Source organism: Enterococcus sp. AZ141 (assembly GCF_051714385.1).
Classification (GTDB): Bacteria; Bacillota; Bacilli; order Lactobacillales; family Enterococcaceae; genus Enterococcus_D; species Enterococcus_D entomosocium.
Genome location: NZ_JBIORT010000001.1, coordinates 345,856 through 403,526 on the forward strand (window position 1 = coordinate 345,856; position 57,671 = coordinate 403,526).

At 44.1% G+C, this 57,671-nt stretch carries 50 protein-coding genes, 2 tRNA genes and 1 other annotated feature (1 of these 53 running past the window's edge); of the genes, 13 read left to right on the top strand and 39 right to left on the bottom strand.

Annotated features, from left to right (window positions below):
* Positions 1 to 58 precede the first annotated feature (58 nt).
* The 3 genes from nrdH (at position 59) to nrdF (ending at position 3,603) form a co-directional block, all read left to right on the top strand.
* Entirely contained in the window at positions 59 to 283 is a 225-nt protein-coding gene (gene nrdH / locus IGI89_RS01660; protein ID WP_005225182.1) for a glutaredoxin-like protein NrdH, read from the top strand.
* Between the two features lie 97 nt (positions 284 to 380).
* Complete coding sequence (nrdE, locus tag IGI89_RS01665) at positions 381 to 2,540, top strand: class 1b ribonucleoside-diphosphate reductase subunit alpha (protein ID WP_008377092.1); 2,160 nt, start codon at positions 381 to 383, stop codon at positions 2,538 to 2,540.
* Positions 2,541 to 2,637: 97 nt separating this feature from the next.
* Positions 2,638 to 3,603 carry a class 1b ribonucleoside-diphosphate reductase subunit beta gene (gene nrdF, locus IGI89_RS01670; protein ID WP_005225180.1) on the top strand — a complete coding sequence of 322 codons (966 nt, stop codon included), beginning with the start codon at positions 2,638 to 2,640 and terminating at the stop codon, positions 3,601 to 3,603.
* 58 nt (positions 3,604 to 3,661) lie between these two features.
* Here nrdF and IGI89_RS01675 read toward each other — a convergent pair whose 3' ends face one another.
* From IGI89_RS01675 to IGI89_RS01700, 6 genes are all read right to left on the bottom strand, one after another.
* On the bottom strand, positions 3,662 to 4,717 hold the full coding sequence (locus tag IGI89_RS01675) for an alpha/beta hydrolase (RefSeq protein ID WP_016611960.1): 1,056 nt from the start codon (positions 4,715 to 4,717) through the stop codon (positions 3,662 to 3,664).
* Between the two features lie 90 nt (positions 4,718 to 4,807).
* Positions 4,808 to 5,524 carry an MIP/aquaporin family protein gene (locus IGI89_RS01680; protein WP_061053818.1) on the bottom strand — a complete coding sequence of 239 codons (717 nt, stop codon included), beginning with the start codon at positions 5,522 to 5,524 and terminating at the stop codon, positions 4,808 to 4,810.
* Positions 5,517 to 7,346 carry a type 1 glycerol-3-phosphate oxidase gene (glpO, locus tag IGI89_RS01685; RefSeq protein ID WP_061053817.1) on the bottom strand — a complete coding sequence of 610 codons (1,830 nt, stop codon included), beginning with the start codon at positions 7,344 to 7,346 and terminating at the stop codon, positions 5,517 to 5,519. The genes IGI89_RS01680 and glpO overlap by 8 nt, the downstream gene beginning before the upstream one ends.
* A 3-nt stretch (positions 7,347 to 7,349) precedes the next feature.
* A complete protein-coding gene (glpK, locus tag IGI89_RS01690) occupies positions 7,350 to 8,870 on the bottom strand; it encodes a glycerol kinase GlpK (protein WP_008377082.1) in 1,521 nt (506 codons plus the stop codon).
* A gap of 131 nt (positions 8,871 to 9,001) precedes the next feature.
* Positions 9,002 to 10,444, bottom strand: a complete 1,443-nt coding sequence (locus tag IGI89_RS01695; protein WP_016611958.1) for a helix-turn-helix domain-containing protein — start codon at positions 10,442 to 10,444, stop codon at positions 9,002 to 9,004.
* On the bottom strand, positions 10,434 to 11,741 hold the full coding sequence (locus IGI89_RS01700; protein ID WP_438735210.1) for an FAD-dependent oxidoreductase: 1,308 nt from the start codon (positions 11,739 to 11,741) through the stop codon (positions 10,434 to 10,436). The genes IGI89_RS01695 and IGI89_RS01700 overlap by 11 nt, the downstream gene beginning before the upstream one ends.
* A 136-nt stretch (positions 11,742 to 11,877) precedes the next feature.
* On the opposite strand from IGI89_RS01700, the gene IGI89_RS01705 reads away from it, so the two are divergent.
* A complete protein-coding gene (locus IGI89_RS01705; RefSeq protein WP_438735211.1) occupies positions 11,878 to 12,702 on the top strand; it encodes a DUF92 domain-containing protein in 825 nt (274 codons plus the stop codon).
* A gap of 60 nt (positions 12,703 to 12,762) precedes the next feature.
* Here the strand turns inward: IGI89_RS01705 and IGI89_RS01710 are convergent, their stop codons facing one another.
* The 3 genes from IGI89_RS01710 to IGI89_RS01720 form a co-directional block, all read right to left on the bottom strand.
* The gene (locus IGI89_RS01710; protein WP_008377072.1) at positions 12,763 to 13,473 is read right to left on the bottom strand and encodes an MgtC/SapB family protein; all 711 of its coding nucleotides are present in this window, start codon (positions 13,471 to 13,473) and stop codon (positions 12,763 to 12,765) included.
* A gap of 230 nt (positions 13,474 to 13,703) precedes the next feature.
* Complete coding sequence (nagB, locus tag IGI89_RS01715) at positions 13,704 to 14,405, bottom strand: glucosamine-6-phosphate deaminase (protein WP_005225171.1); 702 nt, start codon at positions 14,403 to 14,405, stop codon at positions 13,704 to 13,706.
* Between the two features lie 157 nt (positions 14,406 to 14,562).
* Entirely contained in the window at positions 14,563 to 15,165 is a 603-nt protein-coding gene (locus tag IGI89_RS01720; RefSeq protein WP_016620555.1) for a LysM peptidoglycan-binding domain-containing protein, read from the bottom strand.
* Between the two features lie 234 nt (positions 15,166 to 15,399).
* On the opposite strand from IGI89_RS01720, the gene IGI89_RS01725 reads away from it, so the two are divergent.
* On the top strand, positions 15,400 to 15,789 hold the full coding sequence (locus IGI89_RS01725; RefSeq protein WP_005237494.1) for a DUF1093 domain-containing protein: 390 nt from the start codon (positions 15,400 to 15,402) through the stop codon (positions 15,787 to 15,789).
* A 320-nt stretch (positions 15,790 to 16,109) separates the two neighbouring features.
* Here IGI89_RS01725 and glnA read toward each other — a convergent pair whose 3' ends face one another.
* The 6 genes from glnA to IGI89_RS01755 all read right to left on the bottom strand — a co-directional run bounded on the left by glnA (position 16,110) and on the right by IGI89_RS01755 (position 21,823).
* On the bottom strand, positions 16,110 to 17,450 hold the full coding sequence (gene glnA / locus IGI89_RS01730) for a type I glutamate--ammonia ligase (protein ID WP_005225167.1): 1,341 nt from the start codon (positions 17,448 to 17,450) through the stop codon (positions 16,110 to 16,112).
* A gap of 59 nt (positions 17,451 to 17,509) precedes the next feature.
* Positions 17,510 to 17,890 (bottom strand): MerR family transcriptional regulator, encoded by a 381-nt coding sequence (locus IGI89_RS01735; protein ID WP_005225166.1) that lies wholly within the window; start codon positions 17,888 to 17,890, stop codon positions 17,510 to 17,512.
* Between the two features lie 288 nt (positions 17,891 to 18,178).
* A complete protein-coding gene (gene hflX / locus IGI89_RS01740) occupies positions 18,179 to 19,423 on the bottom strand; it encodes a GTPase HflX (protein ID WP_005225165.1) in 1,245 nt (414 codons plus the stop codon).
* On the bottom strand, positions 19,420 to 20,337 hold the full coding sequence (miaA, locus tag IGI89_RS01745) for a tRNA (adenosine(37)-N6)-dimethylallyltransferase MiaA (protein WP_438735213.1): 918 nt from the start codon (positions 20,335 to 20,337) through the stop codon (positions 19,420 to 19,422). The genes hflX and miaA overlap by 4 nt, the downstream gene beginning before the upstream one ends.
* Positions 20,334 to 21,083 (bottom strand): glycerophosphodiester phosphodiesterase, encoded by a 750-nt coding sequence (locus IGI89_RS01750; RefSeq protein ID WP_087665118.1) that lies wholly within the window; start codon positions 21,081 to 21,083, stop codon positions 20,334 to 20,336. The genes miaA and IGI89_RS01750 overlap by 4 nt, the downstream gene beginning before the upstream one ends.
* 221 nt (positions 21,084 to 21,304) lie before the next feature.
* Positions 21,305 to 21,823 carry a hypothetical protein gene (locus IGI89_RS01755; protein ID WP_008377057.1) on the bottom strand — a complete coding sequence of 173 codons (519 nt, stop codon included), beginning with the start codon at positions 21,821 to 21,823 and terminating at the stop codon, positions 21,305 to 21,307.
* Between the two features lie 175 nt (positions 21,824 to 21,998).
* Between IGI89_RS01755 and clpP the strand changes: the two genes are divergently transcribed.
* Positions 21,999 to 22,589 (top strand): ATP-dependent Clp endopeptidase proteolytic subunit ClpP, encoded by a 591-nt coding sequence (clpP, locus tag IGI89_RS01760; RefSeq protein ID WP_005225161.1) that lies wholly within the window; start codon positions 21,999 to 22,001, stop codon positions 22,587 to 22,589.
* A gap of 60 nt (positions 22,590 to 22,649) precedes the next feature.
* Here clpP and IGI89_RS01765 read toward each other — a convergent pair whose 3' ends face one another.
* The 3 genes from IGI89_RS01765 to IGI89_RS01775 all read right to left on the bottom strand — a co-directional run bounded on the left by IGI89_RS01765 (position 22,650) and on the right by IGI89_RS01775 (position 26,793).
* Complete coding sequence (locus tag IGI89_RS01765; RefSeq protein WP_016611938.1) at positions 22,650 to 23,243, bottom strand: gamma carbonic anhydrase family protein; 594 nt, start codon at positions 23,241 to 23,243, stop codon at positions 22,650 to 22,652.
* Between the two features lie 62 nt (positions 23,244 to 23,305).
* Complete coding sequence (locus tag IGI89_RS01770; protein WP_005237514.1) at positions 23,306 to 25,063, bottom strand: ABC transporter ATP-binding protein; 1,758 nt, start codon at positions 25,061 to 25,063, stop codon at positions 23,306 to 23,308.
* Positions 25,060 to 26,793 carry an ABC transporter ATP-binding protein gene (locus IGI89_RS01775; RefSeq protein ID WP_420694651.1) on the bottom strand — a complete coding sequence of 578 codons (1,734 nt, stop codon included), beginning with the start codon at positions 26,791 to 26,793 and terminating at the stop codon, positions 25,060 to 25,062. The genes IGI89_RS01770 and IGI89_RS01775 overlap by 4 nt, the downstream gene beginning before the upstream one ends.
* Before the next feature lie 402 nt (positions 26,794 to 27,195).
* On the opposite strand from IGI89_RS01775, the gene IGI89_RS01780 reads away from it, so the two are divergent.
* Together IGI89_RS01780 and rnjA are read left to right on the top strand one after the other, a co-directional pair.
* Positions 27,196 to 27,408 (top strand): DNA-directed RNA polymerase subunit epsilon, encoded by a 213-nt coding sequence (locus IGI89_RS01780; RefSeq protein WP_005225157.1) that lies wholly within the window; start codon positions 27,196 to 27,198, stop codon positions 27,406 to 27,408.
* A gap of 1 nt (position 27,409) precedes the next feature.
* Complete coding sequence (gene rnjA, locus IGI89_RS01785; RefSeq protein WP_005225156.1) at positions 27,410 to 29,089, top strand: ribonuclease J1; 1,680 nt, start codon at positions 27,410 to 27,412, stop codon at positions 29,087 to 29,089.
* 131 nt (positions 29,090 to 29,220) lie between these two features.
* Here rnjA and IGI89_RS01790 read toward each other — a convergent pair whose 3' ends face one another.
* The 11 genes from IGI89_RS01790 to ezrA form a co-directional block, all read right to left on the bottom strand.
* On the bottom strand, positions 29,221 to 30,516 hold the full coding sequence (locus tag IGI89_RS01790) for an ISL3-like element ISEfa11 family transposase (RefSeq protein ID WP_438735216.1): 1,296 nt from the start codon (positions 30,514 to 30,516) through the stop codon (positions 29,221 to 29,223).
* 238 nt (positions 30,517 to 30,754) lie between these two features.
* Positions 30,755 to 30,955, bottom strand: coding sequence for a cold-shock protein (locus tag IGI89_RS01795; RefSeq protein WP_005225155.1), 201 nt, complete (start codon positions 30,953 to 30,955; stop codon positions 30,755 to 30,757).
* A gap of 200 nt (positions 30,956 to 31,155) precedes the next feature.
* Positions 31,156 to 31,848 (bottom strand): RadC family protein, encoded by a 693-nt coding sequence (gene radC / locus IGI89_RS01800; protein ID WP_008377042.1) that lies wholly within the window; start codon positions 31,846 to 31,848, stop codon positions 31,156 to 31,158.
* Between the two features lie 82 nt (positions 31,849 to 31,930).
* Positions 31,931 to 32,605: an HAD family hydrolase gene (locus IGI89_RS01805; protein ID WP_016611929.1), complete on the bottom strand. Its 675-nt coding sequence runs from the start codon at positions 32,603 to 32,605 to the stop codon at positions 31,931 to 31,933.
* A complete protein-coding gene (locus IGI89_RS01810; RefSeq protein ID WP_016611928.1) occupies positions 32,598 to 33,911 on the bottom strand; it encodes a bifunctional folylpolyglutamate synthase/dihydrofolate synthase in 1,314 nt (437 codons plus the stop codon). The genes IGI89_RS01805 and IGI89_RS01810 overlap by 8 nt, the downstream gene beginning before the upstream one ends.
* 148 nt (positions 33,912 to 34,059) lie before the next feature.
* Positions 34,060 to 36,705 carry a valine--tRNA ligase gene (locus IGI89_RS01815; RefSeq protein WP_142437649.1) on the bottom strand — a complete coding sequence of 882 codons (2,646 nt, stop codon included), beginning with the start codon at positions 36,703 to 36,705 and terminating at the stop codon, positions 34,060 to 34,062.
* 694 nt (positions 36,706 to 37,399) lie between these two features.
* Positions 37,400 to 37,634 (bottom strand) — a binding site (T-box leader).
* Between the two features lie 57 nt (positions 37,635 to 37,691).
* The gene (gene tpx / locus IGI89_RS01820) at positions 37,692 to 38,183 is read right to left on the bottom strand and encodes a thiol peroxidase (RefSeq protein ID WP_438735221.1); all 492 of its coding nucleotides are present in this window, start codon (positions 38,181 to 38,183) and stop codon (positions 37,692 to 37,694) included.
* Between the two features lie 65 nt (positions 38,184 to 38,248).
* The gene (locus IGI89_RS01825) at positions 38,249 to 38,902 is read right to left on the bottom strand and encodes a redox-sensing transcriptional repressor Rex (RefSeq protein ID WP_061053798.1); all 654 of its coding nucleotides are present in this window, start codon (positions 38,900 to 38,902) and stop codon (positions 38,249 to 38,251) included.
* Between the two features lie 153 nt (positions 38,903 to 39,055).
* Positions 39,056 to 40,264, bottom strand: a complete 1,209-nt coding sequence (gene thiI, locus IGI89_RS01830) for a tRNA uracil 4-sulfurtransferase ThiI (protein WP_438735223.1) — start codon at positions 40,262 to 40,264, stop codon at positions 39,056 to 39,058.
* 47 nt (positions 40,265 to 40,311) lie between these two features.
* On the bottom strand, positions 40,312 to 41,454 hold the full coding sequence (locus tag IGI89_RS01835) for a cysteine desulfurase family protein (RefSeq protein WP_034872411.1): 1,143 nt from the start codon (positions 41,452 to 41,454) through the stop codon (positions 40,312 to 40,314).
* Positions 41,455 to 41,640: 186 nt separating this feature from the next.
* The gene (ezrA, locus tag IGI89_RS01840) at positions 41,641 to 43,362 is read right to left on the bottom strand and encodes a septation ring formation regulator EzrA (RefSeq protein ID WP_016611694.1); all 1,722 of its coding nucleotides are present in this window, start codon (positions 43,360 to 43,362) and stop codon (positions 41,641 to 41,643) included.
* A gap of 358 nt (positions 43,363 to 43,720) precedes the next feature.
* Between ezrA and IGI89_RS01845 the strand changes: the two genes are divergently transcribed.
* Positions 43,721 to 45,070, top strand: a complete 1,350-nt coding sequence (locus tag IGI89_RS01845) for an aspartate kinase (RefSeq protein ID WP_016611695.1) — start codon at positions 43,721 to 43,723, stop codon at positions 45,068 to 45,070.
* Positions 45,071 to 45,141: 71 nt separating this feature from the next.
* Here the strand turns inward: IGI89_RS01845 and IGI89_RS01850 are convergent, their stop codons facing one another.
* The 3 genes from IGI89_RS01850 to IGI89_RS01860 all read right to left on the bottom strand — a co-directional run bounded on the left by IGI89_RS01850 (position 45,142) and on the right by IGI89_RS01860 (position 47,476).
* Entirely contained in the window at positions 45,142 to 45,672 is a 531-nt protein-coding gene (locus IGI89_RS01850) for an HAD family hydrolase (RefSeq protein WP_438735225.1), read from the bottom strand.
* A 104-nt stretch (positions 45,673 to 45,776) separates the two neighbouring features.
* Positions 45,777 to 46,637 carry a Cof-type HAD-IIB family hydrolase gene (locus IGI89_RS01855; protein WP_016611697.1) on the bottom strand — a complete coding sequence of 287 codons (861 nt, stop codon included), beginning with the start codon at positions 46,635 to 46,637 and terminating at the stop codon, positions 45,777 to 45,779.
* 8 nt (positions 46,638 to 46,645) lie between these two features.
* Positions 46,646 to 47,476, bottom strand: a complete 831-nt coding sequence (locus tag IGI89_RS01860) for a DUF72 domain-containing protein (protein WP_008377017.1) — start codon at positions 47,474 to 47,476, stop codon at positions 46,646 to 46,648.
* Positions 47,477 to 47,564: 88 nt separating this feature from the next.
* Here IGI89_RS01860 and IGI89_RS01865 point away from each other — a divergent pair, with 88 nt between their 5' ends.
* Entirely contained in the window at positions 47,565 to 48,533 is a 969-nt protein-coding gene (locus tag IGI89_RS01865; protein WP_005237533.1) for an asparaginase, read from the top strand.
* A 50-nt stretch (positions 48,534 to 48,583) separates the two neighbouring features.
* Here the strand turns inward: IGI89_RS01865 and IGI89_RS01870 are convergent, their stop codons facing one another.
* The 6 genes from IGI89_RS01870 to IGI89_RS01895 all read right to left on the bottom strand — a co-directional run bounded on the left by IGI89_RS01870 (position 48,584) and on the right by IGI89_RS01895 (position 55,341).
* On the bottom strand, positions 48,584 to 49,342 hold the full coding sequence (locus IGI89_RS01870) for an acyl-ACP thioesterase domain-containing protein (RefSeq protein WP_413135396.1): 759 nt from the start codon (positions 49,340 to 49,342) through the stop codon (positions 48,584 to 48,586).
* A gap of 15 nt (positions 49,343 to 49,357) precedes the next feature.
* Complete coding sequence (locus tag IGI89_RS01875; RefSeq protein WP_194188748.1) at positions 49,358 to 50,188, bottom strand: fructosamine kinase family protein; 831 nt, start codon at positions 50,186 to 50,188, stop codon at positions 49,358 to 49,360.
* Between the two features lie 16 nt (positions 50,189 to 50,204).
* Complete coding sequence (locus IGI89_RS01880) at positions 50,205 to 50,984, bottom strand: tyrosine-protein phosphatase (RefSeq protein WP_005237536.1); 780 nt, start codon at positions 50,982 to 50,984, stop codon at positions 50,205 to 50,207.
* 158 nt (positions 50,985 to 51,142) lie between these two features.
* A complete protein-coding gene (locus IGI89_RS01885; RefSeq protein ID WP_010747447.1) occupies positions 51,143 to 52,531 on the bottom strand; it encodes an L-cystine transporter in 1,389 nt (462 codons plus the stop codon).
* A gap of 345 nt (positions 52,532 to 52,876) precedes the next feature.
* Positions 52,877 to 54,205 carry an aminopeptidase C gene (locus tag IGI89_RS01890; RefSeq protein WP_005237538.1) on the bottom strand — a complete coding sequence of 443 codons (1,329 nt, stop codon included), beginning with the start codon at positions 54,203 to 54,205 and terminating at the stop codon, positions 52,877 to 52,879.
* A gap of 119 nt (positions 54,206 to 54,324) precedes the next feature.
* Positions 54,325 to 55,341: an acyltransferase family protein gene (locus IGI89_RS01895; RefSeq protein ID WP_438735228.1), complete on the bottom strand. Its 1,017-nt coding sequence runs from the start codon at positions 55,339 to 55,341 to the stop codon at positions 54,325 to 54,327.
* Between the two features lie 164 nt (positions 55,342 to 55,505).
* Between IGI89_RS01895 and IGI89_RS01900 the strand changes: the two genes are divergently transcribed.
* Both IGI89_RS01900 and IGI89_RS01905 read left to right on the top strand, forming a co-directional pair.
* The gene (locus IGI89_RS01900) at positions 55,506 to 55,895 is read left to right on the top strand and encodes a GntR family transcriptional regulator (RefSeq protein ID WP_438735230.1); all 390 of its coding nucleotides are present in this window, start codon (positions 55,506 to 55,508) and stop codon (positions 55,893 to 55,895) included.
* A complete protein-coding gene (locus IGI89_RS01905) occupies positions 55,892 to 57,280 on the top strand; it encodes a hypothetical protein (RefSeq protein WP_438735231.1) in 1,389 nt (462 codons plus the stop codon). Before IGI89_RS01900 ends, IGI89_RS01905 begins: the two co-directional genes overlap by 4 nt.
* 115 nt (positions 57,281 to 57,395) lie before the next feature.
* Here IGI89_RS01905 and IGI89_RS01910 read toward each other — a convergent pair.
* Positions 57,396 to 57,469: transfer RNA gene (locus IGI89_RS01910), tRNA-Asn, on the bottom strand.
* Positions 57,470 to 57,663: 194 nt separating this feature from the next.
* On the opposite strand from IGI89_RS01910, the gene IGI89_RS01915 reads away from it, so the two are divergent.
* Positions 57,664 to 57,671, top strand: a tRNA-Thr gene (locus IGI89_RS01915) (it continues 65 nt past the right edge of the window).

Here is a 57,671-nt window from a genome sequence, read left to right on the forward strand (position 1 = left end):
TTTCTCCGTGACTTATTTATACTAGGTTTATAACTATTACAACTCGGAGGAAACAATTATGAATATCAAACTATTTTCTAAAAACAACTGCATGCAATGTAAAATGGCGAAACGCTTTTTAAGTGAAAATCAGATTGCCTTTGAAGAAATCAATATCGATAATGAGCCTGAAGCATTAGAATTTTTGAAAGAACAAGGATTTCAAAGTGTGCCAGTCATTACCTCTGATGCGCAAACGATCATCGGTTTCCGTCCAGATCAACTACGTCAATTAGCGAGCTAAGATTTTTCTCAATGTGATGCTTTTGAGGGATTTGTCAGTCGTCCAGACCGCAAGTCCTTTTTTATACGAACAAAACAAGAAAAGAGGTTAGCCATTTATGAGCTTGAAAGAAATCAAAGATGTCAGTTATTTCAAATTGAATAATGAGATCAACCGTCCAGTAGATGGTCAAATTCCATTAAATAAAGACAAAGAAGCCCTAGCGGCATTCTTTAAAGAAAACGTTGAACCAAATACCTTAACCTTTGCGACTGCAATGGACAAAATCAATTATTTGATTGAAAATGATTATTTAGAAGAAGAATTTATCAAAAAGTACCGTCCTGCTTTTATTGAGGACTTGTATCAATTCTTAGATGAGCAACACTTTACTTTCAAATCATTTATGGCTGCTTACAAGTTTTATTCACAATATGCATTAAAAACGAATGATGGTACCGCGTATCTTGAGCGTTACGAAGATCGGGTGGCGTTCAACGCCCTTTACTTTGCGGATGGGAATGAAGAGTTAGCCATGAGCTTGGCAGATGAAATGATCTACCAACGTTACCAACCAGCAACCCCTTCTTTCTTGAACGCAGGACGCAAACGTCGCGGTGAATTAGTTTCTTGTTTCTTGATCCAAATCACTGATGACATGAACGCGATCGGTCGTGGGATCAACTCCGCGCTGCAACTTTCACGGATCGGCGGCGGTGTCGGGATCACATTATCAAACTTGCGGGAAGCTGGCGCGCCTATCAAAGGCTACGAAGGTGCAGCAAGTGGTGTGATGCCTGTAATGAAATTGTTTGAAGATAGCTTCAGCTACTCAAACCAATTGGGTCAACGGCAAGGGGCTGGCGTGGTCTACTTGAACGTCTTCCACCCAGACATCATCAGCTTTTTATCAGCGAAAAAAGAAAATGCAGATGAAAAAATCCGTGTCAAAACCTTATCATTAGGTGTGATCGTACCTGACAAATTTTACGAATTGACGCGTAAAAATGAAGAGATGTATCTCTTTAGTCCCTACAGTGTCGAAAAAGAATATGGCGTACCCTTTTCTTATGTCGATATCACCAAGGAATACGACAACTTAGTCATGAATCCACGGATTCGCAAGACTAAAATCAGAGCTCGCGATTTAGAAAATGAAATTTCTAAATTGCAACAAGAATCTGGTTATCCTTATATCATTAATATCGATACAGCAAACCGCAGCAACCCAATCGATGGCAAGATCATCATGAGTAATCTTTGTTCCGAGATCCTTCAAGTTCAAGCACCATCTGAGATCAACGGCAAGCAAGAATACGAGGTTTTAGGAACAGATATCAGCTGTAACTTAGGTTCCACCAATATCGTGAACTTGATGGACAGCCCTGACTTTGGGAAATCTGTTCGAGCAATGACTCGTGCCTTGACCTTCGTTACTGATGCGTCTGACATTGACGTGGTACCATCGATCCAAAATGGGAATGCCTTGAACCACACGATCGGTTTAGGCGCAATGGGCTTGCATACCTATTTTGCAAAAAATCAAATGGAATACGGTTCACCAGAATCCCTTGAATTTACTGATCTTTATTTCATGTTGTTGAACTATTGGACATTGGTTGAAAGCAATGCCATCGCCAAAGAAAAAGGCGAAGTTTTCCATAACTTTGAAAAATCAGCTTATGCAGATGGCAGCTACTTCACTGATTATATCCAAGGTGACTACCAACCAAAATCGGAAAAAGTCAAAGCATTGTTTGAAGGCGTCTTTTTACCAACTGGTGAAGATTGGGCAGCCTTGGCACAAACCGTCAAAGAAACCGGCTTGTATCACCAAAACCGCTTAGCCGTTGCACCAAATGGTTCGATCTCTTATATCAATGATACGAGTGCCAGCATCCACCCGATCACTCGGATGATCGAAGAACGCCAAGAAAAGAAAATCGGCAAGATCTATTATCCAGCACCTTACTTGAGCAATGAGACGATCGGCTACTACAAATCAGCCTACGATATGGATATGCGCAAAGTGATCGATGTTTACGCAACTGCTCAAAAACACGTCGATCAAGGGATGAGTATGACCTTGTTTATGCGTTCAGATATTCCAGAAGGTCTTTACGAATGGAAAGAAACGACAAAACAAACCACCCGTGATTTGAACATCTTGCGTCACTATGCTTTCCACAAAGGGATCAAATCGATCTACTATGTACGGACCTTTACAGATGATGCAGAAGAGATCGGCAGCAACCAATGTGAAAGCTGTGTCATCTAATCCAACTTTTGCCTGAAAACGAACCAATAGCCTACCCCTGCTCTTTCTTGAGAGCGGGTCGGCTGTTGTCTTGATACGATTATTGGAGGAACCGACTATGGGTAAGACTTACTATGAAGCAATCAACTGGAATGAGATCGAAGATATCATCGATAAATCCACTTGGGAAAAATTAACAGAGCAATTCTGGTTAGATACGCGGATCCCTTTATCAAATGACCTTGATGATTGGCGGACGCTATCACCATTAGAAAAAACGACGGTGGGCTACGTCTTTGGCGGCTTGACCTTATTAGATACCGTTCAATCAGAAAGCGGTATGGATCAACTGCGTAAAGATGTCCGCACCCCACATGAAGAAGCGGTCTTGAACAACATCCAATTTATGGAATCTGTCCATGCAAAAAGCTATTCATCGATTTTCAGCACCTTGAATACAAAAGCGGAGATCGCCGATATTTTTGAATGGACCAATACCAATCCTTACTTACAAAAGAAAGCCGAACGAATCAATGAGATTTACAAAAATGGGACACCGCTAGAGAAAAAAATCGCCAGTGTGTTTCTAGAGACCTTCTTATTCTATTCAGGTTTCTATACACCCCTTTACTACTTAGGTAATAACAAACTAGCGAACGTAGCGGAGATCATCAAATTGATCATTCGTGACGAATCCGTTCATGGCACGTATATCGGCTACAAATTCCAATTAGGTTTCAACGAATTACCAGAAGACGAACAGCAAAAGCTGAAAGACTGGATGTACGACTTGTTGTATGAGTTGTATGAAAACGAAGAACGTTATACCGAAGAATTATACGATGAGATTGGCTGGACCGAGGAAGTCAAAACCTTCTTGCGTTACAATGCCAATAAGGCTTTGATGAATCTAGGACAAGACCCGCTTTTCCCAGACACCGCCAACGATGTCAATCCAATCGTCATGAACGGTATTTCAACTGGTACCAGCAATCACGACTTCTTCTCACAAGTTGGGAACGGGTATCTGCTTGGTTCCGTTGAAGCGATGAAAGACGATGACTACTTCATCGGACTTGATTGATTTGCTTACAAATAAACACCTTGTTTCTCGCCAATAGAGGGTGAGAAACAAGGTGTTTTTAGTTAGCCAGCTGGTCTTTGATAAAGGTCAACGTTTCTGTCAAACATTCCTGTGCTTGCGGCAAGCTATAATCAAATTGGTATTCGTGGGTCACTGTTTCCGAATCCCCTTTGTAAAAACGACTTGTCACGGGAATATCAAGAGCTTGCAGCTGGTTGGCAAAGGCAATGCCTTGGTCTTCAAAGGAATAGGCGTTGCCATCAGTGATATACGTTGGTGGAAAATCAGCCGTCAATTTATCCACCAGTGAGATCTCCTGCAGTTGGGGACTATCTTGCCATTCTTTTTTGCCTAATAACGACCAAGCCACCGTTTTAACAAAGAATTTCATAAAACGATCATCCGAAGAAGTTCCAACGATCTGCTTCAAATCAAGGGGGCCGCAATAGGAAATAAACCCTTTCAGGGCCGATGCAGGAATGTCTTGATCAAAGGACATTTCCTTCGCATACGCTGGATTGGTTTGCAGCGCCACATATTGCCCGGCAATTTGGGCACCTGCAGAATCTCCACCGAAGAAGAGTTGATCGAAATCAAGCATGGGGTATGCTTGGGCATCTGCTTTGATCGAGTCTACCGCTTGGGCTAATTGTTTGACCTGTCCCGGATAATGCAAACTTGGCGCCCATTCATAATTAATCGAAATCACAGCGGCTTTGGTTTCATCGACGACATAGGTCGCAAATTCTTTGACGCCTTCTTTGTCTCCCCCGACATATCCGCCCCCATGGACCCAAAAAATGACTGGAACAGGGCCTTGTGCATCTTTGGGATAATAAAGATCAAAGGTACTGCGTTGATAATCCGATTGATAAGCCAAGTCCTGTTTGACCGTCACATTCGGCAAACTTTTTTGATAAGCCGCCTCATCCTTGATGGTCACTTCTTGGTTAAACAGATGACCGATCAAAAAAGCCCCCGGTCGTGGGGAGAGTTGAAAAGCCAGAAAAACGGCAGCTAAGAGTCCGATCAGGACAATCGCCACCCACATGAAAAAGCGCAGAATTTTTTTCACGCAAAAGCTCCTTCCTTCGTTCTGTTTCAGCTTTTTCATTTAACCATGTTTTTTTAGCAAATTCAATGACAATCGCTAAAGATTAAAAAAGGATGATACCAATAGGCACCATCCTTAAAATAACATCGTTTATAATGGCAACATCATAAACAATCCAGCTGCGATCGCTGCACCGATCATTGGACCGATGATTGGTACTAACGCATAGCCCCAATCGGAAGTCCCTTTGTTTTTGATTGGTAAGATTTGGTGAGCGATCCGTGGTCCTAAGTCCCGTGCCGGGTTGATGGCATAGCCTGTTGGTCCACCAAGAGACAGTCCGATCGCTAAGATCAAGATCCCAACAACGATGGGATTTAATCCATCCGTAAAGGTATTGGCACCAAAAGCCAATAAGCCAAAGACTAAGACAAAGGTACCAATGACTTCAGTGATCGTATTCGATACTAAATTACGAACTGCAGGCCCTGTTGCAAAGGTACCTAAAATCGCGCCTTGGTCTTTTGTTTCATCCCATAATGGCAAGTAGTTGAGCCAAACGAGGATTGCTCCTACGATCGCACCAGCAATCTGCGCCAGCATAAACGGTATAGCCAAACTCCAAGAAAAATTCCCTGTCATCGCCATGCCTAATGTAACGGCTGGATTCAAGTGAGCAGGTCCCATGTACCCTGAAACGTATACGGCTATGGTCACCGCCGTTGCCCAGCCCATCGCGATCACGATCCAGCCAGAGGCTTCTGCTTTACTCTTTTTCAGATTGACAGCCGCACACACGCCATCCCCTAACAAAACCAAAATAGCCGTTCCTAGAAATTCACTAAAGATCTGTGTTGCTTCATTCATCTTTTTTTCCTCCTTTTAAGGCTGTTAAATCTGATTCTGCGATCACTTGGTTCAATTCTAATACATGGGCTGCTTTTTCTTCTTCGCTCCAGCCAAAGAAGTCGGTCATAGCTGCAACGACACCGGCTTTGACATCATCTAAGGTGTCTCGCATAAATAGGATATGGTTGGTCCGACGCAATAGATAATCAACGGGCGTCAGAACCATTTCTTCATGCAAGGAATAGTTCAAGGCAGTGCTTTCTTTTTCATCTAAGCCTTCAAACTTCGTCTTGTAGTTCAACACTTGGGGAAGATTCGACCCATAAAGATGAGCCAAATACGTCGCAGCTGCTTCATTGAACCCAGCGGCTTGTGCTTGGTCAGCCAGCTTCGCTAATTCTTCCTCTACATTTGCTGCATCAAGCTCACCACCAGAAACTGGGTACGTGGTTGAATCCACCAACTCGAAGGAAGCACCGCTTTCTTGGAGCAATTCATTGATCCGTTTGACTGCTCCTTCCGCCATCAAACGATAGTCGGTGATTTTTCCGCCTGCCAACGTCAATAGTCCGTCTTTTGAGCGTTCCAAACTGCTGCCGCGAGAAACTTGCGATGGATCCACTTTGCTGGCTTCTACTCGTTCTTGCGCTTGTTTTACAGCTTTTTCTACAACTGGTCGCTGCCGCTCATCTGCAAGATATTCTTTGACGCTTTCAACGATCTGCTCAAAGCTTTCATCAGATAATTTGCCTTTACCACCACCATTGTAATCCGAACCACCATTATTCGTAATCAATGGACGTAGACCAGCCCAGCTCGCTTCGATATCATCAAGGGTGATCTGTGCATGTGGAAAGCGTTCATTCACGATGGTCAGTAGATAATCGACATCTTCTTGTGTGACCGTCGGATGGGCAAAATCGCCTGTATAGTCCGTATCGGTTGTGCCAAAATAGGTCTTGTTTTCTCTTGGTACCACGAAAACCATCCGACCATCATTTTTCCCAGTATCAAAATAGGTTGGTTGCGGTACTTTTAGTTTTTCCCGATCGACCACTAAATGGACGCCTTTTGTCGGACGCATTTGTGGTGGCAGCTCATCATTCTTGTCTAATTGACGAACGATATCTGACCAAGGGCCGGTCGTGTTGATCACGACTTTGGCGTGAACCTCAAAGCGCTCGTTTGTCAGTTGATCCTCCACTTCTACCCCATTGATGATGCCTTGCTCATCATGTAAGATGCCGACGACTTTGGCTTTACTGATCATTGCTGCCCCATCGGCTTGTGCTCGTTTAATGTTTTCGATCACCAAGCGGGCATCGTTGTTGCGAAAATCAAGATAGACTCCGCCACCAACTAAGTTTTCCGCCTGCAGCTGTGGTTCGCGTGCTAAGACCTCTTCTTTCGTCAGCAGATAATTTTCGTATTTACTGCCTGTCACATTTGCTAAGCGATCATAAAGATCCATCGCCACTTTGACAGAAAACAAGGAGAAGGTTGCTCCCGGTTCATCGTAAATCGGTAAAAGCATCGGATCTGGTTTCGGGATATGCGGAGCAATTTGTTGGACGATCGCCCGTTCCCGCACGGTGTCAGCGACCACTTCCACGTCAAAGGTTTTCAAATAGCGAATACCGCCATGAACGAGTTTCGTGGACCGCGAAGACGTCCCTTCGGCAAAGTCTTGCATTTCCAAAAGAACCGTCTTCATCCCAGCCGCTGCTGTTTGAACGGCAACCCCTGCGCCGGTAATCCCACCACCAATGATCAACACATCATAGGTGGTATTTGCCGTTTCTTGAATGGTTTCCTTCCGATCTTTCTGAGAAAAGGTCATGGCTTACTCGCCTTCTTTCTTCGCTTTGAATTTGAAGGTCTGAGTAGCCGCCACCGCTTGTTTCCAACCTTCGTACAAATTGTCTCTTTCTTCTGCTGGCATTTCTGGCGTAAACATTTGCCCTTCTTCTGCCATTGATTTCAATTCATCTAAGTCTTTCCAGAAGCCAACCGCTAGTCCTGCCAAATAGGCTGCACCTAATGCGGTTGTTTCCAGATTCGCTGCTCGTTGTACGTCAATGTCTAAAATGTCCGCTTGGAACTGCATCAATAAATCGTTTTTGGCTGCCCCTCCATCGACTTTCAGCAATGGGATATCGATACCGGAATCTTTTTTCATCGTATCGATGACGTCTTTTGATTGGTACGCAACAGCTTGCAGTGTTGCCCGAACAAAATCTTCCTTCGTCGTCCCACGAGTCAAGCCGAAGACTGCTCCTCTTGCATCTGAATCCCAGTAAGGCGCACCTAATCCAGTAAAGGCAGGTACCACATAGACTTCATTATCTCCTTTTGCTTTGGCAGCTAGTTCTTCTGATTGTGGCGAAGTCTCGATCATGCGTAGACCATCCCGCAGCCATTGGATCGCTGATCCAGCAACGAAGATACTTCCTTCTAAGGCATAATAGACTTTGCCGTTGATGCCATACCCGATAGTCGTCAGTAGGTCATTGTCAGACAATTGTGGTTCTTCACCCGTATTCATGACAATAAATGCCCCAGTGCCGTAAGTATTTTTGATCATACCTTTTTCAAAGGCCATTTGTCCAAAGAGGGCGGCTTGTTGGTCTCCAGCCATTCCAGCGATTGGTACTTCACTGCCGTAAAAATGGTAGCTGCGGGTGTGACCATAGACTTCTGAGTTGCTTTTGACTTCTGGTAGCATCGAGCTTGGAATGTTCAAAAGATCCAAAATTTCTTGATCCCACTCTAATTTATGAATGTTGTAAAGCATCGTCCGACTAGCATTGGAGTAGTCGGTGACATGGACTTGTCCATCTGTCAGTTTCCACACAAGCCATGAATCGATCGTTCCGAAGAGTAACTCACCATTATCCGCCTTTTCTTGTGCCCCTTCGATATTGTCTAAAAGCCAACGCACCTTGGTCGCTGAGAAATACGCATCAATGACTAAACCAGTTTTTTCATGGATCATCTCTGTATGGCCATCTGCTTTTAATTGGTCAGCGATCGGTGAAGATTGACGGGATTGCCAAACAATCGCATTCGCGATTGGCTGCCCTGTCGTTTTATCCCAAACCACTGTCGTTTCACGCTGGTTGGTGATCCCGATGCCGGCGATTGCTTCTGGTCGGATACCTGATTCAATAAATGCCCCTGCGATGACTGATTGGACAGAGTTCCAAATTTCGTTGGCGTTGTGTTCTACCCAACCTGATTTTGGAAAGTATTGCGGAAACTCTTTTTGTGAACTGCCGATTTTTTTCCCGTTACGATCAAAAATAATTGCTCTTGAACTAGTGGTTCCTTGGTCGATCGCCATTACATAATTTTTTTCTGCCATTTGATTCGCTCCCTTTGGTTTTATACGCGCTTTTTTTGTTAGCGCTTTCTGACTTGCTTTTATTTTAGCTGAACTTTTGCTATATGGTTCGTCAATTTTTTTTCAAATCTCTAAGAAATTGACGAAATCCACTATTTAAAGCGTTCACGGATCATTTTTTTGATTGTCTCACGATCATAAGCAGTCCCTAATTCACTGATTCGATAAGTCGGTGTTTTGGTCTCGATGGCGTAATTCGCCAAGATCAAATCATATTCTTGTTCTGGACGATAGCGTTCGACAACTACGCCATTCAAATTTTTGAGATACAGCAGCCACATATAATAGAGAGCTTCTTTAAATAGCTCATCCATTTTCAAGGCGATCCCAACACGAAATTCTCGATTGATTTGATAGTCGATGATCGTGATGACACTCAAGTATTTGACCATCGTCATCATCAGTAGACTATTTTTCTCGGACGGCTTGATATTTAACTCTGTTAAGGCCTTACCTAATAGTTCATGACTGATTTGCTGAATGTTGCGGCTGGATAACTGCGCTTCTAACTGCCAAATATTTTCTCGATCAAAAACCTCCACATCCCCTTTGAAAAAATAGACGCGGCTGTGGATCTGCAGCAGGTGACCATAGCAAGTGGCTTCCATTTCACGAGGAACAAACGATGGGCGGTAAAGATGCAAAATATGTTCCAAAATCAATGTATCCGTCAAGGCAGTTGGCGTAAACCGAGAACGCTGCAGCATATACACCTGCAGATCGTGTTCGGATAACACCGAGAACGACAACAAAAAGACAAAATGCAGCATCGCCTCCTCTTCTCTGACTTCTAATGCGTAATGGCCAAAGCCACGAAATACCAACTCACGTAATTGTTGAAACAAAGGGTCTTTCATGTAAGGTGCCATTTTCTCCCGTAAAACTTGAAAGGATTGAGTAGCAATTTTAAGTCGCGCCTTCATGATCCTCAGCCATAGGGACAAGCGCTGCTGGGCTTCTTTCGTAAAGCGCATGTTCAGGCCGCGAGTGATCAGACCGACATATTTCTCATCGATCGGCAATGGCTGACTGTCAAAAGAATGAACATACCAAAAGAGTTCAAAATAGAAATAACGAATTTGGGTTTCTTCTCCAATCAGCTTTCCTTGCCAGATCTCTAACTCAAATTCTGCTAGCAAACCATTTAGCTCTTTGATTTTGCGAAACAAGGATGACTCGCTGACTGTTAATTTTTGTGCCAGCTGGACAGTTGTCACTTCTTGATGTTGTAAAAGATGCTCGAGAATTTGAAATTTCAAGGCCGAACGATAAAATGCCCATTCAATTTGGTTAAGAGAAAAGGTGGGACTCATTTCAAAAACCAGTGAACCATTTCGGTAATACAATCGACACTGCTCATGATAGTGCGTCAACTCATCTTGCAGCTCATCCACATACTTTTCCAGAGAAGGCTTACTGATGCCAAGATAGAGCGCTAATTCATGTAGCTCCATTTGACCGCCAACTAGTAAAAGTTTTTTGAGCAGCTGCAATTGTTTTGCTTCTTTTTTTTCTAATAACTGATCAAGTCTCATCGGCATCACTTCCCGACCATATGAAGGTTTGATCCAACACATTCGTGAACCGTGGATGGAAGAAAAAGTCTTTTTGGGTCAGCTCCTCCATCGTTGCCTGCTGCTCGATCGCAAACGCTAGTAAATTGATTTTTTCCAAAATATTGGCTTTTGATAAAAGCTGTGCACCAACGATTCGACCGCTGGCTTGTTCGATCATCACTTTTCCATGAACCTGCGTCGAATCAAAAAGGGAAACGGTAGCCGTAAAAGTGTGACTAACGATCGGTGATTCATAGAAAAACTGATCCGACTCGGTCAAGCCGGTACTGGCTAAATACCACTCAAACAATTGTGTACCGACTGTCCGCAATCCACCACGAAACGGGGTCGTTTTGTTTGCTAGATTGCGAGCTGCCGCAATCCCTGAGCGAACAGCATTATTGACTAAGGGCATGTAGACCGTGTCTTTCGTAATAGCATTTGGAATTTGGATCAAGTCGCCGACCGCAAAAATATCCGTGGCAGAAGTTTCCAAGTAGGCATCTGTCCAGATAGTTTGATCACTGTGTAATTCAAAGACCGTAAATGCCTCTGGCAAGCGAGGATGAACGTTAACTGTCGTCAATACCAGATCGCTTTCATAACCTTGATCGGCGGTTTCGATCCGAAAGCCTGTTTCCGTTTTAACGACTGCCAAAGTTGGCTCCGACCAATGCAGCTGCAAGTTGGGGATTTTTTCGATCTTCGTTAAAAAGGGCTGCAAAAAATCGCGATCAAAGTATTTGAATAAAGGATACGACATTGATTCGATCACACTGACTTTTTTGCCGATCATCGTTAAGGTATTCGCCACTTCCATCCCGGCTTGACCAGCACCGACGATGGTAATCGACTCTGCTTGGGGCAATTGCTGTAAGAAATGCTTCGCTGCTTCATATTCTTTGTAGGTCAGTAGTGCTTCTTCTGGTTGCGGCAAAACAGTGGAATCTTGACTGGAACCTGCCGCCAAGACGAGTCGATCATAGCTTAGTTCCCGCTGATCCGTCCGAATCCGATGATCAGAAGGAAAGACTTCTAGAAAGGTTTCTTCTAAGGCTACGTCGATTGTTTCTGCCTCCAGCTGCTCCTTCGTACAAAAGAATGCTTCATCCAGTGAAGCGATCCTGCCTTCGATCAGCAATAACAAACCGCTTGGAACAAACCCAAGATGGGCTTTTTTTTCTATCAATAAAATCTCTGCGTCAGGGTATAATCGGCGTGCTTCACGGGCGCAGCTGACACCACCAAAGGACCCGCCTACGATAATGATTTTCATTGGATCACCTCTCTCCCTTAGCTTAAATGAAACGCTCTCATTTGACGAGTAAAAAGCTATCTTCCTTACTATTTTTTTGTTAACTGCGGTAAAATAAATGAGACCTATGCTACACTATACGCAAAGGAGTGTTCAAATGGTTTTCTTTTATCAATTCATGCTAGGATTGTTTGCCAGCATATTCGTTGCAGCGGCAGCATTCGTCTTTCAGTGGCTGACTATTTCTGGCGCACTGGCTGCGATTCTTTGCGGCACACTGGTTATTGGCTTTGGTCCGTGGTACAGCATCTTTTTGATTGGCTTTTTCTTTGCCAGCTCTGGCATCATTGGTCTTTTAAAGAAAATGCGCCGTCAGCCAGAGTCAGCGGTGCTTGCCAAAGGTGCTCGCCGTGATGCAAAACAAGTCTTTGCGAACATCGCACCCAGTATCTTTGCGCTCCTGCTTGCCTTTGGGACGAAAGAACCGCTATTCCTTTGGGGATTTGTGGCGGGAATCGCTAGCTGTACGGCTGACACTTGGGGCTCAGAAATCGGCGTGCTGAGTCCAAGTCCACCGCGTCACTTACTAACGGAAAAAAAATTACCACCGGGACTTTCCGGCGGTGTCAGTTGGTTGGGAACTGCCGCTTCCCTAGCAGGGAGTCTCGCCATCACTGGTTTATTCGCAGCAGCCTTATGGTTGAACGGCAAGCCGTTCTCCCTTGATCTCTGGTTGACTTTGACTGCTTTAGGCTTTTGCGGTAGTCTTTTGGACAGCTTACTGGGCGCAGCGATTCAGGTGCGCTATCAATGCCCTGTCTGTCACCAATACACCGAAAAAAAAGTCCACCACGACGTTGCGACCAAGCAAGTCGGCGGTCTTTCCTTTGTAACGAATGAAGGGGTCAATTTGCTGACTTCAATAGTGATCGTTATTTTGACTGTGTGTTTCTTTTACTTAAAAATGTCTAACGCATCATAAAAAAGCAGCAAGGCATCTCACTAATGTGAGGTGTCTTGCTGCTTTTTGATTCAATATCCGTTAAGCAATATCCACCAAGCGGATCTTCGTGACATTTTTGTAGACAGACAATTCTTCGATCACTTCAGAAAAGCCTAGTCCTCGCGGGAGATCAATCGTATAAATGTTGGTATAAATGCGATAGTCTTCCATGAATTTGACATCAAAATTGACATCTTCGATCACGATATTTTTCTCTTGGAAGTACTCCGTCAAAAACTCTTTGGTCTCGGTACGATGAATGTATTGGATCTCCAATTTCTTTGCTGTTGGTACGCGGACGATCCGCTTAACGATCGTCAATGCAAAGAAGATCCCGATAAAACTGCTTAATGCGATGGTGTAAAAGCCCATCCCGATGGCAATTCCTAAACCGGCGATCGCCCATAAGGAAGCAGCCGTCGTCAACCCCGTCACCGAGCGCTTCGTCACAATGATCGTTCCGGCGCCTAGAAAACCGACCCCGCTGACGACTTGTGCGATCAATCGTGCTTCGTCCGAACGAATCACGCCTGCTAAATCTGGATGATCCAGCGCATCTCGCATGGCACCTGTGGCGATCTCCACTTGGATCAAAGCAATGACACAAGCCCCCATGCAAACCAAGATATGGGTTCTAAGACCAGCTGGTCGGCTTTTGTACTGCCGCTCGTACCCAATCGCGCCACCCATGACCATCGCCAACAGCAACCTCAGTGCTACTTCAGGAATGGATAAATGCATATCAACCATTTGCATCCCTCTTTTCTTCGTATTCTCTCTTTTAACTATAGCATCTCTGATGGAAAAAAGGAAAAAACATCGCTAGAGCGGCCAAATAAAAAAAGCCTCCTCAGAAATAAGCAAGATAGATCCGAACCATCGCTCGCAGCTGCGCTGGCATTACTGCACAAGCGCAGGGGGAAGCTGCAAGGATGGCGCGTTTTCCTTCTGACTTATTTCTGAAAAGGGCTGATTTTGTTTTACAGGTTGCTGGCAGCAGCCTCATCGATGATCACGATCACGTCATCATGCTTTTGTAAAACTGAAGCTGGTAATTCGTTGGTTACGGGTCCTTCGATCATTTTTTGGATCGCATCCGCTTTGACTTCGCCAAATGCCATCAAAATGATCTTTTTGCTTTGCATGATTGAACCGATCCCCATGGAAATTGCCGTCGTTGGGACGTCTTCGACTTTATCAAAGTAGCGTTTGTTGGCATTGATGGTCGATTCAGTCAAATCAACGACTGAGGTCGTTCCTTCAAAGGATGCACCAGGTTCGTTGAAGCCGATATGTCCGTTTTGACCAATACCCAAGATTTGGATATCAACTGGGTGATCCGCAATCACGCTATCGTAGCGTTGGCATTCTGCTTCTAAATCTTCCGCTTTGCCGTTTGGTACGAAGGTTTCTTTGAATGGTTTTTTGTTGAATAAATGTGCATTCATGAAGTAACGATAGCTTTGTTCGTCTTCGCCGCCTAATCCAACATATTCATCTAAGTTGACTGAAGTCATTTCTGAAAAATCAACTTCACTGGCAGTCATTTCTGCATAAAGGGTCTCTGGCGTGCTTCCTGTTGCTAAACCTAGCACTTTGGCGCCATTTGCCATACCTTCTTGTATCAATTCAAAAGCTTTCTTTCCGCCTTGAGCAGCATCTTTAACGCGAATAATTTCCATGATCAGCGCTCCGTTTCTATTTGGTATAGTCCAATAATACCACAGGTTGTGTTTGATTACAATAATTAGTCTAGACCAGATGACGATTTTTTCTTTATCACCAATCAAAAAAAGACGAGCTCTGGAATGAGCTCGTCTCTACTCGTATTCTACTTGCTTACCAATTCGTATAAACATCAATACCGCTATGACCGACACCTGTGTCATAGACTTTATAGGCACCTAAAGATGATTGACCAGTCGATCCTTTCGGTTGATTGTCGCTGGCAACAACGATGTACCCATCGGCATCACGGATCGTTCCGTCAGAGGCTACATGGCGTCCAGGGATGTTCAATCCGCCTCCTGGCAAAACTTTTTGTGAGTAGTACGATTCTCTCACACCATTGAAGTAGTTGATCCCATCCACTGGATTCAAGACTCCAGAACCAGCACCAGGAATGCTTGAACGGGTTTGACTCACGTTAGCAGTCGCTGTAGATTCACTTTTTTCTGTGCTTTCTTTCGTACTTGTTTCTTTGTTTTCTACTGATTGGCCATCGTTAGAAACCAACAATGTTTCGCCATCAAAAATCATATTTGGATTTTCGATCGAATCATTCAAAGCTAAAAGGTCTTCGATCGTTGTTTGATAAGTAGCAGCGATCCCAGATAGGGTGTCTCCTGGTTCGACAACATGGGTTTGTTCTGCTGCTGAAACAACTGTTCCTCCAACGAATAAACCAAATCCTGCAACAACTGTAAATGCAAATTTTTTCAAATGAAAAAACCTCTCTTTTGATTATTTGTCCCGCTATCGGGCACAAGTAAGAGAATAACATTACAATGTTGCAGGAAGGTTTCAGAAATGTTTTTCATTATCACAATTGTTAAACAGAAAATTACAAGCTTTTTGATAATAAACAGTAAACTTACAATATTGTTATCCATTTCGATGAATGATTTTGGCTCCATCATGCTATAGTAAACCCAGTAATTGAAAGGATCGATGCACATGAAAAAACTACTTTTGACGCTTGGCGTTTTGATTTTAGCAGTAGGTGGCTATTTTGGCTACACTTACTATACAACAACTTATCAAGGGATAACGGCCTATGCCATCACGCCCAACAAAGTCCCAGAAAAGACCCAAACGTACAGCGATTCCGGTGAAAAAATCGATGGCTCCTTTACGTATAAGTACACGTTTGAGTTTGTTAAGAAAAACGGCGAGAAAGAACTCATGACCTATGATCTTTCTGGTGAAAATGTGAAGCCATTCGCGCCAAATACCTTAGTCAAAGCAGAGATCAGTAAAACCCGTGTCATCTCGGGTCCCAATGAAGTCCCTCAATCAGAAGTCCCAGCAAAAATACTGTCTGAGCTGGAAACCTTTGACGAATAAGGACTTCTTACAAGAAACTTTCTACTTTTTAAGGTTCATTTTACTTTGACCGGCTATGCTAGCTTTATACCAAAACTATTTTTCTTCCTCTTACCAGTCCTCGCCCGACTGGTATTTTTTTATTTTTTCCCAATGATCAGGCAAAATTTACGCGCCTTATAGACAGAACCGCTCTAGCTTCGCAATGTTTTTCTGTTCAAATTTTGATCAACCAGTTATTGACTATCGGAAATAAATAAACCGAGAATTATTAGGATAAAAGCTGAGTTCATCATAAAAAAACCGCTAGATTGTTTATCTCTAGCGGTTTTCTTGCGATTTTAGTATAGTTCCAAGTATTGTTCTCTTTCCCACTCGGAGACTGTTTGGCGGAAGGCTGCCCATTCTAATCGTTTTGCTTCGACAAAGTTGGCATAGATGTGTTTGCCTAAAGCATCGATCATCACTTGATCTTTGCGCAATGCTTTGATGGCATTGTGGATCGTTGATGGCAGATCTTCGATTTGTGCTTCTGCACGTTCTGTTTCGTTCATGATGTAGATGTTGCGGTCGACTGCTGGTGGTGGTGTCAACTCACGTCTAACGCCATCAAGTCCTGCTTGCAGTAAAACAGCCATTGCTAAGTATGGGTTGGCTGATGGGTCAACCGAACGCAATTCCAAACGCGTTGACAAGCCTCTTGATTCTGGTACCCGAATCAATGGTGAACGGTTGCGTCCTGACCATGCCACGTATACAGGCGCTTCGTAACCTGGCACTAAGCGTTTGTAGGAGTTGACGGTTGGGTTGCAGACAGCTGTGTAAGCACGGGCGTGTTCGATCAAACCGCCTAAGAAGTGATACGCTGTTTGGCTTAATTGCATTGGCCCTTCTTCATCAAAGAAGACATTTTCATCGCCTTTGAACAAGGACATGTTGCAGTGCATGCCTGAACCGTTGATGCCGAATAATGGTTTTGGCATGAAGGTTGCATGCAAGCCGTGTTTACGAGCAATAGTTTTCACGACAAGTTTGAAGGTTTGGATGTTGTCACATGCTTCCACTGCATCCGCATATTTAAAATCGATCTCGTGTTGCCCTGGTGCTACCTCATGGTGAGACGCTTCAACTTCAAAGCCAAGGCTTTCTAATTCTAATACGATATCGCGACGGCAGTTTTCCCCTAGATCGGTTGGGGCAAAATCGAAGTAGCCGCCTTTGTCGTTTAATTCCGTTGTGATTTCGCCTGCTTCATCTAATTTGAATAGGAAAAATTCTGGTTCTGGTCCAAGATTGAAAGAAGTAAAGCCAAGGGATTGCATGTCCGCTAATGCCCGTTTTAAGTTGCCGCGAGGGTCGCCTGCAAATGGGGTGCCATCTGGATTGTAGATATCACAGATCAAACGAGCCACTTTGCCATGTTCACTTTCCCAAGGGAAGATCATCCATGTCGACAAATCAGGATACAGATACATGTCACTTTCTTCAATACGGACAAATCCTTCAATAGAAGAACCGTCAAACATCATTTTGTTTTCCAGTACTTTATCTAATTGACTTACAGGTACTTCAACGTTCTTGTTTGTTCCTAAAATATCAGTAAACATCAAGCGTAAAAAGCGCACGTTCTCATCCTTTACGATTTGTTTGATGTCTTCGGCGGTTCTTTCAAATTTTGGCATAGTATCCCTTCCTTTTTCCCAATTCTTTTTTTATATCACAGCAATGATCTACAAATGTTCTACATTCGTGGACCTTTTTGCTGGTATGGCTGTTGTTGATTCAATCCACCTTGAGCCAAGAGTTCATCATAAAAAATTCGACGAACATCTTCATCGGTCAGCGGCGGTTTGTTCTTCGCTTCTTTTTCTTTGGCAACTTTCATTTCATAAACTCGTTTGATCCCAGCCATGTTCAGTCCATCGGAAAGATAGTCTTTGATCTCTAGCAAGGTATCAATATCATTCAGCGAATACATGCGTCGATTGCCATCGCTGCGTTCCGGGTGGATCAATTCTTGTTCTTCGTAATAACGAATTTGACGGGCGGTGAGATCGGTCAATTTCATGACTGTTCCGATAGGAAAGACTGACATTGAGCGCCGCAATTCTTTTTCCCGCATAACTTGGCTCCCCTCCGTTTCAATGATGCTGCGTAACTTTATGGAAACTATACCAATTCTTTTTTTGCGTGTCAACCCCTCATGTTAGAAAAAGTGACATGAATGCAAATTTTTTTGATTTTTTCATTAGGTCCTTGATTTGATCGTATGTTCAAGCAGTTGTTTTTATGGAAGAAATGGTGCTTTAGCCAAAAATGTTCGGTTTTTGCGTTCAAAGCAAGCCAAACCACTTATACTTCATAATTTTGTCACGACAAAAAAACGGTGCATCGGTTGCACCGTTTCTGCTTATTCCTGTTCTTGCGCCATTCTGCGTAGTGGATAGGTATCCTCAAGCGCAAATCCTTTGATATGATAGGTCTGTGTTGCTTCATCGAAGGCATTGCTCAAAACTAGTGACTCCCGTTTTAAACGATTCAGCGCATTGCCTTCATCGGCTTGCAGAACCAGATGATAAGGCTGCATGATCTGCATCAACTCCATTTTGATCGCCTGAGTCAAGCGTTCTTTGCCTTTGGTACTCTTTGCCGAAATCAAGACGTTGGGAAAGAGCGTTGGGACAAACTGATCGGCGTCGATGCGATCCGCCTTATTATAGACCGTCAACATCGGTAATTGGGTCAAAGAAAGTTCTTCCATTAACTTCAAGACGGTCTCCTCTTGCTGAACCCGTTCTTCGGAACTGGCATCGACGACATGCAGCAAGAAGTCCATGTTTTGACTTTCTTCCAGTGTGGAATGAAACGCATCGATCAATTGGGTCGGCAATTCTTGGATAAAGCCAACCGTATCGGTAATGGTGACTTCAAATCCTTCCGGCATCCGCCAGCGTTTCGTCAACGGATCGAGTGTTGCGAACAGCTGGTCTTGTTCATACGTATCCGCACTGGTCAAAATATTTAAAATAGTTGATTTTCCGGCATTGGTATAACCAATCAAGCCCATTTGAAAGACTTGGCTGTCTTTGCGCTTTTGGCGTGTCCGGTCTCGATGGGCGGCCACTTCCTTCAATTCCCGTTTGATGATGGTGATGCGGTTGCGGATGTGTCGACGATCGGTCTCCAGCTTGGTTTCCCCTGGCCCTCTCGTTCCGATTCCGCCCCCCAGCCGAGACATGTTCTTTCCTTGCCCTATCAAACGTGGAAGCAAATAATCCAGCTGCGCCAATTCTACTTGCAGCTTTCCTTCTTTGGAACGGGCACGCATCGCAAAAATATCGAGGATCAGCTGGACGCGATCAATCACTGGCACTTCTAGCGCATCACCGATCAACTGGCTTTGCCTTGGTGTCAGTTCATGATTGAAGATCACTAGATCTGCTTCATGTGCTTCTGCCAACTGCTGCAATTCCGCAACTTTCCCCTTGCCAATCACGGTTTGTCGATCGACTTGCTGCCGTTTTTGCACCAGTGAAAAAACAACTTCACCATTGGCGGTTTTTGTTAAGCTTTTCAATTCTTTCATTGACGAATCAAAATGAAGATAGTTTTTCTCCGTTTCTACTCCGACAAGAATCACACGTTCTTGGCTCATCTTTTCTCCTCCAACCATTGGTTGATTTCTGTTTCAAGGGTACGTTGTTCTTCAGGTTGTCTCACTAAATCAATCCATCGGGGCTGTGCTCGGTTATTGAACCACGTCAGCTGCCGCTTGGCATAGCGGCGTGAGTTTTGCTTGATTTGCTCAATTGTTTCATCCAATGTGGCCTGCCCGTGAAAATAGGGCAAAAATTCCTTGTAGCCGATCCCTTTGGCGGCTTGCGTTTCTGGATACTGCAAAACAGCTTTTGCTTCTTCGATCAAGCCTTGATCCATCATTAAGTCCACTCGCTGATTGATTCGCTGGTATAACAATTCTCGCTCAGTGGTTAAACCGATCATGAAGAAATCGTACAAAACTTGCGGTGTTTCTTTTGGTGCAGCAATACTTTCGCCAGTCATTTCAAAAACCTCCAACGCACGAATCACTTTCCGCTCATTGTTGTAGTGGATCTTCGCTGCTGCCAAGGGATCGACCGCCTGCAGCTTTTGCCATAGAGCTTCTTTGCCGATGGCTGCTGCTTCTTGTTCATAGCGCTGACGAATCGTTGGGTCGCCTTCTTCTGCCCCTAAACGAAAGTCATACAAAAGCGCTTGGATGTATAGCCCTGTCCCCCCCACAACGATCGGCAGCTTTCCTTGCTGCTGGATCGTCTCAATGGCCTCACGCCCCATTTGCTGGAAATCAGCCGCAGAATACGTTTCCGTCATTGCAAGAATATCGATCAAATGATGAGGAATCCCTGCCATTTCTTCCTTCGTCACTTTGGCGGTACCGATATCTAATTGTCGATAAATTTGCATGGAATCCCCGCTGATGATCTCCCCATGGTATTTTTGAGCTAATTGGATACTCAAGGCGGTTTTACCGACTGCGGTCGGTCCCACGATCACTAAGACTTTTTTCATCCTTTTGTTTCCTCGCGGACCTGCTGCACAATTGCCCGAGCGTTTTCTGGAAAATCGGTGATGATCCCGGTCACCCCCAAAGCCAAGCAGGTGCGAATCGCCGCTTCTTCATTGACAGTCCACGGACGGATCGCAATCGGAAAATCAGTCAAGACCGTTGCTGTCTCTTGGACCCAGCGATAGGCCGGATGAATTCCTTCGATATACGGTCGGCTGAGCGCCAACGGTGGTTTGTCTTCCCCGCGTCCCATAATAAAATCAAGGATCGCATCCGGTTCGATCGCATGCATCCGATCCAAAGTCTCGATATTGAAGGAACAATACCAATGAGTAAAAGGCCATTCTTGGCTATTCAATAAGTCGGATACTTTGGCTTCGATTCCTTCATACTCATAATGATCGGTTTTTAATTCAATCGTCAAAATGCCACGATAATTCTTCGCTGCAAGTAAATCCAACACTTCTTTTAGCGTGGGGACTTTGGCGGCTTGGAATTCCTCAGAAAACCAGCTGCCGGCATTGAGTTCTTTTAGTTCAGCAACCGTCAGGTCACAGATCCGACCTTTGCCGTTGGTCGTTCGATCAACCGTTTCATCATGCATGACGATCAAGCCGCCATCTTTTGATAGATGCACATCTAACTCAATGATATCAGCTTTGACCCGCACCGCTTCCGCAAATGCCGGTAGCGTGTTTTCAGGTCGGTTGCCGCTACTCCCGCGGTGGGCAACGATTTGTACCATCATTCTTTCACTCCATTCTCACTCTTTATTTTACCATGGAATCTGCTAGAACCAAAAAGCCTCTGTTTGTTTTGATCCTTTTAAGGGGACAGCGCTTTGTTTCGGTCAAAGAAAAACACTCTTACTATGATCGCAGTAAGAGTGTGTGTGATCAGTTGAAAAAGTGCAATCGTCGATACTATGGTTTGGTTACCTTAACCAAGGCGACCGACTGACCAGAAGAATCAAATCGTTTTTGAAAAATAGGTCAACGGTTCGCTCGTCATGTTTTTCATTTGGTTTTTACGCTCATTGACCATTTCAACCAATTGATCAAGGAAATTTTCCATAATGATCCGACCGCCTTTATACGTATACCCACCGATCTTAACGGTTTCCTCTGGCGACAAAATCACCCGACGTGTCCCGATTTTTTTGAAAAATTCTTCCAAGAAAAAATTCGGTAGATAAAAACTATTTTGCGCCGCAAAAGATTGTAGATAGGCGAAATCATCGATGGTGATATAACAGTCATCAAAGGCATCAAAGCTGACATACTCATCCATCAACATGACCCGTTTTTGTAGAATCTCACTGATTTTTTGATTCAATAAAACCAGCGTTTCGATTTCTTTGACTTTATGCTCCAACAAACGGCGTTGTTTTTCTTTTTGTTCCTCATACCGAATGCGTAAATTAAAAATGATGGTTACTAACAATGCGCCCACTAAGACGCCAATCAAACCTGCTATTGCTACTGCCATTCTTCGATCCTTCCTCATTCCTTTTTTAATATTGTATCATATTTGAAAGTTTCGCAAAAAAGATAACGAACTTTTTATTTGACCTTTCTTGACCTAATCGGTATACTATCTCTTAGATATTGCGAAAACTTTATGCTAAACTATATCTATAACGATTTTTAGGAGGACTATCACTATGAATTTAATTCCTACTGTCATTGAACAATCATCTCGCGGTGAAAGAGCGTATGACATCTATTCTCGTCTATTAAAAGACCGGATCATTATGTTGAGTGGTCAAGTAACCGATGACTTAGCAAACTCGATCATTGCTCAGCTTTTATTCTTAGACGCGCAAGATTCTGAAAAAGACATCTACTTGTACATCAACTCGCCTGGCGGAAGCGTTACTGCTGGTCTAGCGATCTTTGATACCATGAACTTTATCAAAGCCGATGTCCAAACCATCGTTATGGGGATGGCTGCTTCTATGGGTTCATTCTTATTGACCGCTGGTGAAAAAGGCAAACGCTTTGCGTTACCAAATGCCGAAATCATGATTCACCAACCATTAGGTGGCGCACAAGGTCAAGCAACTGAGATTGAAATTGCTGCCCGCCACATTTTGGCAACCCGCGAACGTCTGAACAAAATCTTGTCAGAACGTACTGGTCAACCAATCGAAGTGATTGAACGCGATACCGATCGCGACAACTTCATGACCGCACAAGAAGCCAAAGACTACGGCTTGATCGACGAGATCATGGAATCAAACAAATTGAAATAAGCTTGCATAAAAAGGTGTACGAAGCAATTCGTACACCTTTTTGCGTCTTTTGGTTCATCGTCAGACTTCGCCATATTGGCCTTGTTGGTAAGCATGCCCATTTTCCACGTAATGCGTGATGTTTGCCTGATTTTTGGCGATCTCTTCTTCTGTCAACGGGCGGATCACTCGTGCCGGACGACCAAACGCCAACACATTAGGAGGAATGACGGTTCCTTCCGTCACTAACGAACCGGCACCTAACAAACTATTTTCGCCGATCACGGCATGATTCAAAACGATCGAGCTCATGCCGACCAGAGCCCCTTTTTTGATGGTACAGCCATGGAGCATACACTGATGCCCAACAGTCACATCGTCTTCAACGATCGTCGGGGCATCGTGATCAACGTGGATGATCGTTCCATCTTGAATATTGGTACGCGCGCCGATTTCGATTCGATTGGCATCGCCTCGAATCACTGCTTGAAACCAGACCGTACTATCTTTTCCTAGAGTCACGTTTCCTACGATCGTCGCATTTTTTGCCACAAAACAAGGTGTCGCTTGCGGCGAGGCGGGCGAAACTGTTTTTTGGGTTTCATTCCCTGATTGTTCTTTGTCCATCAACTTCTCCTTCCAATCCATAAAGGGATCTGCGCTTTCTTTTTTCACTATAGCACCACCCTTGCTACAATGCAAAAAGAGCGCCAGTCAGACTGGACGCTCTTTTCGGCTTACTCGGCTTCTTCTGAAAATTGACTTTGATACAGTTGGCTATAAAAGCCGCCAGCTGCCAACAAGGTCTCGTGATTGCCTTTTTCAATGATCGACCCTTGATCCATCACTAAGATCAGATCCGCTTCACGAATCGTTGACAAACGATGGGCGATCACAAAGCTGGTACGACCTTCCATCACTTTATCCATTGCTTTTTGAATCAGCGCTTCTAAGCGGGTATCTACCGAACTGGTGGCTTCATCGAGAATCAAAATCTTCGGATCAGAGATGACTGCCCGGGCGATGGTCAACAATTGTTTTTGTCCCAAAGAGACATTGTCGCCTTCAGAATTGATGATCATCTCGTAGCCATCTGGCATCGTACGAATGAAGTGATCCACATTGGCGGTTTTCGCTGCATCAACGACTTCATAATCGGTGGCATCTAATTTCCCAAAGCGAATGTTATCGCCGATCGTGCCTTCATACAACCACGCATCTTGTAAAACCATCCCAAACAGTGAGCGGACATCGTGACGTTCCATCTTCTTCGTGTCGATGCCGTCGATCTTGATGGCCCCTTCATTGACATCATAAAAACGCATCAACAAATTGATCAAGGTTGTTTTCCCAGCACCTGTTGGTCCAACGATCGCCACAGTTTGTCCAGCTTTGACTTCAAAGTTCAAGTCTTTGATCAATGGTTTTTTCGGATCATAGGCAAAGCCGACATGTTCAAAGGTCACGTCGCCTCTGATTTGTTCCGGCAATTGGATATCGGTTCGATTGACTGGCTCTTCTTCCTCATCTAAGATTTCAAAGACCCGTTTTGCTGCTGCTGAGGCACTTTGCAAGACGGAAGACAACTGGGTAATGTTCCCCATTGGCTGACTGACTTGCCAAATGTATTGAATGAACGCTTGCAGCTGACCAACAACGATCACGCCGCTGATCACGTAAAAACTACCCATGACTGCCATTGCGATATAGGTAAAGTAAGCAGTCATTTGCACCAGTGGCATCATCAATCCTGACACAAAGGCAGAACGAAAGCCATAATAGCGCAACTGGTGGTTAACGTTTTTAAACCCTTCAAGTGTTTGCTTTTCCCGTCCATACACTTTCAACACACTGAATCCAGTCATGTTTTCTTGTACGTAGCCGTTCAGATCTCCTAACGCATTTTGCATGCCTTGGAAGTCCTTTTGCGACTTTTTGACGATTGTGCGAGAAATCAATAAGGAGGCTGGGATCATGATCAATGAAACCAATGCCATGTAAGTATTGATATAAAACATCATAGAAACCGCCATAATGATTCCTAAGAAGGCATTGACGATCCCGATCAAGGCTTGCTGCATCGCACCGCTGACGGCATCCACGTCATTGGTCACCCTTGACAGGATATTCCCTTGCTGGTTGCGGTCGAAGTAAGAAACGGGCAGACGATTGATTTTTTCTTCAATGTCTTGCCGCAAATCTCGCATCGCAGATTGGACAACGTTGGTGATCAGCAGCCCTGACATCAATTGTGAGAAACAGTAACCGACACCAACGACTGCGATCCAGATCAAGCAAAGGATCACGTAATCAAAATTAACGCCTTCGCCTGCAGCGATGTTGCGGCTGATCTCTGTCGTCGGTAATCCAGAAACATACGGCATTGCCGCATTGAAGCCGACGGTTGCAACTGTAAACAGCAAGACTAGGATAAATTGTACTTTGTACGGTTTGATGTAAGCACCTAACCGTTTTAAAGAAGAGATTGCTTTCATTGTGCCAACTCCTCCTCTGATAATTGTGACGCCGCAATGTCGTAGTATACTGGACAAGTTTGCAGCAGTTCTTTGTGGGTACCGATCCCAACCACATCGCCTTCATTCAAGACGACGATCTTATCGGCATTCATGATCGTTCCTACTCGTTGAGCAACGATCAAAACGGTCGATTCCGTGGTTTCTTTTTTCAAGCGTGCCCGCAATTTTGCATCCGTTTGGTAATCCAATGCAGAAAAACTATCATCAAAAATATAGATCTCTGGTTGGCGAATCACCGCACGGGCAATCGCTAGACGTTGTTTTTGTCCGCCAGAGAAGTTGCTTCCGCCTTCTGCCAAATGAGCATCAAAGCCATCTGGTGTGCGAGAAATGAAATCGGCCGCTTGCGCAATCTCGGCTGCTCGTTCCAGCTCTGCTTGCGTGGCATCTTCTTTCCCATAGCGCAGGTTTTCTGCGATCGTCCCTGTAAATAGCAACGCTTTTTGAGGGATAAACCCGATCTTGTTGCGCAAAGTCGTTAAACTGTAATCCCGAACGTCAACGCCATCCACCAAGACGTGGCCTTCACTGACGTCGTAAAAACGCGGAATCAATTGGATCAAGGTCGATTTCCCGCTCCCGGTACTACCGATAAACGCCACAGTTTCACCTGGTGAAGCGGTAAAGCTAACATTACGAATCACTGGACTTTGCGCATGTCCCGGATAAGCAAAGGTAACATTTTTAAATTCCAAGAAACCTTTTGTCTTAGTTTCTGTCACTGGCTGTTCTGGCTCTTTGATTTCAGAAGTCGCATCTAACGCTTCTTGGATTCGGCGAGCAGAAACGGCTGCTCGTGGATACATCGTAAAGACGGTCGCAAACAGCATGAAAGAAAACAGCGCATGGAAGATGTATTCGATAAACGCAATCAAGTCACCGACTTGCAGTTGCCCTTGATCGATTTGAATACTTCCCGTCCAAATAATCAAGATCATCACGATATTGAATAAGAAGAAAAAGCCCGGTTGTGCCGTTGCCATCAAGCGAAACAAGCTGCGAGAACTAGACGCATAGGCTTGGTTGACTTTGCCAAAGCGTTTTTCTTCAAATTTTTCATTGACGAAGGCACGGATCACTCGTAAACCAGAGAGATTTTCCCGCAAAATGCCATTGATTTTATCTAGATTGGCTTGTTGCTTGGTGGATAATGGTTCCGAGATTTTGGCAATGGCGATGACTGCCATTAGCAATATCGGCAATGCCCCCAAGACATATAATCCTAGTTGTGTACTTGTCCGCATGACCATGTACAAGCTGACCACAAACATCATGGGTGTCATCAAACCCGTCCGTAAGATGCTTTGCATAAACAGCATGATTTGATACGCATCATTGGTCACACGGGTGATCAATGATGAAACCCCGATTTTTTCATATTCAGTATGTGAATAGCCTTGGACTTTTTCAAAAAGATCGTCACGAATATCTGCCACAATGTTAGTGGTGATACGTGACGTGAAATAGCCTAACAAAATGTTCATCGTGATCCCCACAATGGTGATCGCGATCATCGCCGCACCCATTTTCCATATGTAGTCGCGATCACCAGCGGCGATCCCTTTGTCGATCATTCTTGCCAATAACGTCGGCAAACCTAATTCAATCAAAATAAAACCAAAAACACAGATGAAATTAAAAACCAGCAGTTTTTTGTTTCTCATCGTATAGTGCCACATTAATTTCAAAAAATCCCCTCCTTTTTTACTTCATTACTTCTACTATAGCATAGGAATATTCTTATTGTAATGCACTTTCAACGAAAAAAAGTAAACTTCGGAAATAGTCGTTTCATTTTCTTTCAGTAAGCCTTTTCAAAAATGACGTGTTTCTATACTTATTCGTTTTTCTGTGATAAACTAGGGATACTTGTAGTGGAACGACTTACAAACCCGGTGAATTTTTTATGACGACATTTGGAAAGCAAAGACGAGGCTTTCTCTTTTTTCTCACAACGATTGTCTGAAAAAAGCATGCAGCGGCTCTCGAAGCCTTCTTTTCAGGTCACTTTATTCGGACCTCGATTTTTTGATGCAGCGAATTCATCAACCAAATAGACTACTGCGAAAAGCAGATAAAGGAGAAAAGATATGATTTACAAAATTTATTACCAAGAAACAAAAGACCGCAACCCAAAGAGAGAACAAACCCACTCTTTGTACATTGAAGCAGACGATGCAGTGATCGCACGCCGTCTAGTGGAACAAAATACCCCATACAACATCGAGTTCGTTCAAGAACTAGATGAAAAACATTTAGCTTACGAAAAAGAAAACGCTGATTTCAAATTAGCGGAGTTTTAAGATGAAAGTTTCGCTGAAAAATAATGAGACCGGCGTATTCGGCGTCGGTGGACTTGGCGAAATCGGAAAAAACTGTTATGGGGTTCAATTCCAAGATGAGATCATCTTAATTGACGCGGGAATCAAATTCCCCGAAGATGAACTGCTTGGGATCGACTATGTCATTTCCGATTATAGCTACATCGTTCAAAATTTACCGAAAGTCAAAGGCTTGATCGTTACTCATGGTCACGAAGACCATATTGGCGGAATCCCTTACTTGTTGCGGGAAGCCAATATCCCAATCTATGCGGGACCCTTGGCACTTGCTTTGATCACCAACAAATTAGATGAGCATGGCTTATTGCGGGACGCGGAATTACACGAAATCAATGAAGATACGGTGATTCGTTTCCGTAAAACGTCCATCAGCTTCTTCCGAACGACCCACAGTATCCCTGATGCTTTAGGTGTCGTTGTCAAAACGCCTTCTGGCAATATCGTCGCAACTGGCGATTTCAAGTTTGACTTTACGCCTGTGGGCGAACCAGCAAACTTGCACAAAATGGCAAAAATTGGTGAAGAAGGCGTCCTTTGCCTCCTTTCCGATAGTACCAATGCAGAGATTCCGACCTTTACCAAATCAGAAAAAACGATCGGCAGCTCGATCCAAAAGATTTTTGAAAAAATCGATGGTCGGATCATTTTTGCCAGCTTTGCCTCCAACATTTTCCGTCTCCAACAAGCTGCAGATGCGGCGGTTGCGACTGGACGTAAAATCGCCGTTTTTGGACGCAGTATGGAAAATGCAATCGTCAACGGACAGCGCCTTGGCTATATCAAGGTGCCAGATGGTACATTTGTGGAATCTCATGAGATCAATCGTTTGCCTGCAAATGAAACGATGATCCTTTGTACGGGTTCTCAAGGAGAGCCGATGGCTGCTTTGAGTCGGATTGCCAACGGGACTCACCGTCAAATCCAAATTCACCCAGATGATACCGTGATTTTCTCAAGCTCACCGATTCCAGGAAATACCACGAGTGTCAATCAGCTGATCAACTTGCTGTTGGAAGCTGGCGCAAACGTGATCCATGGCAAATTGAACAACATCCATACTTCTGGTCATGGTGGCCAAGAAGAACAAAAACTGATGTTGCGTCTAATGAAGCCAAAATTCTTCATGCCTGTCCATGGGGAATTTCGGATGCTCAACATCCACACTCAGCTGGCACAAGATGTCGGTGTACCAAAAGAAAATTGTTTCATTATGGAAAATGGTGACATGTTGGCCTTAACAGCGGATACCGCTCGCTTGGCTGGTCATTTCAATGCCAATGATGTTTATGTCGACGGCAGCGGTATCGGTGATATCGGGAATGTCGTCTTACGAGATCGTCGTATTCTTTCAGAAGAAGGCCTCGTCTTAGCGGTAGCGACAGTCGATGTGGCGAAGAAAGAAGTTCTTGCTGGACCAGATATCCTTTCTCGTGGGTTTGTTTATATGCGGGAATCCGGCGAGATGATCAACGAAGCCCAACAAATTCTCTTCCGTGCGTTGCGAGAAGTCTTGAACCAACCAGACCCAACAGAGCACAAATTAAGAGAAGCGATGTCATCGGCTTTACAGCCATTCCTATTTGAAAAAACCGAGCGGCATCCAATGATCCTTTCAATGATCATGACACCGGATGATTTATAGTTTCACATGCAAGGGGAGTTCTCAGGTTACTGGGAACTCCCCTTTTTCCGGCTCTTTGTCAATAAGGACTGATGAGTTGTGCAAAATCAAATCTGGGTCAGAATGAACCACATTCTGGCTCAGATTTTTTGTTATCTTACTTTGATTAATTGATTGATCAAAAAGATTCTAATTCTCATGTTCTCGAATGATTTAAATCCGTAGGATACTCGTTTCATTGTCTTTATGTGGGTATTCTTCGCTTCTATTTTTCCATTGGAATAAGGATAGATCATTGCGTTGGTGATGCCTTCTTCATAGGTCAGAAGGTTTTGAAGCTTCTCCCGAAAGCTGTCATCTAACGTTTCGGGAAGTTCTGTCAATAAGGAGAAAAACAAGTCAGGGTCTTTGTCTCGAAAGGCTTCAACTAATTCATGAAAAAAGGGATACGCCTCCTTCAGGGGCATAGAAAACTCAAGCAATCGATTAATCATCATTGCTTCAGTAAGAAATGGGTATTTTGGTGCTCGGAAACTTTTCCATGTTTTGTATTCATAATGGTTGATGTTTGCACGATTTTTTAGCAAAAAGCGCCAGTTCTTTTTCAGTTTTTCTGCCTGGCTTTTCTGTCCGGCTTTACGAAGTTCATTCATTTCACGGATACGCAACTCATTGAACGCTTGATTCATGTGTTTGACAATATGAAACCGATCAATCACTACTTTCGCATTTGGCAGAACACGTTTGGTGAGCTGGAAGTAGGCGGCGTTCATGTCTGTCACCAAGAATTCTACTTCTTCTGGATTGGTACAACCTAAGAAATAGCTTGTTAATCGAGGTAATTTACGCGTAGGCAAAACATCAATTAATTTTCCTGTTTCGCCATCTGCGCAAATAAAGCTCATTTTATCTTCTATGGAAGCATGCGAACGAAATTCATCAACCATCAATACTCTGGGGAGAATCTTCTTAGATTGCTTTGGCAAATAGCTTTTAAACTCTTTCAATGTACGAATAACGGTGGTCAAAGATACCTGACAGCTTTTCGCAATAAAAGATAAAGATACTTTTTCAGTCAGTAAAGAAGCAATTTTATATCTAACATGATTTGCGATTGAATGTCTGGGGTGGACAAAATAACTTTGAGCAGTCCAATGGGTTCGGCAGTTTTTACAGGTATAGCGCTGCTTTTTTAGGCGCATAACCAAAGGCATATGATTGTATTGTTCAAAACGGACAATCGTTTCCTTCTTCCCATTTTTCACTATAATTGCTTTCCCGTTTCCATCTACCACAGTAGAACCACAACTTCTACAAGCACGAGGAGCAGGCGAGAGAACAGCATCGACGACCAACGTCTTTTTCTTCTGAAGGGTCTCGTAAGAGACCTCTGTAATCATCAAATCTTTCTCTATTATTCTCAGCATTTTTTTGATAGAATCATTCATATAGCATATCGTCCTCTCAGTTGTTTATTTTGTGGTGATTTAATCATACTAGAGAACGATATGTTTTTTAATACCTAAAATGAAAATGGGACTGAAGAATCAATTCTGATTCATCAGTCCCATAAATTATAGAGCCCTTTTTCCTTTCCGTTGCAAAAAGCAAAAAAAAGACCATCGATTCGATGGTCTTTTGGGTTTTTGATTTCAAAGTGCTCTTACTGGCAGTTTGTTTGAAAGCTTACGCTTTGTTTACGTTAACTGCTTGAGGTCCACGATCAGAATCTTCCACGTCGAAAGTTACTGCTTGACCTTCTTCTAAAGTTTTGAATCCTTCACCTTGGATCGCTGAAAAGTGTACAAATACGTCTGTACCGTCTTCGCGAGAGATAAAACCAAACCCTTTTTCAGCATTGAACCATTTTACTGTACCTTGTTCCATTATAAAAAAACCTCCTCGTGCATAAGCACTTAATTATGTGTAACATTGCCTTTGTGCGATAGAGGCCTAACGTGCGTTTCAACATCTATTCAGCAAACAAAATTACAATAATATTTTACACTTGCCCGTATTTTTTTGCAAGACAGACGATTAGACAATTCACCTTTATTTTTAATAATGTTCGCAAATTAGCCGTTGTGTCAGCAAATCTCTTGATGCCAGAGGCCTTCTTCTCGCAAACTAACATAGGCATTGTCGCCAATAATTAAATGATCCAGTAGTTCGATCCCCATCAAGTCTCCGCACTTGATCAAGCGGCGTGTAAACAGCAGATCTGCCTCTGAGGCTTGAGGACTTCCACTTGGGTGGTTGTGAACGACGATCACTCGTGCGGCACTGTAGCGTACCGCCCAATGAAAAATCTCCCGTGGGTGAGCGATCGACTGATTCAACGATCCGATGAAGATCGTCTTTTTTTGAATGATCTCATTTTTGGTATTCAAATAAATCCCTAGCAAGTGCTCCTGACGAAAGTCTTTTAATTCTTGGATCAGCTGATGAGCGATCGCCATACTGGAGTTGATCTTGCCGTACTTTGGTTGAACAGACCGCTGGATCCGCACACCTAATTCAATCATCGCTTTGATCTCGATGGCTTTGATTTGTCCGACGCCGCGAATTTCTTGTAATTCATCGATTGTCGCTTCTTTTAATTCATACAATTCTTCAAAACGATTCAAGACACTAGCCGCTAATTCCAAGACATTTAGGGGCCGTGAGCCAGTCCGCAACAAAATTGCCAACAGTTCTTGGTTCGAAAGGGCATCAACCCCATATTGCACTAAGCGCTCTCGTGGAAACGAGCTTTGGGGAATCTCTGTTTCATTGATCATAAAAAAACTCCTTTGCGTCGGTCTAATAAAAGATACGCAAAGGAGAGAGTATTTCATGAATAAGATGCGCAAAAAATCACAGTTAAATCGAAAAAGCCGTTTCTAGAAAATCTGGGACATCCTCTAGTGAAGGCAAGACTTTCAAGACTTTTTCTTCAATGATGGTCGTCGGCGCGATCAAATCGGGAATCATAATGACTGAGATCCCTGCCCCATGAGCAGCATGAATACCGTTAGCCGAATCCTCAAGGATCACCAATTCTTCTTTTGGTACCGCCAGTAATGCATGAGCTTTTTCAAAAATCTCAGGATCTGGTTTTGCCCGTGTGACATCATCAAAGCAGACGATCTTAGGAAATTCCGCCGTTAAGTCTGCTGCTTCCAGCAAGGTGTCGATCACTTTGCGCTGGTTACTAGACGCCAACACTCGGGGAATCTTTTTCTCATCAAGATAATGCAATAACTCGTGGATCCCCGGCTTCAATTCAGCCTCGCCCCGTTGGAACATTTCCAACGTTTGCTGAAAAGCCGCTTGAATAAATTCTTCAATCATCTGATGACCAAAGGCTTCATCGAATCTCTCATGATAAGCTGCCCAGACTTCTTCATCCGAAACACCTACATAGGCTAGGTATAACTCTTTTGTATAGGGAATACCCATTTGATCAGCCACGATTTGAGTCGCTTGGTAATAAAGCAGCTCCGTGTCAAAAATCAAGCCGTCCATATCGAAAATCACACCACGTAACTTAGCCATTTCTTCCTCCTATTGCCAACAACAATTCACGAACTTCTGAAACAAAATACAAGGATCCTGTCACCAGCAGCAAATCTTCATTGGTCATTTTTTCTAATAATTCTGCCAAGCCAAACTGCCATAAAGAAACGGTTGAGATTCGTTTTTCATCAAGTTCCTGATAGCCGTCTGCCAAATGCAGTGCTTTGGGAAAATCGAAGGTCGTTAAATAAATCTCGGCTTGGGGAATCGATAGCAATTGCTGAAGCATCTCATTGACGTTTTTGGTTTCAAGCGCTGAAAACAGTACATGGATGCGATATTCGCTGAACTCTTCTTTCATCGTATCTACTAAACGAGCCATGGCGTGTACGTTATGGGCACCATCGATAATCACTAGTGGCTCACTACTGATTCGTTCCATCCGGGCGGGCCAATAGGCTTTTCGCAAGCCATTGCGAATCTCTTTGGCTGAAAAGGGCAGTTGCCGCAGGTCGCAATACAGGCTGTATAATTGGATCGCAACACCGGCATTTTCTGGTTGATGGCGGCCTAACATCGGTGTTTTCAAGCCTTTGATTTTGCCATGCTCATTTTCAAAATCAAATAATTCGCCCCATTCTTCATCGGGACGACGATAGGTCACACGGTACTCTTGCCCTGCATGATAAGCGGGTGCCTGTGCTTCTGTAGCTTTCAAATCGATCACCGAAAGCGCACTTTCAACGATATTGCCAGTAACAAGGGGTGTTTGCGGCTTGATGATCCCTGCCTTATGGGCAGCGATCGCTTCAATGGTATCCCCTAAGACATCCATGTGATCCATGCCGATCGTCGTGATCGCGGTCAAAATAGGAGAAATAACGTTGGTACTATCTAAGAGTCCCCCTAAGCCAACTTCAATAATCGCAACATCGACCTTTTTTTCTTCAAAATAGCCTAATGCCATAGCGGTAATGATCTCGAACTGGGTAATGCCCGTCAACGTTTCATCGCGATCAATTTCAGCAACCAGCGGCTGGATTTTTTCCACCCAAGCGACCAAGTCCTCATCTGATATAAATTGTCCGTTGATTTCAATTCGTTCATTGAACGCTTCAATGTGTGGGGAAGTAAAGGTCCCCACTTGCTGCCCAGCTTCTTCTAAAAGACTGCGCAAATAACTGACGGTCGATCCTTTGCCATTCGTACCGGCGATATGGATCATGGTCACCTTTTTTTCAGGATTACCCATCCGTTTTAATAATGCTTCGACACGCATCAATCCAGGTCTTTGCCCAAATGTCAAACGCGAATGGATCCACGCTGTTGCTTCTTCGCTTGTCATCTCGCTCACCTCGCTCCTATTTTAACAAAAAATGAACGGCTTTCCCAATTTCTTTCCTTTAAACGAGAAAATTGTTCGCCCTGTTTCTATTGAATAAGCAAAAACAAGCATCTCCGAAAGATGCTTGTTTGCGTATGATGTGCTCATCCTATTGGATTGTGCGTAATTGTTCGATCCGTTCTTGAACGGCTTTTTGTTTTTCAAGATAATCGGCTTCTTTGCTGCGTTCTTGTGCCACGACTTCCTCTGGTGCATTGGCAACGAAGCGTTCATTCGCCAGTTTGCCTTGTACCCGTTGAACTTCTTGGGTGAACTTCGCTAGTTCTTTCTCCAAACGCGCGATTTCTTCTTCAATGTTGATCAACCCAGCTAGTGGCAAGTAGATCGTCGCACCTGATAGGATGGCAGACATCGCCAATTCAGGGGCTTGCAAGCTGTTAGAGATTTCTAGTTCTTCTGGATTACAGAAGCGTTCGATATAGTTTTTGTTAGCGATCAAGAATTCTTCGATCTCAGGCTCATTTGCTTGGATCAGCAAAGTGATTGGTTTCGAAAGTGGTGTATTTACTTCTGCTCGGATGTTTCGAACTGAACGAATCAATTCTTTCAACACTTCCATCCCTTGCGCCGCTTTTTCATCCGTCCATTCTGGAGCCACTTGTGGATACTCAGCAACGACTAATGATTCCCCTGTATGCGGCAGCTTGCTCCAGATTTCTTCTGTAACAAATGGCATGATTGGGTGCAACAAGCGTAAAATTTGATCAAGAACATGGACTAAGATGCTCTTATTAACTTGTTTCGCTGCTTCATTGTCACCGTATAACGTTTCTTTCGACATTTCAATGTACCAGTCACAGAAATCATCCCAGATAAAGTTGTATAATTGACGACCTGCTTCACCAAATTCGAAGCGTTCAAAAAGGTCAGTGACTTTTTCAATCGTTTCATTCAAGCGCGTCAAGATCCAACGATCCGCCACTGATTTTTCACCAGAAAAATCAATGTCTTCTGCAGTCATTTCGCTGACATTCATTAAGACAAAACGGGAAGCATTCCAAATTTTATTGATGAAGTTCCAAGCAGCATCCATTTTCTCATAGCTGAAACGCACGTCTTGTCCCGGTGCAGAGCCATTTGATAAGAACCAACGCAATGCATCAGCGCCGTATTGTTCAATGACTTCCATCGGATCGATCCCGTTTCCAAGAGACTTACTCATTTTGCGACCTTGTTCATCACGGATCAATCCGTGGATCAAGACATTTTCAAATGGTCGTTTGCCAGTAAATTCCAAGCTTTGGAAAATCATACGGCTTACCCAAAATGCGATAATGTCATAGCCAGTCACTAATGTATTCGTTGGGAAGTAGCGTTGGAAATCTTCATTGTTTTCATCTGGCCACCCCATCGTTGAAAACGGCCATAAAGCAGAACTAAACCATGTATCCAATACGTCTGGATCTTGCTGCCAATTTTCGGCATTTGCTGGCGCTTCAAGTCCTACATACATTTCCCCCGTTTCTTTGTGGTACCAAGCTGGGATTTGATGGCCCCACCACAACTGACGAGAGATAACCCAGTCATGGACATTTTCCATCCAACGTAAGAATGTTTGGTTGAAACGTGGCGGATAAAAGTCCACCGCATCGTCGGTTTCTTGGTTGTCGATGGCTTGTTTTGCTAATGGTTCCATTTTTACGAACCATTGTGTCGATAAACGAGGTTCGACTACTACGCCTGTCCGTTCTGAGTGACCTACGCTATGGACCATTTTTTCGATTTTGATCAGACGACCTAACGCTTCTAAATCTTTCACGATTTGCTTGCGAGCAGCAAATCGATCCATGCCTGCATAGGTACCTGCTAAGTCATTCATTGTTCCGTCATCATTCATGACATTGACCCGTGGTAGGTCATGGCGGTTACCGACCTCGAAGTCATTCGGGTCATGGGCAGGAGTGATTTTTACGACCCCTGTTCCAAATTCTTGGTCCACGTACTCATCAGCGATGATTGGGATCTCTTTATTGACCAAAGGCAAGATCACTTTCTTACCAATCAATGCTTGATAGCGTTCATCTTCTGGATGAACCGCGACTGCTGTATCCCCCAACATCGTTTCTGGGCGAGTCGTTGCGATCTCCACCACACCGCTGCCATCTGCTAATTCGTAAGACATGTGGTAAAAAGCACCTTCGATGTCTTTGTGGATCACTTCAATATCAGATAATGCCGTGCGGGCTTGTGGATCCCAGTTGATGATGTACTCGCCACGATAGATCAAGCCTTTTTCATATAGCGTCACGAAAACTTTACGAACCGCTTCGGATAATCCATCATCTAATGTGAACCGTTCACGGCTATAGTCTAGGGATAACCCTAGTTTCGCCCATTGTTCCCGAATGTGACCGGCATATTCTTCTTTCCAATCCCATACTTGTTCAACAAATTTTTCCCGACCAAGGTCATAGCGAGAAATTCCTTGTTCCCGCAGCTTTTCTTCTACTTTGGCTTGGGTAGCGATCCCGGCATGGTCCATTCCTGGCAGCCATAAGGTGTCATACCCTTGCATCCGTTTTTGACGAATGATGATGTCTTGTAACGTGGTATCCCAGGCATGACCTAAGTGCAATTTTCCTGTTACGTTTGGTGGTGGAATCACGATAGAATAAGGTTTTGCTTCTTTGTTGCCGCTTGGTTTAAAACGGTCATGCTCTAACCAATCTTGGTAACGCCCGGCTTCTACTTCTTGGGGATTGTACTTGGTGGATAGATTCTCAGTTTCTGTCATAGTTGGTCCTCCTAAAGTTACGTTTTTTAAACGTAATGGTTGGTGTGGTTTTTTGGTGCCTGTTGCTGGGTAAAGCACGAAAATGTTCGAATCGTTCAGGATGAGTGCAGTGGTAGAGATGATTATCCGTTGTTTGTTGACGCCTCGTTTGTTGTTCGTAAAAAGTACGTTTCTTACAGAGTTCATGGCTCACTTCCGTGATCCTCTATTGTGTCTTAGGGCCTTTGGCAACCAATCTAACTCGCTTCGTGAACCAATTTTGGTGACTTCGCGTACTGTTCATCATCTGCTCTGTCCACTTTGTGGGCCAATCATAGTGATTCCTAGTATGGTTACTACGCTCCCTACGGTCGCCTAGTACTGTTCATCATCTGCTCTGTCCCACTTTGTGGGCCAGTCATAGTGATTCCTAGTATAGTTACTACGCTCCCTACGGTCGCCTAGTACTGTTCATCATCTGCTCTGTCCCACTTTGTGGGCCAGTCATAGTGATTCCTAGTATGGTTACTACGCTCCCTTTGGTCGCCTAGTACTGTTCATCATCTGCTCTGCCCCACTTTGTGGGCCAGTCGCAGTGATTCCTAGTATGGTTACTACGCTCCCTTTGGTCGCCTAGTACTGTTCATCATCTGCTCTGTCCCTCTTTGTGGGCCAGTCGCAGTGATTCACAGCAAAAAGCGCCCTAATGCCGAGGCATTAGGGCGCTGATACGCGGTACCACCTAAATTGCAGATTGCTCTGCCACTTTGACGTGAGGTAACGTTCACGACGCGCTTGATCTTACTGTGCGGCTTTGTCTGCAAGAAACAAACCGTGGTTCGGATCAAAGACCTTCAAGCTACCTTTTCAGTGTCTGGGGAAGTCTTGCACCGACCGACTTCTCTCTGACCGCCAGGGTCACTGATACTCCTCTTGAACATTGTCTTGCTATCATAGATTCTTGTTTCATCTTGCTACATTCTACAATGAACTTTTTTGAAAGTCAATCAGAGGTTTGCTTTCGCCGCATCAATGGCTGCTTGATAATCCGGTTCGTGGGAGATCTCAGGCACGATCTCAACGTGTTGAATCACGCCTTCACGGTCTAAAACGAAAATTGCTCGGGCAAAATGACCGAAGTCTGGGATCATGATTTGATAGGCCTCACCGAAGGTATTCGCTGGATCATGAAACATGATCATGTCGACGCCTTCTTGGCCGCACCATTGTGCTTGTTCTTCTTTTGTATTGTTAGAGATCGTTACAAAATTTATATCATCCAATTGACTTGCTTCTTGGTTGAAACGCTTGGTCTGCAACGCACAGACACGTGTCACGATATCGGGAACAACGCTGATGATCGTTGGTTTTCCTAAAAAATCAGTCAGTGTATATTCCTTGTTCTCTAAACTTTTCAAGCGAAAATCAGCTGCTTTATCCCCTACTTTTGGTTGGTTGCCGGGCATCTCATAAACCGTTTCTTTGCGTGTAACTTGCATAACATCTCTCCTATAGCATTTTCTCCCAGTATAAGAAAGATTGTCAAAAAACGAAAAGGATTTGCTCAGACTTTCGATTTTTGCGAGTAGGTCGTATCAAAAAAAATCAATGTTTGCAATTCTGTCGTCAAATCAATGTATTGGATATTGACGTCTTTTGGCACGATGACGGGATCAGGGGCAAAATTTAAAATCGCTGTGATCCCAGCATCCACGATCGCATCGATCGCCATTTGTGAATAACGGCTAGGAACGGTCGAAATCGCTACTGTGATCCCTTTTTCTGCTACGACTCCCGCCAATTGGTCCATTCCATAGACATAACGTCCACTAATGGTCTGGCCAATTATTTCTGGATCATTGTCAAAAACCGCGATGACGGAAAGATTTTCATTTCTGCGAAAATTGTTGTTAGCTAACGCTTTTCCTAAATTTCCATAACCAATCAAGGCAATTTTTTTCTCCTCATTGGTTTCTAAAATATAGCTCAAAACCTCAATCAAATAAGGAACATCATAGCCATACCCACTTCTGCCTAATTCTCCTAAATGAGAAAAATCTCGGCGGATCGTGGCTGAAGGAACTTGCGTGATTTCTGCAAACTCTTTTGATTTGATTCGCTGAATACCAGAGGCATCCAGTAATTTTAAATGTCGTAAATAAGCTGGCAAACGTTTTGCCGTTGCTTTTGGAAGTTTTTTATCTCTTAGTGCTTCCATCCTGTCCACCCTCCTTGTTAAATGATTCACATATTGAGTGTAGCATGTTCCATTTTCAATAGCAAGAAAATATTCACAAACTCTCTCACTCAATGAAAAACGACCACAAATGTTCCCTAACAGTTGTGGTCGTAGTTTAAAAAAGAAACTTTATTATAAGAATTCAGCGAATTCGGTTGCTATTTTTTCTTGATTTGCCGTGATTACTTGTAGTTTCAACCCAGCCATCGCACGTTCCATCATCCCTTCGATATCGAGACGCTCTTCATATTGATGTACTTTATCCAGTCTTGGGCGTGTCTTTGGTTGAGGGGGGGCAAAGATTGTGCAGCAATCCTCAAATGGTTGAACCGACAATTCAAAAGTATCAATGGCTTCGGCAACTTCAATGATCTCCAATTTATCCATCGTTGCCACTGGGCGCACGATCGGCGTATTGGTTACTTCATTGATGGCGACCATGCTATGCAAAGTTTGTGAAGCGACTTGTCCTAATGATTCGCCGTTTAAGATGATCAAACCGTGACGAGCCTCACGAATCGCATCTGTCAAACGCAGCATCATCCGACGGGTGATGGTCATCCAATAGCCTTGCGGCACACGGTTTTTGATTTCTTCTTGGATTTCCGTAAACGGAACTTCGATAAATTGGATGCTTCCCACATAAGGAGCAAGCTTCTTCGTTAAATCTTTGGCTTTTTGTAATGCTTGTTCACTCGTATAAGGAGGACTTGCAAAATGGACTGCTTCGATCTCAACACCGCGTTTCATGGCAAAGTAGCCTGCAACGGGCGAATCGATACCACCAGAAAGCATCAACATTCCCTTACCGCTGGTGCCAACGGGTAAGCCGGCTGCTCCTTGGATCGTTTCATAGGACAGATAGGCGCCATCGATCCGTATTTCCACCCGCAGATTGATGTCTGGTTTTTTCATTTGGACTTTGATATCAGGAAAACGGTCGATCACCGCATTACCTAAGGTCAAATTCAACTGGTTGCTATCTTGCACAAACGAGTGATCGCTGCGCTTAGCTGTGATTTTGAAGGTCTCAACACCGGTGTAGATCTCTGCCATAACGTCTTGAACGGCTTTCTTTAATACCTCAATGTCTTTTTCAACCCGAATACTAGGGGAAAAGTTTTGAATCCCAAAGACTTTTTGCAGCTTAGGAATGATCTCTTGGCTGTCTTCACCGTTCAATAGCAAGTGCATGCGATCTCGCTCGGCATGAACTTTGACATGGGGATAATCGGCTAAGGTACGTTTGACGTTTGAAGCTAATTGCATAATAAAACTACGACGATTTTTGCCCTTTGTTGACAGTTCGCCGTAACGAACCATGATTTCTGAATAATTCACGAGAAAACTCCTTTGATTTGGATTGATTTTATAGTGCTATGTCGTGCTTAATTGATTTTCGAAAATTTTTGGTACAACTGGTGGAAGACGATTAGAAACTGCTCGACTTCTGCCATCGTATTGCTCTCATCTAAACTGATACGAACAGCGGATGTCGCTAACTGTTCCGGAACGTGCATCGCATGAAGCGTACTGCTGGCCATCTTTTTACGGGAGGAACAAGCGCTCGTCGTCGAAAGATAGATCTGCTTTTCTTCAAAGGCATGGACTAAGACTTCTCCTCTGATCCCTTTTAATGAGAAACAAAGTATATGTGGCGCAAACCCTTCAGTGCCAGAAAAAAGCGTGACTTTCTCATAGCCAGCCAGTGCTTCTTGCAAATAGCCTTTTAATAATTGAACATGGTTCGGCTTTTCAGCCTTGTGTTCCGTCGCTAAACGCAGGGCTTTTGCCATGGCAACGATTGCTGGTACATTTTCGGTGCCGCTGCGCTGGTTTTGCTCTTGCCCACCGCCAGTCATCAATGGCGCCAACTTACGACCTTGTTTCCAATAGATAAATCCGGCGCCACGAGGTCCGTGAAATTTATGTGCAGAGAACACGGCAAAATCGACTCGCTCATTGAACCATTGCTCTTGCGGGACCTTTGTGATGGCTTGGACGGCATCTACATGGAAATGGATCGTTGGGTAGTCCGCCAACACGGTTGCGATCTCATGGATCGGTTGAATCGATCCTACCTCATTATTGACCGCCATCACCGAAACCAAAATCGTTTCTTTGCGAATCATGTTTGCTAATTCTGACACGTTGACAAAGCCTTGCGCATCAACAGGGACCACACTGACCTCAAATCCTAATTCGGCTAATTGAGCCGCTGTTTCACTGACGGCAGGGTGTTCAATACTGGAAATAATCAGGTGATTCCCATAGGCTTTTTTCGCTAAAGCAGTCCCTTTGATGACCCAGTTGTCTCCTTCGGTCCCCCCACTGGTAAATGCGATCTCTTTGGAAGAAACGTTTAACAGATCGGCGATCTGCTGACGTGATTGCTGTAGCAGGCGATTGGCTTGATTTCCTAAATCATGCAGGCTTGAGGGATTGCCGATGATTCGCTGACTGACTTGGACATATGTATTTAAAGCTTGTGGATAAATAGCGGTTGTTGCACTGTTGTCAAAATAGATCAATGATAGGACCCTTTCTCTAAAAAAATTCTTTCCCATTATAACTGCTCTTGGGCTGAGTTTCAAGGTGACTCGCTGGCTTTGGCTTTATTTAAAGGAAACTTTCCCTTCCTTCGTAAGCGTTAATCATGCAGCGAGCCATTCTTTCCATGAAAAAAGCCAGTCAGTTTTTCACTGCTGGCTTTCGTATTATACTAAGTCGCGGTTATTGAAGTAGAAGTTTTCGATCCTTTTGAAGGCACCTGGTTCTACTCGTTCCAACGCTGTGCCGATTTCATCTAGCGCATCTTGATAGCGATATTCTTTACTGAACAAGTAAAGTGATTTGTCGATCGCTGCCTTGATATCTGGATGAGAATGACGATAACGGTTGGCATATTGCATCATTTGCTCAGTCAATGCCGCAGCATCCACCAAGTCTTTCGTTTGTTCATCTAAAAGATCAAGATCTTCTTCACAGACAGAAACCAATTTATTGATTTCTTGCATGTTGATGCGAATCTTGTTCAATTCTTTGCCTAGTTCTTCCACCCGATCTGTTGCCACGAAGAAGAATTCTAAGTACTCACCTGGCAAACCAGGTAAGCGTTGCTTCTCAACAAACCGCTTCAAGTTGCGTAGACGGAATTCGAAGCTTTCCACTTTTTCTTGTGCAACTTTTTCGCCACGACGTAATTCCGCAAGGGAATCATCGATTTCGACTTGCTGGCTTTCCACATCATCCAAAATCTTGTAGGCATCTTTGTAGAAGCTTTGCACTTCTGAATAAGGAATTTCGTGCTTTTCTAATTGTGGTAGGTACTCGTTATTGCGACGAGCCAATTCGTCGACTTCCGTTTGGAAACCACGGACGCGACCTAACTCATTATGATTCAATGTATAGCTTTGTGCCGTATGATCCAACTCGATCAACAACTGACGGTTGTTCTTCGTTGCGTGGTCAATATAGTCTTCAATGATTTGGCGATTTTTCATGACATATTTCTTGGCATTGATCTCACGTTCCATCACCGTATACAAGGCATCGATATCACTTGCAGTATCACGACTTGCCACTTCAACGGAAGCGACTTCTGTTTTCGCTAGATCGTTCATGGAGTTTTCAACTCGTTTTTTCACACGGTTGATTTCTTCTTGGAAGTTTGCTTCTGGGAACACATATTTTTGTTCTAATAATTTTTTGTAGCCATCTTGGATTTCTTTCAACTGATCTGGGAAGGTACGGTTTAATTCTTCGTAGGCCGCTGGGATCCGTTTCATTAAGTCTTCTACTTCATAGGTGTGTTTTTCTGCTTGGTCTAACACTTCCCGTGCTTCCACAGGATCGCCTGAAGTATTTAAGGTAACAAATTGGGTGAACTCAATTTCAATGTTTTTGATTTGTTTTTGCAGCTCATTGTAAGCAGGACCGAATTCTTCGCCTTGATCCCGTAGCTTCTTCTTCAAGTCTTCGTAAACGTCCAACGCTTTTTGGACTTCCAGTGAATTTCGTTCTTCACTTTCTCGTAATTCTTTCAAGCCGGCGCGAATCTCTTCTACTTGGCGTTCCATCTCATCCATGGTCGCTTCCGCTTGAACGATCGCCCCTTTTGCTTTGAAAAAGCGGATGCGTTCGTTTAGTTCTTCCACTTCAAAGATTTGACTCTCAAGTTCAGCAAAAGATTTTGTGGAGATATCTGTCCATTGTTGGTTCCACTCACGGAAGGTGTTTTGACTTTGACCAACCAAGTGCATTCTTTTTACTTCATCGACTTCTTCGATCACCGGTAAGTCAAACAGATTTTCTTTGCGTTTTTCCAAGTCATTTAGCTTTTCTTGGTTTTTCTTCCGCATGAAAAAGCCAATTGCATACAAGACCGCTGCGATGATGATGATGGCAATGACAATTCCAAAGATGATATTAGTTCCCATTTTGTGGTTCCTCCAATTTTCAAATATACATGTTTCGTCTAAAATCTGCTGATCAGCAGATTGATTGATAAGTTCATTGAGTATAAAAAGGACAGACAGTCCCTTTATAAAAAAGCATCTACGCTAGATTATAGCATAAAGAAAAAAATCAAGCATTAGATTGAGGCAAAAAAGATCGACTTTTTTCGCATCGAATAAAATCATTCACGGCTTTTCCATCGATAATGAAAACAAATCGTGAAATTTACATCAACAAGTGACTTTTTTTCTGATTTTTCCGATTTTTTTCAAGAAACCGCTTGATTTCTCCCTATTGAAACTGTACTCTAGTAAAAAGCTTGAACAGGAGTAATGTCAAATGAAAGTAGCGAAATTCGGAGGCAGTTCCCTTGCCTCAGCCGAACAAGTCGAAAAAGTTGTTGCGATAATTGAAAGTGATCCTAAAAGACGGTTTGTTGTTGTTTCAGCGCCTGGTAAGCGTTCCAGCGACGATCAGAAAGTCACCGATCTGTTACTAGCAGTCTGTACCCGTCTGTCTGCCCAAGAAGAAATCACTGATTTAATCGAAGAAATCTATGCCCGCTATACAGCGATCGCCGCCCCCTTTGGTATCGAACAAGTCCATTTAGACCGCATCTGGCAATCATTGGCGGCTTTTCAAACACTGCCTACTCAAGACAATCCGCATCTTTATGATACGGTTTTGGCAAGCGGCGAAGACAACAATGCCAAATTGATCGCAGGGATTTTACAAAGCCGTGGATTAGCTGCTCGCTACATGAATCCACAAGAACTTGGGTTGCTGGTGACGGATGAACCCCAAAACGCCCGTATCTTGAACAAATCGTACGCTAAGATCGCACAATGGCGCGATAGTCCTGAAATCTTAGTGATTCCTGGCTTCTTTGGTTACACAGAAGCCGGCGAAATCTGTACCTTCTCTCGAGGGGGATCTGATATTTCTGGTGCCATCGTGGCGGCTGGTCTGCAAGTAGAATTGTACGAAAACTTTACCGATGTCGATGGGATTTTTTCTGCTCATCCAGGCTACGTTCATCATCCAGAGTCCATCAAAGAAGTGACTTACCGAGAAATGCGGGAGCTGTCTTATGCCGGCTTTACTGTTTTGCACGATGAGGCGTTGATGCCTTCATACCATGCGAAAATTCCCGTGGTGATCAAAAACACCAATAACCCAAGTCATCCCGGCACCTTGATCACCAACCAAAGAGACAATTTGGATCAGCCGGTGATCGGCGTTGCCAGTGACGAAGGCTTTTGTATGATCTATATCCGCAAATACTTGATGAACCGCGAAGTTGGGTTCACGTTACGGGTCTTAGAGATTTTCCGGGAATTTGATTTAAATTATGAACACATGCCTTCAGGAATCGATGATATCTCGATCATTATGCGCTCCAACCAGTTGAATCCAGTATTGGAAGAAGAACTGCTGCGCAAGATCGCCTACGAGATCGATCCCGATGAACTGCGAATGACCCACGATCTATCCATGGTCGTCGTCGTTGGTGAAGGGATGCGTCAAAGAGTCGGGATCACTGCCGACAGTACCGCTGCCCTTGCGCGAAAAAATATCAACTTAGAGATGATCAACCAGGGGTCCTCTGAGGTCAGCATCATGTTCGGCATCCACAAAGAACAAGAAAAAGCCGCTGTCAGAACCCTTTACTACACTTTCTTTGATTAAACCAAACGTGCCAGTTGCACCACTCCTTTTGCTGATAAGCAATCGGAACGGGCAACTGGCACGTTTCTTTATTATTCTGACGATTCTTGGGCTTGCGCTTGTTTTTGTGCCAATTGGCGTTTGATTTCTGCCTTGATTCGCGGTTCAGGAGCAAACCGTTCTTCCCAATCGCTAGGCTTCATGACTTTGTGGGTCTCAGGATCATAATGGGGCTGCCCATCTGGGAAAAGTTTCCCCATGTTGGCGTCATGAACGATAGCCAGGATCGGCGCTGGATCGACCCCTACCAGTGAAAAAGAGCCATAGGTAAAATACAGCAGATCACAGAGCGCATCGACTTGTTCTACTAGAGAATCACTGACAGGCTGTTGTTTGGAAGCCAGCTTGGCTTGGGCTTGATCAATTGCTTGATGCAAATGGGTCAACCCTGCTTGAAAGGTCTCTTCGTCATTGTTGCTGGCAGCATAAAGGAACTCAACTAATTCTTCAATTTTAAAACCAGCACGAAACTGGGCTTTTTCCGCTGAAAAAGCTTGTGGATATGGCGGTCGTGTTGGATCAAAGGTTTTATGAAACTCTTCCGTCATTTCAAATGGACTCATTTCTCTCGCTTCTTTCTGCTTTTTCTAATGGTTCTGTTTCATGGTTCTGCGCTGTCTCCTACGTTGCTTCATGGATTGGCTACACCTTGTTTATTTTTTTTAATTCAATCCCTTGCTTGGGCATCCTCGGCAATGATCCCAAAATGGATCAAGGCTTTCTTGATGCCGTCATGATCGTTGGTGTCCGTCACAAAGTCAGCACTGGCTTTGGTGATGGGCTGGGCATTGCCCATCGCAACCCCGATCCCCACACCTTCTAACATTTCCACATCATTAAAATGATCCCCAAAGGCCATCGCTTCTTCCATCGCGATTCCTTCATAGGCCAAAAATTCTTTGATCCCTTTGATTTTCGAACCGTTTTTCGGCACGATATCAACAGAATAGGCATTGGATCGCTTAAAATCACATTGCGGCAGCTTGGAGCGTAATTTTTCGCGCTCTGATTCAGGGCTCAGCATAATGCACTGATAGATTGGCTCTCGTAAAATGTCCAATGATTCATAACGTTTGGCGTTGCGATTGGGACTGAAGCGCTGCAAGACTTTCTTTAAAAAGCCGACGGGAAATTTTTTCGGTACATAGCGCAAATAGCGCTGCATGACGGGTGATTGGCTTAAACGGATCGTCAAGCTGCCAGCCACTTGCGTTTCTCCGCCAAACATGACTTGACGATAATTTTCATCGGCGTATTCTACGATCGCTTCCAGCGTTTGTTTTGGAAAAGGTTTGGCATAAATCAAGGTTTCCTTCGTGTAAACATATTGGCCGTTATAGGTGATAAACATGTCTAACGACAAGTAATCGATCACCTTCTCTAAATCAACCGGACCACGTCCGGTGGCAATGCCGCAGAGGACGCCATTGGCTTGGGCTTGTTTGATGGCTTCACGGGTACTGGCAAGCGCCTTGCCGTTACTGGCAATCAGTGTGCCATCAATATCAAAAAAGATTGCTTTTATCATATGACTCCTCAAAATAATTTCAACTGATTAGGATTTAATGCTTCGTAATCGATCTGCAGCGCATCGATCAATGCGCGAGCATTGTCAGCGGCGTCACGACCGGCATTATTATTGAAGACCACTGCGACTTCTTTGGCATTGGCTTCGATGGCTTGAATCGCTTGTTTTAACTCCGTTAGTTCGGCTTGGTCATAGCGATACAAGGTCCGCAGATTTTTGGCATCTGGCCCCGTCGCTGTCCAGCCGCTGTCGTTGCGTCCATGAAAACGGCACAGGACAAACGCAGGATTGGTCACGGTTGGATCAAGGGGAATCGTGGTCGATAGCTTTTTCGGCTGATCAACGACTACTAAGGAAAACTGTTTTCGCTTCATATAATCGATCATTCCCGGATACAGTTTCGGCTGATACCAGCTGCTGTCTCTCAGCTCAATCGCCACTGGGTAACCCGCAAACCATTCTCGCACTTGATCTAAATAGGCGACATTTTCTTTCGTACATTTAAAGCTGTTGGGAAATTGCGCCAATAGGCAAAACAGTTTGCCCGCTTCTACCATTGGCGCGATCGCTTCTTTATAAAGCTGCAGCGCTTCGGTCATGGTCAACTGATCTGGCAAATCCCCTTGGGTGGTCACACTTTGATGGACTTTCAACACAAAGCGGAAATTTTCGGGAATCTGGGTCAACCAATTGCGCACGTCTTTTTCTTTTGGCAAAAAATGATAGGTGGTATCCAGCTCAACTAACGGAAAATAACGGGCATACTCAAATAATTTCGAGTTTTTTCTTTGCACGAGACTGCCATGTTCACTAAATGTGGTACAACCAATTCGAATCATTTTTTCCCATCGCTCCTTGTTTTCTTATTTTAATAGTATACAATAGTTTTGAGTTAAGAGTAAATAAATCATTGCAGGTGATGAAAAAATGAAACGAATTCTCGTGTTGCACACTGGCGGCACCATCGCCATGAAAGAAGATACCCTGACAGGCGGCGTCAGCCCCGATGTCAGCAATCCGCTGATGGATGCACCGATCCACATTGATGACGATGTTGAATTGATCGTCGAAGACATTTTTAATATTCCCAGTCCTCATATGACGCCAAAAGAAATGCTGCAGCTGAAAGAACGTATCCAGCTGGCGCATTTAAGCGGTGTCGATGGGGTCGTGATCACTCACGGAACCGATACGCTGGAAGAAACGGCCTTCTTTTTAGATACCACGATCGGCGGTCAGTTACCGATCGTGGTGACTGGTGCCATGCGCTCAAGTAATGAAATCGGCAGTGACGGGCTTTATAACTTTGAAAGTGCGATTCGGGTCGCCAAGTCCCCCGATGCCATAGGAAAAGGTGTCTTAGTCGTCATGAACGATGAGATCCATTCCGCACGTTATGTTACGAAAACCCACACCACCAATATTGCGACGTTCCGCACCCCGACATTAGGTCCGATCGGCTTAGTCACAAAGCACCGAATCTTGTTTATGCAAGAGCTGTTAAATAACCGCCATTTGGATGTTGATCGTGTCGATGGTCTGTTTCCGATCGTCAAAGCCTATGCTGGGATGACCGGGGAATTGTTCGATGCTTTAGCCGACTCGCTGATCGATGGACTAGTGATCGAAGCTTTAGGCGCTGGCAATCTGCCGCCTCAAACCATTGAGCCTTTGAAAAAACTGATCGCTAGAAACATTCCGGTCGTCTTAGTTTCTCGCTGCTTCAACGGAGTTGCCGAGCCGGTCTATGACTACTTAGGCGGCGGGATCGAATTGCAAGCTCTTGGGGTGATTTTCTGCAATAGCATCAATAGCCAAAAAGCCCGCATCAAATTATTGATAGCGAAAAACCGTGGGTTGACCATGGATGAGCTTCCTGATTTCATGGAGAATTGACCAAACAAAAACCCTTTTGCCATTCCGTTAACGGAGGCAAAAGGGTTGTTTTATTTTTCTCGCCAAGTAAAGATGGCTTCGCAGTAAGTATCCTCACCGATCTTGATCTCGTGGATCGTTTGCAGCGGCACAGCCTCGCCGGCTTCATCGACTGTCTTTTCATTGATTTGAAAATGGCTTTCGATCAAATGGCCGTAAGCAACTTCCCGATCAAAGCGGATCGTCACTTGTGTCACTTCATGTTTTGTTAAAAACTCATAGCCTAAGACGTCCATCAGCCAATTGAAATACATGGCGTTGTTGACATGCTGATTGCTATCGATATCGTAGAAACGCACCCGATACGGCAAAAATTGTCCTTGCGTGATAGGGGTGATCTTCGGATAGCGTTTGATTCGCTTGATTTTTTCACTGCCAAAAGGCACCACGATCTCATCCGGAACACTGCTGACTTTGCGCGTCTCCGGGTCCATCAACGCAAAAACCGCTTCGATTTTGACCAATTCCGTTCCGTCTTCTGCCAATAACCAAAAGTAACGGTAGCAGAAAAACTTATTGTATTCTCTCGCCTGGGTCGCCACTTGGATCTGCTCCCCTACGCGCGGCAAACGAGTTACCGTTATGTGATAGCTGGTAATGATCCAGGTCAAGCCATAACTAGCGATGACTTCCGGTCCGCGGTTTAACGTCGCACTTTGTTCTTCTGATGTCTTGATGGCGATGCCTAGCATGGCTGGAAACGTCATCGTTTGGTTGACATCACATTCATAATACGCCACTTCATGCGTGGTTTGATACTTTGCTGCCATAGTTCTAATTGCCTCCTAAAAACGACTCAATATTTCATCGACAGTTGGTCCATAACTTTCGCCAAATTGATTCAAATGGACCAATAAATAATACAATTGATACACTGGCAGCCGCTCTTTCCAATTCTCATCTAATGGATAGACTTCTTGATAGCCTTCCAAAAATTCCTGACGAAAACCGCCGAAAAGCTGGGACATCGCAATATCCATCTCTCGATCCCCATAGGCGACTGCCGCATCAAGAAACACTGGTTCTCCTTGTTGATCGAACAGCACATTCCCCCGCCAAAAATCACCGTGTAATAAAGCAGGTGTGACGCTGCGATCACGCCAATTCTCATGCAAAAATTCTTTCAAACGCAGATAAGCGGCTTCCCGTTTGGCATGCCAGTGATTACCCAGCTTCGCTAATTCGACTTGCACATCCAAACGGCAGACTGTGAAAAAATCAAGCCAATCGGTGGTTTTCGGATTGACTTGCGGCAAAAAGCCGATGTAATTGTCTTCGTAAAAACCAAAAGTCTCCTGCGTCTGCTGATGAAGCCGAGCCAAGCTTTGGCCTAAGCGCCGCTGCTGTCCTTCCCCACTATCGATCCATTCCATCAATAAAAACGCCCCCTCTTCGGTCTGACCGAGACGTTCGATTTTTGGCACCCGCACGAAAGGGGCTAATTCAGCTAAGCCGTTGATTTCTGCTTGAAAGAACATCGATGAAACATGAGGATGGGTCTTTAAAAAATAGCGATTTTCTGCTGTCGTGAAACGATACGTTTGATTGACATCCCCACCACTGATGGGCGTTAGCGAGCCGGTCATCCCGATTGCTGCGAACAATGCTTCCTCCATACGGATCTCCCTTTCTTTACTCAGTCAGTTGGGCAGTCAAGTACGCTTGTTCCTCTTTCGTCACCCCTAGTCCTTGCAGAAGATACTGATCGACCGAACCGAAATGCTGATCGATTGCAGCCAAACTTTCCTCAAGAAAACTCTCTTTGGCACTCATCAAAACCGTGATCGCCGTTAACAGCTCTTGCGGCAAATGCTGGGTCATTGGGGCAAATTTTTCTTTTAGCATTGGGGCTAGATAGCGATTGGTCGCTAAATAATCTTCTTTGATCGTCGCTGGTGCCACCGCCAACACATGCAGCAATAAAAAGGCGCCAAAGCCTGTGCGATCTTTGCCGGCGGTACAGTGGAACAAGGTTGCTCCTTCGCCTTCCGCATTGTCGATCACATGATCAAAGAACTGCCGATATTGTTGGCGGGCATAGTCGCTTTCAACAAAGTGACGGTAGACTTTTTTCATCTGCTCTTCGGCATCTTCCCCATCTTCCAAGCGCTGCTTCAAGCTTTCTGGCGACAAGGAAACCATCGTTTCGTCTTCTTTGAAAATAGGTAAAAAAAGCTGCTTTGCTGTGGCGATCGGTCGATCAGGCTGTGCATTGGCTTCAGCGATGGAGCGAAAATCAATGACCTGATTGACCCCATAGTTTGCCAGTACTGCTTGATCTGAAGCAGTCAATTCATTGATCGCCGCACTGCGGATCAATTTTTTTCGTTTGATCGTCGTGCCGTTTGTCGTTTGATAGCCGCCAAGTTCTCTGACGTTTGCTGCTCGTTCTAGTTGAATCAATTGTGTCATTGCTTATCCCTCCCGCGATGTTCTAGTTAAAAGTATAGCAGAAACTTCGCTATTAAGGGCACTGAAACCTAGATTTTTCTATGAGCTGAGCTTTAACGGACAAAAAAAAGAAAGACCACACGCAGTCTTTCTTTGCTTTCGCTTGTAAAAAAATGTTTCTATTCGGCTTCGATCACGGCGGCAGAATCATCTAAGATCGAACGATCCAGTTCGTTGATACGGCTGCTGGTCACCATTCCCGCAACCATACTGTCGCTGACATTAACGAGTGTCCGTGCCATATCGATCAATGGTTCAACAGAAATAACTAAGCCTACGATGGCGATCGGCAAGTTCATTGAGCCTAAGACGATCAATGAAGCAAAGGTTGCGCCACCGCCGACACCAGCAACGCCGAATGAGCTGATCGTAACTACTGCAACTAGCAGCAGGATAAACTGCCAATCAAAGACATTGATCCCAACCGTTGGTGCAACGATCGTTGCCAACATCGCTGGATAAACACCCGCACAGCCGTTTTGACCAATCGATAACCCAAAGCTGCCTGCAAAGTTAGCCGTGGCTTCATCAACACCTAACGCTTTGGTTTGGGTTTCGATGTTCAATGGCAAGGCACCGGCACTTGAACGAGAAGTAAAGGCGAAGCTCAAGACTGGAAAAGCCTTTTTGAAATACGTTACTGGATTGACCCGTACAGCGATCAGCAATAATGAATGAACGAGTAAGACCAAAATCAAAGCGGCATAAGAAGCGATGATAAATTTCCCTAAGTTCAAGATGGCTTCAAAATCACTTGAAGCTAATACGTTAGTCATCAATGCCAAAACCCCATAAGGTGTCAGGCGCAAAACTAACGTGACGATACGCATCACGATTTTATATAAGCTGTCCATCAAATTCGCAAAAGTTTCCGCTTCTTTCGGTGATTTGCGTTTGACACCAAGAAAGGCAATCCCAACAAAGGCTGAGAAAATCACGACCCCGATCGTACTTGTCGAACGAGTACCAGCAAAGTCGGCGAAGACATTACTTGGGATGAAAGAAACGATTTGTTGTGGGATCGATAGATCTTGGACTTGTGTCGAACGTTCCGCTAATTCTGCGATCCGCGCTGTTTCCGTTGCTCCTTCGGTAAAGCTGGCACCGTCAAGACCAAAGACCATGACCATCACGATCCCGATCAAGGCAGCGATCGCCGTTGTCCCTAGCAAAGTCGCAAGAACCGTAAAACTGATCTTCTTGATTTTTTCGCTTTCTTTCATCTTGGTGAAAGCACCAACGATCGAAACGAAGATCAAGGGCATGATCAGCATTTGCAAGAGGGCCACATAGCCGCTACCGACCATCGTGATCCAGTCAAGAGCTTGCGTGACAACGTCAGAGCCTGTCCCAAAAATCAGCTGTAGCACACCACCAAAAACGATCCCGACGAACAACGCCGCAAAGACCCGCGTTGAAAACTTCACGTGACGCTTTTGCAATAAGTAGAACCCATAAATAAGGGCAGCAAAAAGTAGAACAACAATAATAGTTAACAGATTTGTCATTTGAATCCTCCTTTTGTTCAATAAACATGACAAAGTCTGTCAGAGGAAGTAAAGGTTCCCAGTGACCATTCTTCAACAGTTCACTCTAATGAGACGTGTGGCATCATTAGTGACTATTCCATTTTAAAGAAGTTTGCTTCATCTTACAATAAATAAGTTCCCACTTTTCTGGGATGGTACCGCTTTTTTGTCAGTAAATAAAAAAAGAACCGTTGCCACACTCCCATGCTGCTAGGATTTCTGCTTTCCTAACGGTTGGATTGCGGCAACTGGTTCGTTATTTTTTTATTTCGTCTTTTTGAAAATTTTCAGTAAATATTCAGTCGGCCATTAGAAATTGCTGACTTACGCCAAAGCGCCCATTGGATCCCAAGGTGCCAAGACCGTTGGTTCTGCTTCAAAGGCAGCCAATTGTTCTGCTGTCAGGAATTCTTTGCGAACCACGATTTGATAGGTGTATTCATCCATCCATGCATCGCTCATGACGAAGAAGCCATTCGTTCCGACTTTTTCCCCCCAGCTGTTTTCGACTTTCCATTTGGTTGATTCGCCATCGATCAAATCAACACCGGTCAAGACCATCGCATGGGTCATTAAGCTTTCGCCAAAATCTAAGCGTTCTGCTTTGGTCATCGTAAAGTCGATATCAAATAAGTCATTGATATCATAGGCATCTAATGCCATGATCCCAGTATCTCTGGTAGAAGATTGACCGACATCACAACCGAACCACACGGACTCCCCTTGTTCCAATTGAGCGATCGCTAATTTTTTGAAGGTCGGCATATCGACGTTCAAGTATTTGACTTCTTTGCCGCCAACCACGTTGCCTAGCATTTCTACGGTATACGATTGATTGTAAGGCTTGTCGGCAGTTGGTGCGTTGATGATACTGACATAATCGTCAAGGTCCACCCCGACATATTTTTCATAAAAGCTTTGTGGTGTTAAGTTGCGATCAATGTGATAGTTTTTGTCTTCATCACGGTATTCAAAATCAAAGGTTTCTGGCGGTGTGCCTAAAGAAGTCGCTAAGAAACGATAAATGTCTTCCAACATCGCTTCTTTGGCTGTTTGGATGTCTTCAGCTGTTTTGCCTTCTGCTACTAGCTGACGCAAAGCAACCGCATCTTTACGCAGTTTTTTGTTTAAGTAATTGTTTAGATCACGAGAATTAGAAGAGTTGCTGCTTTCTGGCATGACCGTTTTTGGCACAACACCATATTTTTGGAAAATCGAAACGATCATGTCCCATTGCCCACCATCTTGTTGTGGGGTTTGCAATAAGAAAGCAACTTTGCGACTTGTTAAAGGTTCGTTAGCAGTTGCTAAAATATTTTCATAGAAATAGTTGGCTTTTTCGTATTTGTCCCAAAAGAAGGTATGGTTTTGCGACAATTCAAATTCTTTTAAATTGAAATCATTCAACATCTTATGACGGAATGTATTCAATGCGGCAAACATCCAGCAGCGGCCTGATTGTTTTTGGTTTGAGACTTTCCCTGTTGTCACATCGACTGAGAAAACCGGCACATTGTTGACTTTTGCTAACACGTTTTCTGCAGAAGCGGTGATCCCATTTTTCACAACACTCCGTTGCAGTGCCGTTTGTTTATTATTGTCTTGATACGCTTGCGCAAAGGCAGCGGTGGTCTTTTTTGAAATTTCTGACATATTTCTTCATCCTTTCACTTTCCGTTCCTTCCATTTTACGCCTCTGCCTCTCAAATAACAACCGCTCCTAGAAAAATGAAAGGATCATCTTTCTAAGAGCGGTTGCTCGTATCAAGGATTTAAAGGGTTAGCATCAAAAGCAAAAAGCCAAGTAAAACAAAGGATAGTCCTCGTTCAAATCGTGCATACAGGAAGCGGATCGGGCGGCTAGCTAGCAAGATCGTCAGTAAAACACTGGCTAACACCAACGTCACAAAGCCTAATACCGACAGATTCAAGTCGGTGATGGCTAATGCCCGCAAGCCCTTGATGAAGATCCCCTGTAAAAGATAGACCAGCAGTGTGTTTTTGCCCCACTTCGTAAAAAACAGGTGCTCTCTGGGCACGAGGCTCAGAAAACCGATGATCCCCATCAGCCCGATCACGAAAAAGACCGCACGCAAGGGACCGCCGAACAACTGATAGCTCAAGTAATCGTCATAAGGCTTGGAACCAAAAACCATGTACTTGTTCATCCCATGAAAAAACGCGATAAAGGTGTAGATGATCGGTAGGAAAAGCAAACTGATGGTTCGAATCTTTGGTTTCAATAAAAAGCGCATCTCATTTTTGGGAAAATAAAACCCGATAATGAAAAACGGCAAAAAGACAAAGGTCCGCTGCAAGGTCAACACTTGATTTAAAAACGGCACGTAGCCAGCAAAGATGCTCAAGCCAATACTCAGCAGGATCGCCTGCTTTTTGGACATTTTTTGAAAGATCAACAGCGAGAGCTGCCAAAAGAACATGCTAAGCAAAAACCAAAGTGCCCATTGCGGATTCAACAGTTGGATTTTTAGCGACTCCCGTAGACCGATCAACCAGTAATAGACGGTGTAAAACACCTGAAAGAAGACATAAGGCAGCAAGAACTTTTTCATCAACTCACGAAGCTTGTGTCCCTTCGTCAACGGTTTGGCAAAGTACCCAGCCAGAAAAACAAAAGCTGGCATGTGGAAAGTGAAGATAAAATAATATAGGTCATGATAAAACTTCTGATCGCCGATAAAAGGCTGCAGCAAGTGACTGAAGACGACCAAGATCATCAGTAAAAATTTTGCATTATCAAAGTAAGCCGTTCTTTGCGATTGGCTCATAAAAAGTTCCTCCTCTAAGTTGTATCTGTCAAAGGATACCTGATCCATGAAACAGAACTGTAACAAGCTATTTACTTTTTTCTAACGATTCTTGTTCATTTGATTACCAGTTGCTATTTTGTATAGTTTGTATTAATATATATAATACAAAGGAGCTGTTTTCGATGATATTTGATATTCAAACCCAAAGCAACCAACCCATCTACCAGCAGTTGCGGGAAAAGATCATTGTCGGTATCGCAAAAGGCGATTTGGCCGCTGGCGAATTGCTGCCATCCGTCCGTCAATTAGCCGAAGAGATCGGCATCAATACCATGACGATCTCAAAAGCCTACAATTCCCTCAAAGAAGAAGGCTTGTTAGTCACAGATCGCCGCAAAGGAACCGCCGTTGCCGCGCCACCACCGTTTACTTCCGGACAAGAAGCGGAGTATCGCCAAAACTTACAGCTACAGCTAGCAACCGCTCTCTTACACGGCAAAAGCAAGCAAACGCTTTTAACGGATGTTCAACAACTTCTGGACCAATTTCCTGAAAGGAATGAATGCAAATGACTTATCTTTTTTTCATTATTGCCCTCGTCCTCTGTGGGACGACCGCATTTGGTTTACGCTTGATCAGTAAACCCCACAAAAATGTTTTACTCGAAAATACCCTTGCCCCTGAGCATCTGGATAATCCTAGCGTCCACAGCTTGATCACAGAATTTCGCAAGCGTATCTTACAAATCGTTGGTACATTTAGTGTAGCAAGTCTCCTTTTTTTGTTCAATTTATCTGACTCCATCATCCTTACCCTGTTCTGGCTTTATATAGCCGCTTTGCTGGGGACAGCTTACTTGGTGCAAGTACATTACATCGGAAAAATGCGGCAATTGATCCTTACCAATGGATGGGAACTACCCATCGATCCGATTCGGATCGATACGAAACTCGTTCAAACCAAAAATAAGCGGATGCTGCCGTGGTATAGCCTCGTTCCTGCGGGGATTTTGTTGATGATCAGTTTGTACCAAGCATGGCAGTTGCCTGATCTTTCTACAGGATACTTGATGGGCGGTGTCTCCTTAGCAATTTTTGCGCTGTTCCTCTATCTCTGGGTGATCATCAGCCGCTTACCCGTTCGCGGGATCAGCGGTGATTCAGCTATCGACCAGCACATCAATGATTTAACAAAGCGCTATTGGTCCTTATTGATCGCTGTCACTTGTACCATTACACTGCTCTTATTGACTGTCCCGCTGGCGTCCATGTCCGCCACTGGAGCATTCAGTACTATCCTCTTAGTGCTCTTTGTTGTTTTGGTGGTTTTCTTGATCGTCTTTACCTTCTTCTTATTGCTTGATCTGCGTAAAAAACAAGATCAGCTCTTAGAACCAGCAGCACAACCGCGCTATTATGGCGAAGATGCTTACTGGCGATATGGTTTTTACATCAATCCTAATGATGCGCGTCTGTTCGTTCCTGACCGTGTTGGGATGAATATCGGCATCAATTTAGGCAAACGCAGCGGACAAATCGTCGCAGGTATCACCGCGGTCTTCTTACTTGTGTTAATGATTGGGACCATCATTCCCATGTACCGCTTAGATTTCGCTCCTGATGCGATCACCGGCGAAGTGCAAGGACAAGAAGTCACCTTCAATGCACCAATGACCGGGAAAACTACGGTCTCTTTGGCAGATATAGAGACAGTGGAATTGATCGAAACATTGCCGTCTCCTCGTGTTCGTACCATGGGTGTAGGAACCGCCAGTTACCAAATCGGTCAGTTTACCGTTGCCGGCGAACCTGCCAGAATGTTTGTCGACACGAAGGTGACGCCCATTTTAAAAGTCACTACTAACGATGGCCCAACTGTTTTTTACACAAATAAAAAAGCCGCCGAAACGACGGATTTATACGAGGAACTATTACAGAAGATTTCCTCAGCGGAGTGAGTGTTCTGGAGAAAAAACTGGGGAACCCATTATCCCCAGGCTATCGACAACCAACAAAAGAACGGACTCTTTCCAACAAAAAAACGACCTTCCGAAACGAAGGTCGTTTTTGATACTCCGGCAGTAGGACTCGAACCTACGACATCATGATTAACAGTCATGCGCTACTACCAACTGAGCTATGCCGGAAGAATCTATCTGTACTATACCAAATAGTCAGATAATTTAGCAAGAGCAAAAATCAATTTTTTGATCCTTTTTTTCAAGAAAATCCCCTTTTAGAAACTTACCTTCCCGCAAAGCGTTTTTCTCAAGAAATATCCGAAAATCTCATTGACAAAGTAGCGCCTTTACGGTATTCTATATCTTGTGTTAAATAACACGCCGCTTT

Excerpts from the sequence above, each read along its gene's own strand:
- nrdH (WP_005225182.1), top strand. The coding sequence starts at position 59 with ATGAATATCAAACTATTTTCTAAAAACAACTGCATGCAATGTAAAATG.
- nrdE (WP_008377092.1), top strand. The coding sequence starts at position 381 with ATGAGCTTGAAAGAAATCAAAGATGTCAGTTATTTCAAATTGAATAAT.
- nrdF (WP_005225180.1), top strand. The coding sequence starts at position 2,638 with ATGGGTAAGACTTACTATGAAGCAATCAACTGGAATGAGATCGAAGAT.
- IGI89_RS01675 (WP_016611960.1), bottom strand. The coding sequence starts at position 4,717 with ATGAAAAAGCTGAAACAGAACGAAGGAAGGAGCTTTTGCGTGAAAAAA.
- IGI89_RS01680 (WP_061053818.1), bottom strand. The coding sequence starts at position 5,524 with ATGAATGAAGCAACACAGATCTTTAGTGAATTTCTAGGAACGGCTATT.
- glpO (WP_061053817.1), bottom strand. The coding sequence starts at position 7,346 with ATGACCTTTTCTCAGAAAGATCGGAAGGAAACCATTCAAGAAACGGCA.
- glpK (WP_008377082.1), bottom strand. The coding sequence starts at position 8,870 with ATGGCAGAAAAAAATTATGTAATGGCGATCGACCAAGGAACCACTAGT.
- IGI89_RS01695 (WP_016611958.1), bottom strand. The coding sequence starts at position 10,444 with ATGAGACTTGATCAGTTATTAGAAAAAAAAGAAGCAAAACAATTGCAG.
- IGI89_RS01700 (WP_438735210.1), bottom strand. The coding sequence starts at position 11,741 with ATGAAAATCATTATCGTAGGCGGGTCCTTTGGTGGTGTCAGCTGCGCC.
- IGI89_RS01705 (WP_438735211.1), top strand. The coding sequence starts at position 11,878 with ATGGTTTTCTTTTATCAATTCATGCTAGGATTGTTTGCCAGCATATTC.
- IGI89_RS01710 (WP_008377072.1), bottom strand. The coding sequence starts at position 13,473 with ATGGTTGATATGCATTTATCCATTCCTGAAGTAGCACTGAGGTTGCTG.
- nagB (WP_005225171.1), bottom strand. The coding sequence starts at position 14,405 with ATGGAAATTATTCGCGTTAAAGATGCTGCTCAAGGCGGAAAGAAAGCT.
- IGI89_RS01725 (WP_005237494.1), top strand. The coding sequence starts at position 15,400 with ATGAAAAAACTACTTTTGACGCTTGGCGTTTTGATTTTAGCAGTAGGT.
- glnA (WP_005225167.1), bottom strand. The coding sequence starts at position 17,450 with ATGCCAAAATTTGAAAGAACCGCCGAAGACATCAAACAAATCGTAAAG.
- IGI89_RS01735 (WP_005225166.1), bottom strand. The coding sequence starts at position 17,890 with ATGCGGGAAAAAGAATTGCGGCGCTCAATGTCAGTCTTTCCTATCGGA.
- hflX (WP_005225165.1), bottom strand. The coding sequence starts at position 19,423 with ATGAGCCAAGAACGTGTGATTCTTGTCGGAGTAGAAACGGAGAAAAAC.
- miaA (WP_438735213.1), bottom strand. The coding sequence starts at position 20,337 with ATGAAAAAAGTCTTAGTGATCGTGGGACCGACCGCAGTCGGTAAAACC.
- IGI89_RS01750 (WP_087665118.1), bottom strand. The coding sequence starts at position 21,083 with ATGATGGTACAAATCGTTGCCCACCGCGGGAGTAGCGGCAACCGACCT.
- IGI89_RS01755 (WP_008377057.1), bottom strand. The coding sequence starts at position 21,823 with ATGGCAGTAGCAATAGCAGGTTTGATTGGCGTCTTAGTGGGCGCATTG.
- clpP (WP_005225161.1), top strand. The coding sequence starts at position 21,999 with ATGAATTTAATTCCTACTGTCATTGAACAATCATCTCGCGGTGAAAGA.
- IGI89_RS01770 (WP_005237514.1), bottom strand. The coding sequence starts at position 25,063 with ATGAAAGCAATCTCTTCTTTAAAACGGTTAGGTGCTTACATCAAACCG.
- IGI89_RS01780 (WP_005225157.1), top strand. The coding sequence starts at position 27,196 with ATGATTTACAAAATTTATTACCAAGAAACAAAAGACCGCAACCCAAAG.
- rnjA (WP_005225156.1), top strand. The coding sequence starts at position 27,410 with ATGAAAGTTTCGCTGAAAAATAATGAGACCGGCGTATTCGGCGTCGGT.
- IGI89_RS01790 (WP_438735216.1), bottom strand. The coding sequence starts at position 30,516 with ATGAATGATTCTATCAAAAAAATGCTGAGAATAATAGAGAAAGATTTG.
- IGI89_RS01795 (WP_005225155.1), bottom strand. The coding sequence starts at position 30,955 with ATGGAACAAGGTACAGTAAAATGGTTCAATGCTGAAAAAGGGTTTGGT.
- radC (WP_008377042.1), bottom strand. The coding sequence starts at position 31,848 with ATGATCAATGAAACAGAGATTCCCCAAAGCTCGTTTCCACGAGAGCGC.
- IGI89_RS01805 (WP_016611929.1), bottom strand. The coding sequence starts at position 32,605 with ATGGCTAAGTTACGTGGTGTGATTTTCGATATGGACGGCTTGATTTTT.
- IGI89_RS01810 (WP_016611928.1), bottom strand. The coding sequence starts at position 33,911 with ATGACAAGCGAAGAAGCAACAGCGTGGATCCATTCGCGTTTGACATTT.
- IGI89_RS01815 (WP_142437649.1), bottom strand. The coding sequence starts at position 36,705 with ATGACAGAAACTGAGAATCTATCCACCAAGTACAATCCCCAAGAAGTA.
- tpx (WP_438735221.1), bottom strand. The coding sequence starts at position 38,183 with ATGCAAGTTACACGCAAAGAAACGGTTTATGAGATGCCCGGCAACCAA.
- IGI89_RS01825 (WP_061053798.1), bottom strand. The coding sequence starts at position 38,902 with ATGGAAGCACTAAGAGATAAAAAACTTCCAAAAGCAACGGCAAAACGT.
- ezrA (WP_016611694.1), bottom strand. The coding sequence starts at position 43,362 with ATGGGAACTAATATCATCTTTGGAATTGTCATTGCCATCATCATCATC.
- IGI89_RS01845 (WP_016611695.1), top strand. The coding sequence starts at position 43,721 with ATGAAAGTAGCGAAATTCGGAGGCAGTTCCCTTGCCTCAGCCGAACAA.
- IGI89_RS01850 (WP_438735225.1), bottom strand. The coding sequence starts at position 45,672 with ATGAGTCCATTTGAAATGACGGAAGAGTTTCATAAAACCTTTGATCCA.
- IGI89_RS01855 (WP_016611697.1), bottom strand. The coding sequence starts at position 46,637 with ATGATAAAAGCAATCTTTTTTGATATTGATGGCACACTGATTGCCAGT.
- IGI89_RS01860 (WP_008377017.1), bottom strand. The coding sequence starts at position 47,476 with ATGATTCGAATTGGTTGTACCACATTTAGTGAACATGGCAGTCTCGTG.
- IGI89_RS01865 (WP_005237533.1), top strand. The coding sequence starts at position 47,565 with ATGAAACGAATTCTCGTGTTGCACACTGGCGGCACCATCGCCATGAAA.
- IGI89_RS01870 (WP_413135396.1), bottom strand. The coding sequence starts at position 49,342 with ATGGCAGCAAAGTATCAAACCACGCATGAAGTGGCGTATTATGAATGT.
- IGI89_RS01875 (WP_194188748.1), bottom strand. The coding sequence starts at position 50,188 with ATGGAGGAAGCATTGTTCGCAGCAATCGGGATGACCGGCTCGCTAACG.
- IGI89_RS01880 (WP_005237536.1), bottom strand. The coding sequence starts at position 50,984 with ATGACACAATTGATTCAACTAGAACGAGCAGCAAACGTCAGAGAACTT.
- IGI89_RS01885 (WP_010747447.1), bottom strand. The coding sequence starts at position 52,531 with ATGACAAATCTGTTAACTATTATTGTTGTTCTACTTTTTGCTGCCCTT.
- IGI89_RS01890 (WP_005237538.1), bottom strand. The coding sequence starts at position 54,205 with ATGTCAGAAATTTCAAAAAAGACCACCGCTGCCTTTGCGCAAGCGTAT.
- IGI89_RS01895 (WP_438735228.1), bottom strand. The coding sequence starts at position 55,341 with ATGAGCCAATCGCAAAGAACGGCTTACTTTGATAATGCAAAATTTTTA.
- IGI89_RS01900 (WP_438735230.1), top strand. The coding sequence starts at position 55,506 with ATGATATTTGATATTCAAACCCAAAGCAACCAACCCATCTACCAGCAG.
- IGI89_RS01905 (WP_438735231.1), top strand. The coding sequence starts at position 55,892 with ATGACTTATCTTTTTTTCATTATTGCCCTCGTCCTCTGTGGGACGACC.